Annotated in this window: 53 protein-coding genes (1 of these 53 only partly in view); 40 read left to right on the top strand and 13 right to left on the bottom strand. The window is 62.9% G+C overall.

Translation table 11 applies throughout. The features are described 5' to 3' along the window. Window positions 1-77, bottom strand: the 5' portion of a protein-coding gene (locus SLQ30_RS26555) for an acyl-CoA dehydrogenase (protein WP_319449740.1). Its footprint begins 1,048 nt before the window's first position; the window shows 77 of its 1,125 coding nt (coding positions 1-77); its start codon is at window positions 75-77; its stop codon lies beyond the left edge, outside the window. A gap of 346 nt (window positions 78-423) precedes the next feature. Here SLQ30_RS26555 and SLQ30_RS26560 point away from each other — a divergent pair, with 346 nt between their 5' ends. Next, entirely contained in the window at window positions 424-1,272 is an 849-nt protein-coding gene (locus SLQ30_RS26560; RefSeq protein WP_319449739.1) for an enoyl-CoA hydratase/isomerase family protein, read from the top strand. 30 nt (window positions 1,273-1,302) lie between these two features. Here the strand turns inward: SLQ30_RS26560 and SLQ30_RS26565 are convergent, their stop codons facing one another. After that, window positions 1,303-2,013 carry an SDR family NAD(P)-dependent oxidoreductase gene (locus SLQ30_RS26565; protein ID WP_319449738.1) on the bottom strand — a complete coding sequence of 237 codons (711 nt, stop codon included), beginning with the start codon at window positions 2,011-2,013 and terminating at the stop codon, window positions 1,303-1,305. A 23-nt stretch (window positions 2,014-2,036) separates the two neighbouring features. On the opposite strand from SLQ30_RS26565, the gene SLQ30_RS26570 reads away from it, so the two are divergent. The 10 genes from SLQ30_RS26570 to SLQ30_RS26615 all read left to right on the top strand — a co-directional run bounded on the left by SLQ30_RS26570 (window position 2,037) and on the right by SLQ30_RS26615 (window position 14,653). After that, complete coding sequence (locus SLQ30_RS26570) at window positions 2,037-2,489, top strand: MerR family transcriptional regulator (RefSeq protein WP_319449737.1); 453 nt, start codon at window positions 2,037-2,039, stop codon at window positions 2,487-2,489. Window positions 2,490-3,023: 534 nt separating this feature from the next. Then, the gene (locus tag SLQ30_RS26575) at window positions 3,024-3,644 is read left to right on the top strand and encodes a helix-turn-helix domain-containing protein (protein ID WP_319449836.1); all 621 of its coding nucleotides are present in this window, start codon (window positions 3,024-3,026) and stop codon (window positions 3,642-3,644) included. Between the two features lie 91 nt (window positions 3,645-3,735). Continuing rightward, the gene (locus SLQ30_RS26580; protein ID WP_319449736.1) at window positions 3,736-6,705 is read left to right on the top strand and encodes a hypothetical protein; all 2,970 of its coding nucleotides are present in this window, start codon (window positions 3,736-3,738) and stop codon (window positions 6,703-6,705) included. Window positions 6,706-6,851: 146 nt separating this feature from the next. Further along, a complete protein-coding gene (locus tag SLQ30_RS26585) occupies window positions 6,852-7,316 on the top strand; it encodes a hypothetical protein (RefSeq protein ID WP_319449735.1) in 465 nt (154 codons plus the stop codon). Between the two features lie 160 nt (window positions 7,317-7,476). Beyond that, window positions 7,477-8,787, top strand: a complete 1,311-nt coding sequence (locus SLQ30_RS26590; RefSeq protein WP_413468189.1) for a bifunctional 3,4-dihydroxy-2-butanone-4-phosphate synthase/GTP cyclohydrolase II — start codon at window positions 7,477-7,479, stop codon at window positions 8,785-8,787. A 180-nt stretch (window positions 8,788-8,967) separates the two neighbouring features. Then, window positions 8,968-10,116 carry an acyl-CoA dehydrogenase family protein gene (locus tag SLQ30_RS26595; RefSeq protein WP_319449734.1) on the top strand — a complete coding sequence of 383 codons (1,149 nt, stop codon included), beginning with the start codon at window positions 8,968-8,970 and terminating at the stop codon, window positions 10,114-10,116. Between the two features lies 1 nt (window position 10,117). Next, entirely contained in the window at window positions 10,118-11,071 is a 954-nt protein-coding gene (locus tag SLQ30_RS26600) for an acyl-CoA dehydrogenase family protein (RefSeq protein WP_319449733.1), read from the top strand. 128 nt (window positions 11,072-11,199) lie between these two features. Then, window positions 11,200-11,637: a nuclear transport factor 2 family protein gene (locus SLQ30_RS26605; RefSeq protein ID WP_319449732.1), complete on the top strand. Its 438-nt coding sequence runs from the start codon at window positions 11,200-11,202 to the stop codon at window positions 11,635-11,637. Between the two features lie 266 nt (window positions 11,638-11,903). Continuing rightward, complete coding sequence (locus tag SLQ30_RS26610; RefSeq protein ID WP_319458345.1) at window positions 11,904-12,665, top strand: cyclase family protein; 762 nt, start codon at window positions 11,904-11,906, stop codon at window positions 12,663-12,665. Between the two features lie 14 nt (window positions 12,666-12,679). Beyond that, window positions 12,680-14,653: an acetoacetate--CoA ligase gene (locus tag SLQ30_RS26615; protein WP_319449834.1), complete on the top strand. Its 1,974-nt coding sequence runs from the start codon at window positions 12,680-12,682 to the stop codon at window positions 14,651-14,653. A 92-nt stretch (window positions 14,654-14,745) separates the two neighbouring features. On the opposite strand, the gene SLQ30_RS26620 is transcribed toward SLQ30_RS26615, so the two are convergent. Beyond that, window positions 14,746-15,696, bottom strand: coding sequence for an alpha/beta hydrolase (locus SLQ30_RS26620; protein WP_319449730.1), 951 nt, complete (start codon window positions 15,694-15,696; stop codon window positions 14,746-14,748). A gap of 123 nt (window positions 15,697-15,819) precedes the next feature. Between SLQ30_RS26620 and SLQ30_RS26625 the strand changes: the two genes are divergently transcribed. The 4 genes from SLQ30_RS26625 to SLQ30_RS26640 all read left to right on the top strand — a co-directional run bounded on the left by SLQ30_RS26625 (window position 15,820) and on the right by SLQ30_RS26640 (window position 20,045). Beyond that, entirely contained in the window at window positions 15,820-16,851 is a 1,032-nt protein-coding gene (locus SLQ30_RS26625; RefSeq protein WP_319449729.1) for a Rieske 2Fe-2S domain-containing protein, read from the top strand. 74 nt (window positions 16,852-16,925) lie between these two features. Further along, window positions 16,926-18,308 (top strand): hypothetical protein, encoded by a 1,383-nt coding sequence (locus SLQ30_RS26630; protein WP_319449728.1) that lies wholly within the window; start codon window positions 16,926-16,928, stop codon window positions 18,306-18,308. 49 nt (window positions 18,309-18,357) lie between these two features. Continuing rightward, window positions 18,358-19,278, top strand: coding sequence for an LLM class F420-dependent oxidoreductase (locus tag SLQ30_RS26635; RefSeq protein WP_319449727.1), 921 nt, complete (start codon window positions 18,358-18,360; stop codon window positions 19,276-19,278). Beyond that, complete coding sequence (locus SLQ30_RS26640; RefSeq protein WP_319449726.1) at window positions 19,275-20,045, top strand: enoyl-CoA hydratase/isomerase family protein; 771 nt, start codon at window positions 19,275-19,277, stop codon at window positions 20,043-20,045. Before SLQ30_RS26635 ends, SLQ30_RS26640 begins: the two co-directional genes overlap by 4 nt. 145 nt (window positions 20,046-20,190) lie before the next feature. Here the strand turns inward: SLQ30_RS26640 and SLQ30_RS26645 are convergent, their stop codons facing one another. Next, window positions 20,191-20,994 carry an SDR family NAD(P)-dependent oxidoreductase gene (locus tag SLQ30_RS26645; RefSeq protein WP_319449725.1) on the bottom strand — a complete coding sequence of 268 codons (804 nt, stop codon included), beginning with the start codon at window positions 20,992-20,994 and terminating at the stop codon, window positions 20,191-20,193. After that, entirely contained in the window at window positions 20,991-21,524 is a 534-nt protein-coding gene (locus SLQ30_RS26650) for a nuclear transport factor 2 family protein (protein ID WP_319449724.1), read from the bottom strand. Before SLQ30_RS26650 ends, SLQ30_RS26645 begins: the two co-directional genes overlap by 4 nt. A gap of 311 nt (window positions 21,525-21,835) precedes the next feature. Between SLQ30_RS26650 and SLQ30_RS26655 the strand changes: the two genes are divergently transcribed. Together SLQ30_RS26655 and SLQ30_RS26660 are read left to right on the top strand one after the other, a co-directional pair. Beyond that, entirely contained in the window at window positions 21,836-23,002 is a 1,167-nt protein-coding gene (locus SLQ30_RS26655) for an LLM class flavin-dependent oxidoreductase (protein WP_319449723.1), read from the top strand. 109 nt (window positions 23,003-23,111) lie between these two features. Then, entirely contained in the window at window positions 23,112-23,267 is a 156-nt protein-coding gene (locus tag SLQ30_RS26660) for a hypothetical protein (protein ID WP_319449722.1), read from the top strand. Between the two features lie 161 nt (window positions 23,268-23,428). On the opposite strand, the gene SLQ30_RS26665 is transcribed toward SLQ30_RS26660, so the two are convergent. Next, entirely contained in the window at window positions 23,429-23,881 is a 453-nt protein-coding gene (locus tag SLQ30_RS26665; RefSeq protein WP_319449721.1) for an acyl-CoA thioesterase, read from the bottom strand. 256 nt (window positions 23,882-24,137) lie between these two features. Between SLQ30_RS26665 and SLQ30_RS26670 the strand changes: the two genes are divergently transcribed. The 16 genes from SLQ30_RS26670 (at window position 24,138) to SLQ30_RS26745 (ending at window position 39,241) form a co-directional block, all read left to right on the top strand. Next, entirely contained in the window at window positions 24,138-25,085 is a 948-nt protein-coding gene (locus SLQ30_RS26670; RefSeq protein ID WP_319449720.1) for an alpha/beta hydrolase, read from the top strand. A gap of 88 nt (window positions 25,086-25,173) precedes the next feature. Next, entirely contained in the window at window positions 25,174-25,626 is a 453-nt protein-coding gene (locus SLQ30_RS26675) for a nuclear transport factor 2 family protein (protein ID WP_319449719.1), read from the top strand. A 59-nt stretch (window positions 25,627-25,685) separates the two neighbouring features. Beyond that, window positions 25,686-26,816, top strand: a complete 1,131-nt coding sequence (locus SLQ30_RS26680; RefSeq protein WP_319449718.1) for a thiolase family protein — start codon at window positions 25,686-25,688, stop codon at window positions 26,814-26,816. A 474-nt stretch (window positions 26,817-27,290) separates the two neighbouring features. Further along, window positions 27,291-28,520 carry an LLM class flavin-dependent oxidoreductase gene (locus SLQ30_RS26685; protein WP_319449717.1) on the top strand — a complete coding sequence of 410 codons (1,230 nt, stop codon included), beginning with the start codon at window positions 27,291-27,293 and terminating at the stop codon, window positions 28,518-28,520. After that, window positions 28,517-29,326 (top strand): alpha/beta hydrolase, encoded by an 810-nt coding sequence (locus SLQ30_RS26690; RefSeq protein ID WP_319449716.1) that lies wholly within the window; start codon window positions 28,517-28,519, stop codon window positions 29,324-29,326. Before SLQ30_RS26685 ends, SLQ30_RS26690 begins: the two co-directional genes overlap by 4 nt. Before the next feature lie 110 nt (window positions 29,327-29,436). Next, entirely contained in the window at window positions 29,437-30,252 is an 816-nt protein-coding gene (locus SLQ30_RS26695; protein WP_413468191.1) for an ABC transporter permease, read from the top strand. Continuing rightward, window positions 30,252-31,124: an ABC transporter permease gene (locus SLQ30_RS26700; protein ID WP_319449715.1), complete on the top strand. Its 873-nt coding sequence runs from the start codon at window positions 30,252-30,254 to the stop codon at window positions 31,122-31,124. The genes SLQ30_RS26695 and SLQ30_RS26700 overlap by 1 nt, the downstream gene beginning before the upstream one ends. A 4-nt stretch (window positions 31,125-31,128) precedes the next feature. Continuing rightward, window positions 31,129-32,268 carry a Mammalian cell entry related domain protein gene (locus tag SLQ30_RS26705; RefSeq protein WP_319449714.1) on the top strand — a complete coding sequence of 380 codons (1,140 nt, stop codon included), beginning with the start codon at window positions 31,129-31,131 and terminating at the stop codon, window positions 32,266-32,268. Next, window positions 32,265-33,266: an MlaD family protein gene (locus SLQ30_RS26710; RefSeq protein WP_319449713.1), complete on the top strand. Its 1,002-nt coding sequence runs from the start codon at window positions 32,265-32,267 to the stop codon at window positions 33,264-33,266. Before SLQ30_RS26705 ends, SLQ30_RS26710 begins: the two co-directional genes overlap by 4 nt. After that, complete coding sequence (locus tag SLQ30_RS26715; RefSeq protein ID WP_319449712.1) at window positions 33,254-34,231, top strand: MlaD family protein; 978 nt, start codon at window positions 33,254-33,256, stop codon at window positions 34,229-34,231. Before SLQ30_RS26710 ends, SLQ30_RS26715 begins: the two co-directional genes overlap by 13 nt. Before the next feature lie 125 nt (window positions 34,232-34,356). Continuing rightward, window positions 34,357-35,361: an MlaD family protein gene (locus tag SLQ30_RS26720; protein WP_319449711.1), complete on the top strand. Its 1,005-nt coding sequence runs from the start codon at window positions 34,357-34,359 to the stop codon at window positions 35,359-35,361. Continuing rightward, window positions 35,358-36,350: an MlaD family protein gene (locus SLQ30_RS26725; RefSeq protein ID WP_319449710.1), complete on the top strand. Its 993-nt coding sequence runs from the start codon at window positions 35,358-35,360 to the stop codon at window positions 36,348-36,350. Before SLQ30_RS26720 ends, SLQ30_RS26725 begins: the two co-directional genes overlap by 4 nt. Next, window positions 36,347-37,315 (top strand): MlaD family protein, encoded by a 969-nt coding sequence (locus SLQ30_RS26730; protein WP_319449709.1) that lies wholly within the window; start codon window positions 36,347-36,349, stop codon window positions 37,313-37,315. The genes SLQ30_RS26725 and SLQ30_RS26730 overlap by 4 nt, the downstream gene beginning before the upstream one ends. Continuing rightward, a complete protein-coding gene (locus SLQ30_RS26735) occupies window positions 37,312-37,998 on the top strand; it encodes a hypothetical protein (RefSeq protein ID WP_319449708.1) in 687 nt (228 codons plus the stop codon). The genes SLQ30_RS26730 and SLQ30_RS26735 overlap by 4 nt, the downstream gene beginning before the upstream one ends. 116 nt (window positions 37,999-38,114) lie before the next feature. Next, window positions 38,115-38,657, top strand: a complete 543-nt coding sequence (locus tag SLQ30_RS26740; protein ID WP_319449707.1) for a hypothetical protein — start codon at window positions 38,115-38,117, stop codon at window positions 38,655-38,657. A 116-nt stretch (window positions 38,658-38,773) separates the two neighbouring features. Further along, window positions 38,774-39,241, top strand: a complete 468-nt coding sequence (locus SLQ30_RS26745; RefSeq protein ID WP_319449706.1) for a YybH family protein — start codon at window positions 38,774-38,776, stop codon at window positions 39,239-39,241. Window positions 39,242-39,311: 70 nt separating this feature from the next. On the opposite strand, the gene SLQ30_RS26750 is transcribed toward SLQ30_RS26745, so the two are convergent. Both SLQ30_RS26750 and SLQ30_RS26755 read right to left on the bottom strand, forming a co-directional pair. Further along, window positions 39,312-39,764, bottom strand: coding sequence for a hypothetical protein (locus SLQ30_RS26750; protein WP_319449705.1), 453 nt, complete (start codon window positions 39,762-39,764; stop codon window positions 39,312-39,314). A 193-nt stretch (window positions 39,765-39,957) separates the two neighbouring features. Further along, a complete protein-coding gene (locus tag SLQ30_RS26755; RefSeq protein WP_319449704.1) occupies window positions 39,958-40,944 on the bottom strand; it encodes a hypothetical protein in 987 nt (328 codons plus the stop codon). Window positions 40,945-41,172: 228 nt separating this feature from the next. Here SLQ30_RS26755 and SLQ30_RS26760 point away from each other — a divergent pair, with 228 nt between their 5' ends. The 6 genes from SLQ30_RS26760 to SLQ30_RS26785 all read left to right on the top strand — a co-directional run bounded on the left by SLQ30_RS26760 (window position 41,173) and on the right by SLQ30_RS26785 (window position 47,620). Further along, window positions 41,173-41,691: a flavin reductase family protein gene (locus tag SLQ30_RS26760; protein ID WP_319449703.1), complete on the top strand. Its 519-nt coding sequence runs from the start codon at window positions 41,173-41,175 to the stop codon at window positions 41,689-41,691. 82 nt (window positions 41,692-41,773) lie between these two features. Further along, window positions 41,774-42,748: a cyclase family protein gene (locus SLQ30_RS26765; RefSeq protein WP_319449702.1), complete on the top strand. Its 975-nt coding sequence runs from the start codon at window positions 41,774-41,776 to the stop codon at window positions 42,746-42,748. Window positions 42,749-42,786: 38 nt separating this feature from the next. Further along, window positions 42,787-43,773: an MBL fold metallo-hydrolase gene (locus tag SLQ30_RS26770; protein ID WP_319449701.1), complete on the top strand. Its 987-nt coding sequence runs from the start codon at window positions 42,787-42,789 to the stop codon at window positions 43,771-43,773. 2 nt (window positions 43,774-43,775) lie between these two features. Continuing rightward, complete coding sequence (locus SLQ30_RS26775) at window positions 43,776-45,044, top strand: CaiB/BaiF CoA-transferase family protein (protein ID WP_319449700.1); 1,269 nt, start codon at window positions 43,776-43,778, stop codon at window positions 45,042-45,044. Then, window positions 45,044-46,567: an AMP-binding protein gene (locus tag SLQ30_RS26780; protein ID WP_319449699.1), complete on the top strand. Its 1,524-nt coding sequence runs from the start codon at window positions 45,044-45,046 to the stop codon at window positions 46,565-46,567. The genes SLQ30_RS26775 and SLQ30_RS26780 overlap by 1 nt, the downstream gene beginning before the upstream one ends. A 93-nt stretch (window positions 46,568-46,660) precedes the next feature. Further along, window positions 46,661-47,620, top strand: coding sequence for an oxidoreductase (locus tag SLQ30_RS26785; RefSeq protein ID WP_319449698.1), 960 nt, complete (start codon window positions 46,661-46,663; stop codon window positions 47,618-47,620). Window positions 47,621-48,071: 451 nt separating this feature from the next. Here the strand turns inward: SLQ30_RS26785 and SLQ30_RS26790 are convergent, their stop codons facing one another. From SLQ30_RS26790 to SLQ30_RS26800, 3 genes are read right to left on the bottom strand one after another with little or no spacing between them, the layout of a single operon-like run. Further along, window positions 48,072-48,938: an alpha/beta hydrolase gene (locus tag SLQ30_RS26790; protein ID WP_319449697.1), complete on the bottom strand. Its 867-nt coding sequence runs from the start codon at window positions 48,936-48,938 to the stop codon at window positions 48,072-48,074. Beyond that, on the bottom strand, window positions 48,935-49,396 hold the full coding sequence (locus SLQ30_RS26795) for a nuclear transport factor 2 family protein (protein ID WP_319449696.1): 462 nt from the start codon (window positions 49,394-49,396) through the stop codon (window positions 48,935-48,937). The genes SLQ30_RS26790 and SLQ30_RS26795 overlap by 4 nt, the downstream gene beginning before the upstream one ends. Then, on the bottom strand, window positions 49,393-49,824 hold the full coding sequence (locus tag SLQ30_RS26800; protein WP_319449695.1) for a nuclear transport factor 2 family protein: 432 nt from the start codon (window positions 49,822-49,824) through the stop codon (window positions 49,393-49,395). The genes SLQ30_RS26795 and SLQ30_RS26800 overlap by 4 nt, the downstream gene beginning before the upstream one ends. Before the next feature lie 98 nt (window positions 49,825-49,922). Between SLQ30_RS26800 and SLQ30_RS26805 the strand changes: the two genes are divergently transcribed. Further along, window positions 49,923-50,531 carry a TetR/AcrR family transcriptional regulator gene (locus tag SLQ30_RS26805; protein ID WP_319449694.1) on the top strand — a complete coding sequence of 203 codons (609 nt, stop codon included), beginning with the start codon at window positions 49,923-49,925 and terminating at the stop codon, window positions 50,529-50,531. 21 nt (window positions 50,532-50,552) lie between these two features. On the opposite strand, the gene SLQ30_RS26810 is transcribed toward SLQ30_RS26805, so the two are convergent. Then, window positions 50,553-50,798 carry a hypothetical protein gene (locus SLQ30_RS26810; protein WP_319449693.1) on the bottom strand — a complete coding sequence of 82 codons (246 nt, stop codon included), beginning with the start codon at window positions 50,796-50,798 and terminating at the stop codon, window positions 50,553-50,555. A 25-nt stretch (window positions 50,799-50,823) separates the two neighbouring features. Continuing rightward, window positions 50,824-50,943: a DUF5994 family protein gene (locus SLQ30_RS26815; protein WP_319449692.1), complete on the bottom strand. Its 120-nt coding sequence runs from the start codon at window positions 50,941-50,943 to the stop codon at window positions 50,824-50,826. Window positions 50,944-51,343 lie beyond the last annotated feature (400 nt).

Genomic DNA, 51,343 nt, shown 5'->3' on the forward strand with positions numbered 1-51,343 from the left:
TCAGGCGCCAGTCTGTCGCAAGCCGCGCGCACCGAGGCGGCGAGAGCTGCCTTCTCGTCGGCGGATACCACTGTCATGAAGGCCCTTTCGCGCGTCGATGTCTTCGTGTCGCTTCAAACAAAATATCGAGTTAAATGTTTGTTGCTGTCGTGCCGACCAGCGGTCCCGGCCAGTGGGTCGTCCGGACCCCGCTTCTCGCACGTCGAACGAGCTCGTTCACGCAACGCGCAGAGGCGCTCCTGACATGCCTCGGGCACGTTAGCCACTGGTGCGTTACCGGCTCCGTTATCGTCAGCGCCATTGGCGTTTTCGGGGCTCGAGGTCCTCGCCGCAACCACAGCGAGTCGTGTTAACGCACGTGGTAACGAGTCCAGTTCACGATCAGCGTGGATACACGCCAATGAATCGGAATCCGCTGGAGGCATGATCGTGTCTGACGAAGACCCAACCGTTAACCCGAGGTTGCATCCGGGCTCCGGAGGGACTGCAACCGACTGGATCAAATGGTCGGTCGGGGACGGCGTCGGCACCATCACGCTGAACCGACCCGCGGCGCGTAACGCATTCACCCTCCCAATGATTCGCGAGTGGGAACGGCTCTTGAGGTCGTGTGTGGACAACGATGACGTGCGTGTCGTAGTGCTCACGGGGGCCGGCGATAGCGCCTTCTGTGCCGGTGTCGACTTGTCCTGGCTCACCGAGGACCACACCCCCCTGCAGCGCAAACGCGACCTGCACGCCGGCATACAACGAGTCGCGTTGGCGGTGGAAGACCTGGATAAGCCATTGATCGCGTCGATCAATGGCGTAGCTGTCGGCGCGGGGCTGGATATGGCATTGATGTGTGACATGCGCTTGATGTCGAGCACGGCCAGACTTTCGGAAGGTTATGTCAAATTGGGCTTGGCGCCAGGCGATGGAGGCGCCTACTACTTGCCTCGGCTGGTCGGCATCTCCCGAGCTCTAGAGCTGTTGCTCACAGGAGAGTCCATCGACGCCGACGAAGCGCTACGAATCGGCCTGGTCAATCGTGTTGCTGCACCTGAACAATTGGCGGCCGAGACGACGCGGCTAGCGCGTTCTCTAGCCGCGAACCCGCCAGCAAGTGTCCAGATGATCAAACGCGCTACCCGCCAATCGGCAAACATCGATCTGCGTACGGCGCTGGACCTCGCGTCCTCGCACCTTGCGGTTCTCGCGACCACCGAGGACGCCGCCGAGGCGCTTGCGGCACTCAAGGAGAAGCGGACGGGGCGATACCACGGTTGCTGAGCGCTCATACCTGATGGCACCAAGTCTGATCTACCAGGGAAGTGGCCCTTCAGCGGCCACGTAGCCACCGGTCGGGCCATCCGGGCCGACCTGCGCCATTCGCGCGATGATCTCGGCGCTCTGCTCGACGGTCCGGATTCCGCAGTTTCTGTTCAGGTCGGTCTTGGTGAATCCAGGCTCCACCGCGTTGATCCGCATGGTCGGGAACGCCTTCGCGTACTGCACGGTGATCATGTTGACTGCCGTCTTCGACGCCGGGTAGGCCACGCCGGCGTAGGCGTGTGCCGGGGTTCCTGGGGTGGTGACGCGGGTCAGCGAGGCTAGGCCGCTGCTGACGTTGACTACGACCGCAGCAGCGGAGCGCCGAAGCAACGGGAGAAACGCGTGCAGGACCCGAACCGTGCCAAAGACATTGGTCTCGAACGTGCGCCGCATCAAGTCGGCGGTCAGGTTCTCGGCGCCAACCACGATGTTGTTGGCACCCCACTCTTCTGCGATGCCGGCGTTGTTCACCAGCACGTCCAGCCCTGTGTCGGCCTCGATCGCCGTGACTGCGGCCTGCACGGATGCATCGTCGGTGACGTCGAGTTGCACGGTTCGTGCGCCTAGCTGCTCGGCGGCTCGGTGTCCGCGCTCGGCGTCGCGGCTGCCGATGTAGACGGTGTGGCCCGCGGCAATGAGTTGGCGGGCGGTCTCGAAGCCCAGGCCTTTGTTCGCTCCGGTGATCAGTGTCGTCGTCATGACTCAACGGTAGGATTTCGAGTGTGCTCGAAGTCAACCCACAGCCGGTAACCGGGCCCACGGGCTCTGACCGCCAGGCGGGTCTCAGCATCGCCGAGGCCGCGCGCCGCACGGGGGTCAGCGTGCACACGCTGCGCTACTACGAGCGCGCCGGTCTGGTCATCACCTCAGTCACCCGCACCGGCAGAGGCTGGCGGCGCTACCAGCAGCTCGATCTGAAATGGATTGCCGTCTGTACCAAGCTGCGGGCCACCGGCATGCCTATCAGGACCATCCGCCGCTACGCCGAACTCGTCTCCGCGGGGCCGGGCAACGAGCACGAACGACTCGCATTGATGGAGTCGCACCGTATCCACGTGGTCGCAAAGCTTGTCGAAATCCAGGAGAACCTGAAGGCCATCGACCACAAGATCGACGTCTATCGAAGCAGCGTCGCCGCCGGCGACGCCGACCAACTCTGGGCAGCCACTCCCTAGCCAGCCCACCGCCATGTCAAGATCTGCGATCGGCACACCCCGAAATCAGCCAACACTGACGAGGCCTCTGCGCAATGACGGCTGAGACAATCAAATTGATCAGATCCGCACTATGCACACCGGATGCCGAACAACGATCGGATAGTGGATCGACGCGCCGAGACCGCCGGGCGACGCGGGCAGGCAACCCGCAATTGCGCGCTTAGCTTAGTTGTCGGTTCTGCGCTTGTTGCGATGCCGTTCGCGCCTAACGCACAGAGCGAAACGCGCGCGTCCCTCCCTCGAACTTCGGTCACGGGGCGGCGGACCGTCCTGGTCGAGGATCCAGGCGGGGGCTCCCCACGCCAGTGCCTGGGCGAGCGACGCCTCGATGGGGCGCCGTTGAACTTCATTCCCGTCGTATGCCTCATCGCTCACGCCGCACCACCCTCAGTAGGCCCGAAGCGTCGCGTCGAATGTGGATATGGCGCGCAGTTCGGGGACAGGTCTACAATGAGGGGACTATCCCCGTTTTGTCGAGGTGCCCGCTTGGATGTGACGAAGGTGTCACCGATGCCGCCTGCCGTGCCCAAACGGCGCGATGCGCGGCGTAGTTATGATGCGCTGGTTACCGCCGCGCGCGCCGCGTTCGAGGAGCATGGACTCGAGGCTTCCCTCGACGACATCGCGCGAGCGGCAGGCGTGGCGAACGCAACGCTGTACCGCCATTTCCCCACGCGGTACGAGCTACTGGCGGTCGCCCACGCAGAGAGCATCATCGCGTTGTGCAATCGCGCCCAACAGTTGCATGAAACCTTGCCGCCCAGTGAAGCTCTGCACCGATGGTTGGAAGACGTCGTCGACGAGGCAAGCGAATCGCGCGGACTCACTGCGGCGTACCAGGCGGCGTGCTCGCATGCCGACCTGGGCATGGAGTGGTGTAAGCAGGCACTTGCCGAGGCGTGTGGCCTGCTGCTTCGGGAAGCCCGACTCGCCAAAACCGCGCCGCCCGAACTGACTGTCGATGACGTTCTGCGACTAGTCACGGCGATCACCCTGGCGACGGATTCCGACCCTGCGCCAAGTCTTTCGGCCCGACGCCTGCTGGCCGTTGTCCTCGCCGGTCTCAAGGCAGAAGCAGTGGACGGCGACGCGATCAACGCGCCGCCGCGATAACGGAAGGTGTTACGAATGCCTAGCTACGACTCAGAAGTCATTCCGTGATTCGTGCGCTGCGACGCTTCGCCGTGCGAGGGGTGCGTCCGAGGTGAAGTTACCGAGCGACCGGAAGTTTCGGCGGCCCGAGCTGCCCGAATGGGTAGTGGAGCGGGACCGGATAAACCGGCTCCTCGCCGACGCATTCGACCGGTACGACGTCGTAGAGCTTGCGAGCAGCGCCGGTTCTGGCAAGACAGTGGCTGCCGAACTCTTCGTCCAGACGACAGAATTCCCGACCGCGTGGCTCAACCTCGATAGTGCGGACCGGTCGGGGGCGCGGCTAGTCACCTATCTTGCGGCTGCCTTGGAAGGCATCGACGCGACCGTGGCGCGCGTCGCGCAGGATGCTCTGCGGGGTGGATCCACCGCGCCGGAAGCCGCTGCCGTTGTCGCCAACCACCTGGGGACGTCGCCCATCCTGATCGTGTTGGACGACTGCGAGCACATCGCCTCCAAGGAGGAGGCCTTGTCTGTCCTGATCGCGTTCCTCACCTATCTTCCGCTGACCGCGCGCGTGCTGCTGCTCAGTCGCGAACCCTTGGATGCAGTCATCAGCAAGATCGCCCTCGACGGTCGCGTTGCTCGACTGCAGTCAGCCGCACTCGCGTTCGATCTCGGTGAGGGTGAAGAACTACTCGTCGCGGCGGGCCGTTCGGACGTAGACGCGGCCGCGATCGTCGAGCGAACCGGAGGCTGGGCCGCGGGCCTCATTCTCGGCACACGGCTGGCCGCGGACGACGCCGAATACGACGTCGGCGAGTACTTGAAACACGAGGTGCTGGACCGGCTTACCCCGGCCGAACAGGATCTCCTACTTCGGGCATCGGTGATCGACGTCATCACCTCCGAAGCGGCGCTCGAGATCGGCGGCGACGATGGACTACAGGTCCTCAATCGACTGCGCCGCAGGCGGTTGCCGGCGACAGTCGGACAGGACGGCAGTCTCAGATGGAGCCCGTTCTTCAAAAGCTTTCTTGAAAGCGAGTTCCGGGCTCGGATGCCGGGGCAGTTACCCGAAATGCATCGGCGCCACGCACTGGCCCTTGCTCAACGAGGCGAACTCGAAGAAGCTGTCGAGTCCTTGCTGGCGCTGGGCGAGCGCAAGGACGCCGCCGAAGTGGCGGCTGATGCCGTGGCTGCGTTGTGTGATCGCGGCGACTGGGCATTGTTGCTCACCTGGCTCGACGGGATCGGTCCCGAAATCGTCGACGTCGATGCGCGCCTGCTGGGCGCGAAGGTACGGGCATTGACACATGGGCGCCGCCTGCCTGAGGCGCAAACACTGATCCGTAATGCGCACGAGCGCGGAGCGATCGCCCGCGTCGCGGAAGTCGACGCCGGCGTCATGGCTCATATCGGTTGGGCCTTCATGTGCCGGCCGGACGAGGGCATCTCGATCATTGACCACTATCCCCAAGATCACCGTGCCGCCGCCGTGCGGTACACACTCCAGGTGCTCAGCAGCCGCGAGCCGCTGTCGCCGCCGCCCGGGCAGGACTTCGGCGACGTCGACCGAATACTGACATGGGGCCTGTTCGTGCAGGGCCGCCTGGACACCCTGGCGGAGATGGTTCCTACCTCCGAACAATGGCCGCCGACGACGTTCTACCAGACCCCACACTCACTGCTCGGCCTGATCTGGCGCGACGAGCTTAGGTTGGTTCATCAACTGTGGGATCAGGTTCCGTTGGATGTGCGATCGCGCTCACACACTGACCTGTGGCGAAACCTGGAAGCATGGATCCTGCTCGCCAACGGGGACGCAGAGGGCGCCCTCGCCGCGGGCCAGGATGCCGTGTCCCATAGCCAGCGAACCCGGTTCGGGTGGGAGCCCTATCTTCAGCTCGTTGTGGGCTTGGCGCTCATCCGTCTCGGCCGCCTGGACGACGCGCGCTGTGTACTGGCCGAGGCCCTACAACGATCTGCAACAGCAGGCCAGCTTGCCTACGTCGAGTGGGCGCAGACGTATCAGGGCCTGGCGCAGTTGCTCTGCGGCGAAAACGAACAAGCCTTACGGACACTTCGCGAGTGCGTTGGGGCCATGCAGGCTTCGGGTCGGGTCCTGAACCTACCTGCCGCGCTGGCGTACCTTTCGGAAGCTCAAGCCCGCGCGGGCTTGGTGGAGGAGTCCTTTGTCAGCGCCGGGCTGGCCAGTCAAACTGCGCGGCAAACACATTCGGTCTTTCCCCTGCAGCAGGCAATCATCGATATTCCCGAGCTACGGAAGCGGCTTGAGACCACTGTCGGCGTTGCAGAAGAGGCCCTACCCAGCGAAACGTCGGTGTACGACCTCGAGGTCAAGCCGTTCGGACCCCGGCCGGACCTGACCGTCGATGGCGCCCCGTGTGGGGTGCGCCGGTTGAAGATCATCGAGCTGGCCGCGTACCTGGCCCTTCACAACGGCAGCGTGCTGCGAACCAAGATCCAATTGGATCTGTTTCCCGAGCACGACCTCCATGCCGGCGGAAACTACTTCAGGCAGATTGTTCATCAATTTCGTCGGGCGACGGGGATCGCACTGGTGCGCCACGGCGACGGCATGATCGGTCTCCCGCCCGGAATCCGTTTGGCGTCAACCGATGCTGCGATCGAGCGGGCGGTGGCTGGTTCGATCAGTACTGAACAGCAAATTGACGAACTGTCGACGTTGCTCGAGCAGACGGAGGGCGAGTACCTTGCGGCGAGCTCACTGAAGTGGGCCGATGACCGGCGCTTCGAGTTGGACGTCCTGCAGGAACGGCTTCTGCAGATGTGTGCGACGCAGGCGCTGGAATTCGGTCGTTCAGAGATCAGCCAGCAGTTGGCGTTACGGATGCTCGACAAGGATCCCTACTGCGAGGACGCGTTCCGGATCTTGGACACGGTTGCGTCCCGGTCAGGACGACCTGAACAGCGCGAGATCGTGTACCGCAAGGCCAAAGCGGCGTTGGCCGAGGTGGACGTCAAACCAGAAGACATCGGTTTGATGGCCCCGCAGGTTCCGCCAGAGCGCGTGCGAGTGGCTCTTGCTGGCCGCTGATCGGCCGACCGAATCGCGGCGTAACGAGCATCGTAACGGCGGACTGATGATCTGTAGTTCAGCGGCGGGCCACACGTCACCAGCCGGGGGCGAACTTGCTGAGACCCGCTGCTGCGACACCAGCAAGATCATCTAAGGAGACGCAAGTGAGCGATGTAGAAATCGCAGTCAAACAGATCCGCGAAGCCATGGAGGAGAGCCCAGAAGCTTGGGTGACCGCCGTGGAGAGCCTTTGCGCCGACGCGATCAAGGTCAGCCACGACCCGCCGATCGCGGACTGGGGAACCACCGAGGAGATGGAAGGCGGCGTCGACACGGCCCGCATGTTCGCGGTCTGGCGCCAAGAGCTCGAAGCCCAGCGGCGCGCAGCGCCCGACTACCACCTTTCGCAGATCGACGTCGGTTCAACGCCCGAGGGCGGAGTGTACTTCGCCAATCATCACACCGGCACGATGGTTAGCGATGGACGCGTGGTGAGCGCACCCGCCCGTGTGACGACCGGGCCCCTCGAGAACGGCAAGATCGTGTCGTGGACGGTAACCACCGATGAGACGGTCGCACAGCTGCGAGAGTGGCTAGCCGAAGGCCAGATGCAGCTGCCCGAGGCGTGACAATCCGGGCTTCGCGGCATCCCGTCGCACTCCTGCCGCACTGGAATCCCCGTCGACAGTGGACATGAAGCTCGGCGCGTAGCGCACGGACGAAGGGGCGCTGGGGCACCCCCTGGGGTGCCCAAGCGCCACCCACGGTCGACGGCGAAGGGCCTGCACGATGGATCGATTGCGTGAAACAAAAGACATCGGAACGGATTTCGTCAATCAAGGGGTCGACGCCCCGTTGGGTCCCGAGGCGCCCTTCGCCTCAGTAGAGGACGCCATCGCCGCGATAGCTCGCGGCGAGATCGTCGTCGTAGTCGATGACGAGTCACGGGAAAACGAAGGCGATCTCGTCATGGCCGCTGAGGCCACGACGCCCGAAAAGATAGCGTTCTTCGTGCGGCACACGTCGGGCCTTGTCTGCGTGCCAATGCTGGGTTCGCGCCTCGGCGAACTCGACATCCCACTGATGGTCGCGCACAACACCGACGCACAGCGAACTGCGTTCACCCACAGCGTGGACTACCTACCGGCAACCACGACGGGTATCTCGGCTGCCGACCGCGCCGCGACAATCCAGGCGCTGCTGAGTGACCAAGCAACCGCCGGTGGTTTCAGTCGGCCCGGTCACGTCTTCCCATTGCGTTACACCGACGGTGGGGTTCTCAAGCGCGCCGGGCACACTGAGGCCGCGGTCGATCTCGCACGCCTGGCGGGCATGTACCCGGCAGGTGTGCTTGCTGAGGTTGTGAACGACGACGGGACGATGGCAAGGCTGCCGGAACTCACCCGTTTTGCCGTCGAGCACAGTCTCTTGGTTGTCTCGATCGATCAACTGGTGCGTTACCGGCTGGCGAACGAGAAGCTCGTCAAGCGAGTCGCAGAGGCCCGGATACCGACGCAGTTTGGGGCCTTCACGTCCATTGTCTACGAGTCAACACTGGACCAGATTGAGCACGTCGCGATGGTGAAGGGTTCCCCGGGCCAGAGCGTGGACGTACTCGTGCGCGTGCACTCTGAATGTTTGACCGGTGACGTATTTGGATCGCAACGGTGCGACTGCGGCAGCCAAATGCGCGCAGCGATGCAAGCCATTGCAGCCGAAGACTGCGGGGTCCTAGTGTATTTGCGCGGTCACGAAGGCCGCGGCATAGGACTCACGCACAAGATCCGCGCATACAACCTTCAGGACAACGGCCACGACACGGTCGAAGCCAATACGGCACTTGGACTTCCGGTGGACAACCGTGAGTACGGCATCGGCGCACAGATTCTCGTCGATCTGGGCGTCAGCACGATGCGGCTACTGAGCAACAATCCCGCGAAGTTCACTGGCCTGACTGGCTATGGACTGAGGATCGTCGATCGTGTCCCGATTGAGACTGCGCCCACGCAGGAAAACATTGCCTACCTTCGGACGAAGCGTGAGCGCATGGGGCATCTGCTCGCACAACACCTGGATGGCCACACGGGGCAGGGCAGTTGACGTATCCGCGGCCATCCCCGCCGCTCGTGAATGCGGTTTCAGTCGCGACGTCGACTTCGATAACGGCCGTCGTAATGGGTGTGTCGAAGAATCGCAACCGGTGAACTCGTAGCTGCACCACTCCGACCAACATCGCACTCACGGCGCTGCCGCCAAGTGCCAATCTTGAGGTGGCTCATGGTGACAGAAGCATTGCCCAGCCCAACGGAGTATCGGGCGGCGTTGCGCGAATGGCTCGCGGTGACTGCGGAGCACCTTCAAGACGGCGCGCCGACCCACTCCGACCGCCTCGCCGAGATCGCCGCCCAGCAGCGGCTTACGCGAACCCTGTGGGACGCCGGATGGAAGCGGTACGGCTGGCCGACATCCGAAGGGGGCGCCGGTGGTGGTCCGGCCTACCGCGCGGTCCTCTACGACGAATTGTGCCAAGCCGGTGTTCCCGTCCCGGAAACCGACTACGTGCTAGAGGTGCTCGCTGACCCGACTCGAGGCTTCGCCCCGGAGCTTGCTCAGAGCCTGCTCCCGGCATTCCATCGCGGGGACGAACTATGGGCACAGTGTTTTTCCGAGCCGGACGCCGGAAGCGACCTCGCTTCATTGCGTACCAGAGCGGTCCGCGACGGCGACGCATACATCGTGAACGGGCAGAAGGTCTGGACGACGAACGGCGTTGCCGCCCAGCGACTATTCACCCTCGTCCGCACCGGAAGCACGCAGAGTCGACACCGCGGCATCACGGCTCTGCTGATCGACGCGGACAGTCCCGGAGTGAGCGTGCAGCCGCTGACGTTTGCGAGTGGCTCACAAGAAATGGCGGAGTGTCATTTCGACGACGTCCGCGTGCCGTGCTCACGGCGGGTCGGCGACGAGGACGACGGCTGGCGCGTCGCCATGCGTGCCCTTGAATTCGAGCGCGGCATGTACGCCTGGATGCGGCAGGCGTGGCTACTGGCGAAGGTCCGACAGATGGCGGCACGTGCCGAGCCAGTCGACACGGCCACCGCTGACGCACTCGGGAGCGCATACCACGCCGTAATCTCGCTGCGGTCAAGGTCTTTGCAGACTGTGCGGCGCCTCGATCGCGGGCTTTCGGTCGGCCCCGACGCATCGGTCGACAAGATCCTGCTCGCGTCCGCCGAGCAACTCGTCATGGATGTTGCGCGACATCTGAGCCAACCGGAGTTCGAGATCGGTTCGGATGCAAGAGATCTCCGCCAGGAATGGTGGTACTCCCGCGCCGCAAGCATCTACGGCGGAAGCGGCGAAATCCAGCGGGGAATCATCGCCGATCGCGTACTGCGTCTGCCTGCCGAGATCAGGACCGCCTGACATGGATGGCGACAGCCTCACCGACGTCCGCGCTACCCTGCGCCATCTCTTCGCATCCGAGCCACCAGACCTGATATCGGCGCTTGCCGACCTCGGCTGGCAAGAGATCGTTCGAGACGACCCAGCGACAGCGACATCGGCCCTGTTCGAGGAACAAGGCAGGCAGCGCGCGACGAGCGCAGCGCTCGATAGTGTCGTGCTTGCCCAAGTCGACGAATTGCCTGCTACGACCGTCGTCTGGCCACACCCCGACGACGGCGATCGGCCGAGCTCGTGGCTCGCCGACGACGAAACCGTCGTCATTTCCGGGCTAGCCCTCCGTGCCCCGGACGCATCCGTCGCAGTGCCCACCGAAAGCGGACTCGTCACCGCCGACACCGGCACTCTGTTGGTCCGGCACCTCGACGGCATTGATCCAACCGCGGGTTGGGTCAACGTGAGCGGCCGCGCAACCGTTGTTGCGGTCCACCCCTGCTCCTGGGCGGACACCGTGTCGGCAGCCCAACGTGCGCTCGCATCTGAGATCGTCGGAGTGAGCCAGGCCACCCTTGCGATGGCCGTCGAGCACGTATCCGCACGCACCCAATTCGGGCGCGCCATCGGATCGTTCCAATCGGTGCGGCATCGCCTCGCGGAGGCCTACACCGCGATCGCTGCCGCTGAAGCTGTGATCAAGGCGGCGTGGGAATGGCCGACCCCGTGGGCATCCGCCGCGGCCAAGGCGATCGCAGGCAGGGCACACAGCGATACGGCTCGCCACGCAATGCAGGTGTGCGGTGGGATGGGGCTGTCGTGGGAATACGACCTGCATCGATACGTGCGACGTGGTTACGCCTTGGATGCGCTCCTCGGTTCAGCTTCGGTCATCGCTCGCAAGCAAGGAACCGCTCTGGCCACGGGAACGAACCCGCTCCCTGTCGGCGGCATCCTGCCACCTACGGCGCCGCCGCGATGACACCGGATCGTGGCGGCCGTCCGATCTCGCCGATATGACCTAACGCCCGGTGTAACGCGTGCGCTGTGTCCTAGACGGGAATCTTAACGGCCCCACATGAACCCAACGCCCGGTAGGAGAAACGTCGCGTGACCACAGACATCGGTGAGATCGAACGGAACAAGAACGTCGTCCTGGAACTCCTCGAGAACTGGGTTGATCCAGACGTGTTCGATCGTGTCACCACCGACGACTTCGAACTCGTCGTCGAAGCCGATCCCGCCTTCATCAGCGTCGCAGGCGCTCAGCCCAAGGCGCAGGCACTCGCCGCCCGCCGCGCCATGGCGGGCGTGTACACCGCAGTCATGAACATCCGTAGCGTGACAGCGGAAGATGATCGCGTGGTCGTGGATCTGATCACCGACAGTCGGATCAAGGACGCCCACGGCATAGACCGTCCGTATGTCAATCGCGTCTGCTTCGTATGCCGACTGCGCGACGGCAAGATCTCCGAGGTGCGTGAGTACGGCGACAGCGCCTACTGCGCCGAGACCTTCCCAGATCTGTACAAGGCCCCCACCGGCTAGCCGGAGAGTGGAAATCAGCCCGCACCAAGTCAAGAATCCTGTTTTGATTGGAGGCACCCGTGCCACCTGAGGAAGCCCTCGGTGCTCCGAACATACAAACAGTCGTCGCCAAGGCGCGGCAGTACAGAAACTGGGGCAAATGGGGTAGCGAAGACGAGCTCGGCTCGCTGAATTACGTCACCCCAGAGCATGTTACGGCTGCAGCCCAACTCGTCCGCAATGGCAGAGTCTTCTCACTCGCCCTGCCCTTGGATTCCGATGGGCCGATGAATGGCTCGTTCGGTCGTCACAATCCCATGCATCACATGCTGTGGGACGGTGGAGACATCGAATCGGGTGCTCAGGATCACCTCGCGGCGCTGCGCTACACCGACGATGCGGCGTACCTGGTGTTGCAATCGTCAACGCAATGGGATGCGCTCGCCCACATCTTTCACGACGGACGCATGTACAACGGCTACAAAACAGATCAGGTCAACAGCCGTGGGGCCCTCAAGAACAGCATCACCAACGTGAAAGACCGTGCGGTGGGCCGCGGCGTGCTGCTCGATGTTCCCCGATGGAAGGGCGTTCAATGGCTCGAAGAGGGCGAGCCCATTACCCACGACGACTTGATGGCTGTGTCCGAACACCAGGGTGTCGAAGTCGGAACGGGTGACTTCGTCCTGGTACGCACGGGCCAATTGGCCCAGCGCCGCCATCTCGGCTCATGGGGTGAGTACGCAGGAGGGCCAGCACCGGGCCTCGCCATCAGCGCCGCGGACTTCTTCTGCCCGCGGGAAGTCGCGGCAGTGTCCACAGACACGTGGGGTACCGAAGTACTTCCGAACGAGACGCCGGACGTCTTTCAGCCACTGCACATCATCATGCTTGTCAATGCGGGGATCCTGCTTGGCGAAATGTGGGATATGGAGGAGCTGGCTGCCGACTGCGCGCGCGACGGCGTGTACGAGTTCATGTTGGTCGCACCGCCGTTGACGTTCACCGGCGCAGTCGGATCGCCGGTAAACCCACAAGTCATCAAGTAGAGGGAACTCTCAAAGTGACCGTCCCTAAGCGGCTTTGGGCGCCTGACCCCGAGATTGCCGGCCAATCCCAAATCGCCAAGTTTGTTCGGTGGCTAAACGCGCAGTACGACGCTCGACTCGACGAGCTGGATTATGCATCGCTGCATCAATGGTCGACCGCGGACCTCGGGACGTTCTGGACTGCGGTCGCAGAGTTCTGCGAGGTCAAGTTCCATCAACCGCCGCGCACCGTCATCGAAAACGAACGTGACATTGCCGCCACTTCATGGTTCGTCGGATCGTCCCTCAACTACGCCGAACACGCGTTGTCGGTCGGACCGGGCAAGGAAGACACCGCCTCTGCAGTCATTTACGAACGAGAGGACGGCAAGGAGCGGTCGCTTACCTATGGCGAGCTACGTTCACTGGTTGCGGCGGCACGCACGGGGTTGCTTGACCGTGGAGTCAACGCCGGCGACAGGGTCGTTGCGATTGCGCCCAACTGCGTAGAGACACTCGTCACCTGTTTGGCGGCGGCTAGCATCGGTGCGATCTGGGCTTGTTGTTCGCCCGAGTTCGGGCAGCGCGCGGTTCACGATCGTTTTGCTCAGCTCGAGCCATCGGTGCTTCTTGCTGTCGATGGCTACTTCTACGGCGGGAAGGCTGTCGACCTCACTGAATGCATCATCGAGCTGGGGGATGCGTTGCCGTCGCTGCGCGACACGATCGTTGTGCCCTATCTCGACAACCACATCCCAATTGCCGGCACAACGCCGTGGTCGGACTTCATCGAGCGGGCCCAACCGTTGGAGTACCTTCCCGTTGCGTTCGATCATCCGTTGTGGGTGCTGTATTCATCCGGAACGACCGGCTTGCCCAAGGGGATCGTGCACGGCCACGGTGGCATCGTGGTCGAGCATCTGAAGATGCTGCGGCTGCAGAGCGACCTGGGCCCTGGAGACCGCTTCTTCTGGTTCACCACCACGGGATGGATGATGTGGAATTTCCTGCTGGGCGGCCTCCTGGTAGGGGCAACCATCGTGCTGTATGACGGCAACCCCCATCTTCCCGACGCGGACAGGCTGTGGGACCTCGCGTCTCGTCACCGAGTCTCGTTCTTCGGCGTGTCAGCGTCTTTCATTCATGCCGCGATGCGGGCGGGTGTTCGCCCCAACGACAACCGCGATCTCTCTGCCATGCGGATGATCGGCTCGACCGGGGCACCGCTGTCCCCGGCCGGCTTCGACTGGATCGTCGCCAACGTGGGCCAACGGGTGCAAATCTATTCGAACTCCGGCGGAACGGATGTGTGCACACCGTTTGTCGCTTCGGCGCCCACGGTCCCGGTATGGACCGGTGAAATCTCCTGCGCGGCATTGGGTTGTTCTGTTGAGGCCTTCGATCCCTCTGGGCAGGCGCTGCTCGACGAGGTCGGCGAGTTGGTCATCACCACTCCGATGCCGTCGATGCCGGTGAGCTTCTGGAACGACTCAGATAATCGCCGGCGTCGAGCGGCCTACTTCGACGAATATCCGGGCGTGTGGCGGCACGGCGACTGGGTACGCAAGACCCCACGTGGCTCCTACGTCATCTACGGGCGCAGTGATGCGACGCTCAACCGTGGCGGCGTCCGCATGGGCACCGCCGAGTTCTACTCCATCGTCGAGGAAATCAGTGCTGTCCGGGATTCGCTCGTCATCGACATGGACGGGACCGACGCCATCACCAATTCCTCGTTGCTGTGCTTTCTCGTCCTCGAACCGGGAAATGCGCTCAACGATGTCACAGTGCACGTGACCGACGTGTTGCGAACACAACTGTCACCACGGCACGTGCCAGACCGCTACTTCTTGGTCCGCGACATTCCGCGCACCCTCAACGGAAAGAAGTGCGAAGTGCCGGTCAAGCGGATCCTGATGGGTGTCGACGCCGACAAGGCGGTTAGCCGCAGCGCGCTGGCGAATCCTGAGTCCCTTGACGAATTCACGCTGATCCGAGACACACTCTAAACAGGCGGGCGCGAGACGTTTCGACCTACGGAAGCTGCTCCACACGGAGCAGGCTGCAGTGTGCTGCTGCCCGCGCTGAAGCTGTCGATGCCCTATGGGCGCGAGTCAGCTTGGGCATCCGTGGCGGCCAGTGCCAGCCTTAGCGCGGATCCGACCTCCTCCACCGCTTCTGATGCCTTGTCGAGCATGCCGAGCATCTGGAAGAAGCCGTGGAACACGCCCAGGTATGGCGACAACGTGACCGCGACACCCTCGTCGCTCAGGCGTCGCGAGTAAGCCTCAGCTTGATCGCGGACCGGATCGTGCTCAGCGGTGATGACGAGGGTGGCCGGCATTCGCGAAAGGTCGGGCGCAGTCATGGGAGCTACGAGAGGATTCGACGCGTCGGCTTCCGCGGCGAGATAGTGCGACCAGAACCACTTGACCGTATCGGCGCTCAGCGGATAGCCGGACCAATCCGAACGCATTGACGGGCGGTCGAACTCATACTCGGTGACGGGGTAGATGAGCGCTTGGAAGCTGATCCGTCGGAGCGTGTCACTCGAGTCGCGAAGGGCCACGGCAGTGGCGAGATTGCCCCCCGCACTGTCACCGGCGACGGCAATCCGAGACCCGTCGAGGTCGAGGTCCTCGGCGTTCGCGATCAGCCACGAGATCGCGTCGGTCCCATCGTCGACTGCGGCAGGAAACTTGTGCTCGGGCGAGAGGCGATAGTCCAGTGCCGCGATGACGCAGCCCGACCGGTTCGCCAACTGGCGGCACACCGCGTCGTAGCTCTCCACGCCGGACAGTGTCCAGCCGCCGCCGTGGAAGAACACGACGACCGGGAGCCTTCCGTCCGAGGGTCTGTATAGCCGGATGCGCAGTTTCCGCCCCGGCAACGCTGCGTGGAGATCTTCGACGGACGCGACCGGTTCACCGCCGAGGACCGGAAAGTTGTTCGCGAACTCACGAGCTTCGGCAATCGAGAGTTGTTCAAGTGGTCGAGGGGCAAGCGAGGACATCGCCTGAAGCATTGCCGAAGACTGTTCATCCAGAGCCATTCGCCGACAGTGCCGCCAAGCCGTTACCAACGGCGTTAAACGCGACCCGGCGCGACCGGCAGGGTTCTATAACGGTCGTGGTAACAGGTCATCCCTAGCGTTCAACAGCAATCGAACGCGGAGGTGCATGTCTTGCAAGGCTTTCCCCATGGTCGCTATCCGACGGGCTGGTTTCAAATCGGTTGGTCGGACGACTTTCCTGCCGGTCTTAGCAAGCCGCTTCGCTACTTCGGGCGAGACCTCGTAGCCTTTCGAGGCGGTGCAGGAGCACTTCACGTGATGGATGCGTTCTGCCCGCACATGGGCGCGCACCTCGGACACGGCGGCAAGGTCCTCCAGGATGCGATCGCGTGCCCTTTTCACGGGTGGGTCTGGAAGGACGGAGTCAACGTCGAGATTCCCGACGCCGCACGCCCCAACCGCGCCAAACGACTGAAGTCCTGGCCGGTCCGGGAACTCTCGGGAATCGCGATGATCTGGCACGACTCGCAAGACAGAGAGCCGAGTTGGGAGATCCCGCACCTGATCGAGGCGCCGGAAGACTATTACCCGATCATTCCGCACGGCGTCCGGCTCTGGCGCGGTGGGCTACATCCTCAGGTCGTCGCTGAAAACGCCGTGGACAGTTCCCATTTCGCGTACGTACACAAGGCCGGGCAACCCGCCACCACCATTCGGATGGAAGATCACGGCGCACGGCTGCACGTCAGCCAGGAGATCGTGTACGGCAGTAGCAAGAAGAGCACCTGGCTCACCCCGAATGGACCCAAGATTGGGACGCTGGAAATCGATCTGTGGGGTATTGGCGTCATCCTGACCAAGTTTCACGGGGCAGACGAGGCCTATAGCCTGGTCGCCTGTGTTCCCGTCGATGAGACCACCGGGGAATTCCGTATGACCAACTGGTCTCCCCGGGACGGAACTACCACCGACGCGCTGTCCGACCTGGCGCGCAGACGTATCGCTGAACAGTTCAAGCAGACCGACCGCGACATCGTCATTTGGCAGAACATGAAATACGTCGATCGACCCCCCGTGACGAAGATCGAGGCCCGCCCCTATCGCACCTTCCGGACCTGGTCGGACCGCTTCTACTCCGATGAACCCGTGCGCGACGCGCCGAATCCCGTGCACGTCGAACTCGTTACACGCTGATCGGCTCTACCACACCACCGCGCCAACGTATTTGCTCGCAGCGTTCCGGCCGAAAGTAGCAAAGGAAACATCTCATGGCCATAGGGCTCCGCAGACCGTGGCAGGCGGTCGATCTCAACGATCTGGTCCGCCTGTTCCCGCCGCCCCCCGAATTTTTCGAGACGGCGTACTTCGCCTCTCCTGAGGAGATCGAACGTGTCCAACTGGCGCGGTTGCGGGAGCGAGCGCTCACCGCATACCAGGTGCCGTTCTTCCGGCGGCGCTGGGACGACGCGAAGTGGAACCCTCGTGACCTTCGCACGATCGATGACCTGTGGCGGGCGCCTACCTACACCATCGAGGACATCCGCCACAGCATCGAGGAGAACCCGCCGTGGGGCGACTATCAAGGCGTCACGCCCGACCGCGCACGGCAAGAGCCGATGCGGATCTACATGTCCGGCGGCACAACCGGTGCGTCACGTCCGACCTTCTACACGCAATGGGACCGTGAAGTACACGCCATCCTGACCGCGCGAGTTCATTTCGCGATGGGGGTGCGTCCCGGCGACGTGGTCCTGAACTCGTGGCTCTACGGCACCCACAACGGCGCCTTCGGCATTGACGAAGGTCTCTATCGTTGGCTGAATTGCGTGATCCTCACGACGAGCACCGGAACCGTCACCGCCACCGAGAAACAGATCGAGCTGGCGATGCAGTACAGCGCCGCATCCGTCCTGGCGACTGGTGACTACCTACTCAGACTCGCCGACGTCGCCCGCTCCATGGGTCTGGACCCGATCGAGGATCTCGGGCTCAAGGCACTGGCGACAATCGGAGACCCAGCCCCCCTCGAGCAGACGTTCGGCCGGCCGAGCATGCGCGCCTACGGCTTTCACGAAGTCGGCTGGATCGCCGTCGAATGCCCGGCGCGCCAAGGCCTTCACATCTTTGAGGACGCGGTCATCGTCCAGATCGTCGATCCAGACACTGGCGAACGCGTCCCGGACGGCGAGCTCGGATCGATCTGCGTCACCGAGATCTACAAAACCGGAAGCCCCCAATTCCGCTACAACGTCCAGGACCTGTCCTATCTCTACCCGAGGGAACAGTGCGCGTGCGGCAGTTGGTTGCGGCGAATGGCACCGTTCGCCGGCCGCGGCGACAACATGGTGAAGTTGCGCGGCATCAACGTCTGGCCCGAGGCGATCGGCGATGTCCTGCGCACGGTCCCAAATACTGGCGAGGACTACTTCGTGCGCGCAGTACGCGAAGGCTCCCGCGACGAGTTGATCGCTTCGGTGGTCAGCGATCTGGCAGAGGACAACTTCACGGCGATCCAGCGCGAGGCCGAAGGGCGCCTGCGAGACCGCCTCGGAGTCGCGATCGCTGTCAAGGTCGTCAAGTCCGGTGAACTCGACGAGCTCACTGAGATCCGTACCTCGCCCAAGCCCAAGCGGTTCCGTGACGAGCGCTGACGGCACCGTCGGCGCTCGTCACGGTGCGCTCCGCCCGCCGGTTGACGATATGAGGTTCGTCGTCGAATACCCGGTTGACAGCGATCGTGATGACGGCGCCTGGGTGCGGCCTACGAACATCGCCGGCTTCGCGCGAGCTGCTGAGCAGACTCACGTTTACGGCATCGCGTTCACTGACCATCCCGCGCCGACGCGCAGGTGGCTCGACGCCGGCGGCCACGAGACGCTCGACCCTTTCGCCGCGCTGGCTTTTTGCGCGGCGTCGACGAGCCACCTGCGGCTCATGACGTGGTTGACGGTTCTCCCGTATCGCAACCCGTTCATCACCGCGAAGAGCATGACGACGCTTGATCTGCTATCGGGCGGGAGAACCACCTTCGTTGTGGGAACCGGTTACCTGCAGCCCGAGTTCGCCGCTCTCGGAGTCGATTTCACCGAGCGGAATCGACTGTTCGAGGAGGCGGTCGACGTGATCAACGGAGTCTGGCGCGGCGAGGAGTTCACCCGCGACAGCCCCAGTTTCGCTGCCCGCGGACAGGTTTTGCGGCCCAGGCCGCCGCAACTGGCACCGCCACTGTGGTTCGGGGGCAACTCTGCGGTAGTGCGTGATCGTGTCGCGAAAGTTGGCAAGGGGTGGGCGCCGTTTTTGTCGAGCGCCGAAGTCGCCGGAGCCGCGCGCACGACCGCGATCACCACCATTGAAGGTCTGGCCGACTCCATCGAGGACCTCTCAGCGCGACTGACGGCCGTGGGCCGTGATCGCCGAGAGGTGTCGGTGCTCGTCGGTGGTGACCAAGCCTTCGACTGGCGTCTTGACCAGCGTGACCGCCTTGACCGATTGCGCCAGCTGTCGCGCATCGGCGTGACACATGTCGTCGTGAGTCTCGCCGGCCTGCCGTACAACCGTGCCCTCGCGGCGTTGAGCGAAATCGCCGACGCCCACACCGATTTGAACAAGGAGTCATCATGAACAACCCGTTTCACCCCGTTCTACTCATCGAGGAGATCGGCGCAATCCGCGTGGTCACGATGAACAAGCCCGAGACACTGAATGCGAACAGCCCCGACTTGCACAGCGCACTCGTCGACGTGTGGCATCACCTGGCGTCGGATTCGGATGCTCGCGCCGTGGTGCTCACCGGTGCCGGTCGCGCCTTTAGCGCGGGCGGAGACATGGACGACTTCGTGCAGCTGTGGACCGACACCGGGCGACGGCGACGGGAACTGGACCAAGCTCGCAGGCTGTTCTTGGAGATGCTCGATTTCCCGCTCCCGCTCATCGCCGCGGTCAACGGCCCGGCGGTAGGCTTGGGATGCACACTCGCGGTGAGTTGCGACCTGCTGGTGATCGCCGAGGACACCTACCTCGCCGACCCGCATGTCGCTATCGGTCTGACGGCAGGGGATGGCGGTGCCGCAACCTGGCCCCTGCTCATGTCGATGCCGCGGGCGAAGGAGTACCTGTTCACCGGCGACCGGATCCCTGCAGACGTGGCGCTGGACCTCGGATTGGTGAATCGCGTCGTGGCCAGGGACGAGGTTCTCGGTACCGCGATCGAGTTCGCGACACGTCTTGCCGCACTTCCCCCGCAGGCGCTGCGCACGACCAAGCACGCGCTGAACATTCATTTGCGGCGGGCCGCCGAAGGCGTACTCGACTATGCGCTACAAGCTGAATTCGAGTCCTTCGGTACTGCGGAGCACCAGGCTGCTGTTCGCCGATTTCAGTCTCGATAGCCCACTGGTCCCGCAGATAATCAAGGCCAGGACGGACAAGCCGTCCTGGCCTTGCCAGTGCGTTGTCAAACTGCACAAATGGAGGTAACGGCGCCCGAGTCGCCGGGAACCTCACGCCAGCCACACCTCCCGCGACTGTGCCCCCTCAGAGCACGTAGTCGAAAGTGGGGTTTAGTCCGCCGGCGACGTTGAGCACCTGACCCGAAATGTTTCGACTGTCCTCCGAGACGAGAAACAGCGCAGCGTTGGCGATGTCTTCGGGCTCGTTGGGCCGCCCAAGAGTTCCAGACCCGATCGTCCACATCGCCGGCGAGCCGGTTTCCGGTGGCGCGAGATCGATGTCGACGGACCGCCCCGTGGGTCCCGGCGCGATCGCGTTGACGTTGATGTTGTGTGGCCCGAGTTGGGCCGCTGCCGACCGGGTGAACGCCACCACACCCGCCTTGCCTGCGGCGTAATGCGCGTGCGCGGCCTCACCGGCCCAGCTGATGCTGGAGATGTTCACGATCTTGCCGGATCGACGGGTGATCATCCCGGGCACGACGAGCTGAGTGCAGTGATAGGTACCGCGAAGGTTGAGGCCGATAGTGACCTCCCATTGTTCTTCGGTGATGTCGACGATCGGATTGATGACGGGTCCCTTGATGCCGCCGACCACGTTGACCAAGATGTCCACACGGCCCCAGCGATCGTGGGCTGCGCTGATGAGTTGCTCTGCGCCAGCACGTTTCGTGACATTAGCGGTGATGCACATGACGTCTCGACCGGTGGCCCGGCATGCGTCTTCCTGAAGGTGGGTGCGCTCGGGCACTCGGTCGTTGAGGGCGATGTCAGCGCCGTTGCGGGCAAGGGCGACAGCGATCGCGCCGCCCATGCCACCGCCGGAGCCGGTGACGACCGCCTTCAGCCCGTCGAGTTTGAGAGTGGATTCACCGTTGTTCGTGCTCAATTTGACCGTCCCAGCGCCTCGTATACGGGATCGTTGGCTCCCCAGCGACCCATTGGGTATCTTTCGTCCGGATCAGTGATCGGACGTACTTCGCGGAAGTCTTTGACGACAACACGATTCGCGATTCGCCAATCACCGTCGCGGCGCTCAAAACGGTCCGCGTAGCGCCCATGAATGGTTGTGGCTACGGAGTCGCCGTCGGTGCCGGCGCGCAAGACGCAGCCCGCAGAGAAGTAGGTCTCGACGGTGGCGATTTCGCCGTTCAATTCGATGTTCGAGGTACCAAGGGAGTGGTGCATCACCGTGAAGTGCTGCGGTGCCACGTCGAGCGCGAGCCGCATCCAGTCAGCGGCAGAACCTATGAAGTCGCCGTGGTTTTCGAGTGCGCCGGGGTGATAGACACCCTCCAAAGCCTCCGCGTCGCCGCGGTCCACCCCTCGACAGAACTGGGCGAGCACCGTGCGGATTGCCTCTTTGTCGATCAGCTCGCGTATTGCCGTAGCGGTTGGGTCTTCGTCAGACACGATCATGCCTCCAGCGGATTCCGATTCATTGGCGTGTATCCACGCTGATCGTGAACTGGACTCGTTACCACGTGCGTTAACACGACTCGCTGTGGTTGCGGCGAGGACCTCGAGCCCCGAAAACGCCAATGGCGCTGACGATAACGGAGCCGGTAACGCACCAGTGGCTAACGTGCCCGAGGCATGTCAGGAGCGTCTCTGCGCGTTGCGTGAACGAGCTCGTTCGACGTGCGAGTAGCGGGGTCCGGACGACCCACTGGCCGGGACCGCTGGTCGGCACGAGAGGAACACACATGGAACTCGATATTTTGTTTGAAGTGACGGTTGCGAAGCCGTGGGAGGGCAGTCGACAGGAGGCGGAACGACGCAAATTCGACAGCATCATCGAACAGGCCAAGCTCGCCGACAAGCTTGGCTTCCGTACTGCGTGGTGTGTGGAGCACCACTTCCGCGAGGGCCGGTCACACTCGTCGGCGCCCGAAGTACTCATCGGGGCACTCTCGCAGGTCACCAAGGATATTCGTCTCGGATTCGGTGTTGCTCTGATGCCACACGGATTCGGATCGCCGGTGCGCGTCGCGGAGCGCGTCGCGACCGCCGACGTGCTCAGCCACGGCCGCGTCGACTGGGGGAGTGGACGCTCCACCCTTAGCGAGCAGGCCGGCTTCGGCGTGCCGCACGGTGAACTGAGTAAGCGGCAATGGGCCGACGCCGTTCGGTCCGTGGCTGCCATGTGGCGGGAGGACCGATTCAGCTGGGACAGCGAGTTCCTGCAGTTCCCCACACCGCGACCTATCGTGCCCAAGCCGGCCCAGAGTCCCCATCCGCCCCCGTGGACGGCCGCCGTCAGCGACGGAAGCCCCGCGACTGCTGGGAAAGCCGGCCTAGGGCTGCTGTCGTTCTCCATCCTTCGCCCGATCGAGGAAATGGCGCGCCACATCCGTGAATACCGCGCTGCGGCCGCCAACCCCGAACCACTCACCGACGTCAGCCTGAACCGCGTCGCTGCATACACGCTTGTGCACTGCGCAGAGACAACCGCGAAGGCCGAGGAGAACGGCGCGTGGGAAGCGGTCTGGTGGTGGTATCAGAACCATGCCGAGCTCGCTCTCGAGTGGGACTTCCCCGAGATGAGTCAGGAGGAGCGCGACGTCGCCTTCCCGCTACTCAAACAGCGGGCGGAGGGGCACTTCGACGTCGAGGACTTCGGCGGTCACGACATGGTGATCGTGGGTGATGTGGACGCATGCATCGAGAAGATGAAGCTGTACGCCGATGCCGGCGCTGACCAACTCATCTGCTATAGCGAGTTCGGTCATCTCTCCCACGAGGCGATCATGGAGAACTTGGAGCTGATCGGCACCAAGATTCTGCCGGTCCTCAAGAACTACGAACCGAACCGCGATCGGTTTGGTTCCGGCTCCGCGACAACGCCTTCGACGTCGCACGTAACGCTGTCTCCTGGGGGAGTCACGAGGAAGTGACGGAAGGCGGTGACGGGGTGTTCGTTCGTGTGCTCGTCGTCGTCGTCGTGATCCGGTCTGCGGAACAGTTTGGATGAGCGATCCCGCGGAAGACGATTGGGTTGTTTTGGTGACAACCCGACTCGCGTTGCCGCTTGCGATCTACGTCGCTGCGGTCACCGTCGCGGTGATCGGGATCTTCGTCAGCGGCTGGGTGATTGTCGTCGGTGTGGCCGTCGCCGCCGCGGCGGCGCTGTGGGGCGTCGTCGCCGTACGCCGCCCGTGATCGCCTGGCGCTGGGATCGCTTCCCGGCCACGGCCATATCTCCGGCCCCGCCAGCGCTCACCGGTTGGGCCTCTGCACCCTCCGGCTGGTGCGCTGGGCCGGTGGCGTCGATACGTGGGTAACCAGGGGGCCACTCGGCCGCTCCCACGATCCCATGCGCCCTACTCACCGCTGACGGATGACGATGCGGCAGATCCGACGCCATTTCGTCGCATTGCGAACCACAGTCGTGGCGCAATCGGGACCGCACGGCCGGATCGCACGTCGATCGTGATCAGGACGGCCGTTCCGCCGGCGACCTGCACACCACTGTCGCTGCGCCACAGCGCTTGACTCAGTGTGAAGCTCTTGGCTGTTCGTTGAGTGGCTCGGACACCGCACGTAAGGCGTTCGCCGGGAAAGACCTCCGCGTCGAACCGCGTCGACGTCTCGCGCAGAATCGGCCGACAGCTGTCGTCGAAGACGACGTCGTGCGGAAGATCCAGACCGTCGTTGAGGTAGCGGGTCCAACTCTCGAACAGGATGTTCGCGATCTGCATGCCGTCCACGTGGCCCAGGTTCCCGCCGCCCGGAGCGATGACGTCGGTGCGCCATGCGTACTGATCAACTTTCATACGCAGCGAAGCTAGCGGGGCGCCGTTACACGGAACAGATCTCGCGCGCGACGAGAACGCGCGCCCGCGCCTTGGAGCCGTTAACGCGAGATGTAACAGGCCTGCGGCTTTACTACCACGACAATCGAACCTGAGATGGGCGTGCAGCGCGTGACGGGCCCGGATTTGACCGGCGATGCTAGGTGATGCGCCGACGGGCATGTTCGCCGCGGCCGAACGTGGGCCATCTCGCTAGCAACCCCAAAAGGAGACGGTAGTGCCCCTGTCGGAATCGGCACGCGCGTTGATCGACGCCATGGATGAACGCACGCCAAAAGTCGGTACCGAAGTGCTTGACGCCCGTGCGGCCCGCGAAATTCAGCGCGCCAACACCGTTGCGGGTCTGGAGATTCCGCTGGCGCGCGTGCGCGACTTGCGCGGCGGCATCGCCGGGGATTCGTCACCGGTGACCATCCGACTATACGAGGCGGAAACCACGTCAACTCACCGTCCCTTGATCGTCTTCGTGCACGGTGGCGGATGGGTGCTGTGTGACCTCGAGACCCACGATCCGATGTGCCGCCGCCTTGCGCGGGACACGGACGCGCTCGTTGCATCGATCGACTTCCGACGCGCACCAGAACATCCATTTCCCGGACCTCTGGAAGATGTGTACGCCTCGCTCGTTTGGCTTCACGACAACGCGGCTCGGCTTGGCGTGGACCCTCAGCGAATCGCGATCGCGGGCGACAGTTCGGGCGGAAACCTAGCTGGTGCAGCCACACTGATGGCCCGGGACCTCGGCGGCCCCACGATCGTGTTCCAGGCTCTGCTGTATCCGGTCACCGACTATCGCCTCGACACGAGGTCGTATCTGGAATTCGGCGAGTCTGGCGGGTTCCTGACCCGCGCGAAGATGGAGTGGTACTGGACGCAGTATCTCGGCGCGCAGGACCGCGGCCACCCGTACGTCTCGTTGGTGGACGCCGATCTCGGTGGGCTGCCGCGCACTCTGATCGTGGTGGCCGAATGCGACCCCTTGCGCGACGAGGGCGCAGCCTATGCCGAACGGCTTCAGACCGCGGGTAACGACGTGAGTCTGGTCTGCTACGAAGGCGCGTTCCACGGCTTCCTGTCCCTGGGTGACGTCCTTGACGTCGCAGACCTCGCGGGCGCCGAAACATGCAACTGGATCAAGGAGAGCTTCGCCGGTACCCCGGCGTAGATCGTAGAGAGCCCGCTCATTTCCGCGGGCCAACAAGAGAACACCCAGGGCGAACACGCCGCTGGGCACTACAGAGAAAGGATTTACGGTGAGCACCCAAACCAACAAGGAGCTCGTGCTTTCAATGGTCGCATCCGTCGTCGCGCCGGAAGCAGTGACCGACGACTTCGAGTTCTCGATTCAAGCCGACCCGTCAAGCCACGCGGCTGCCAGCCGCGTCTTGACGCGTGACGCACTGCTTCCAGGATTAGCCGCTACCAGGGAAACGTTCCGCTTCCCCGATGACGGACCAGCCGGCGATGGGCTGCGCCAGACAGTTCGATCAATCACCGCTGAGGACGATCGCGTCGTCGTCGAAACCGTGGCTGAAGGCGTGCTCAAGTCGGACCCCACCCGCAAGCTGAAGAACCGCGGCGTGTTCGTCTACGAATTCCGAGGCGACAAGGTGGCCCGCCTACGTGTCTATGAGGACACCGCGTACGTGATCGCGTTCTGGAGTGGCGAGAACAGCGCAATAAGCAACGCCGTCAACGCCACCTAACCGCCGACCTAGATGCACATGCTCACCAGTGCCATCGAAGAATGGGTCGGGGCTCACGGATGAACAAGCCGATGCTGCTCGGTGGTCTACGCTCGCCGATCGCCAAACGCAACGGAGGGCTAGCCGACCAGCACCCGGCGGAGTTACTCGGGAACCTCATGCGCGCAACGCTCGAGTCACTCACCATCGACGCGACAGATGTCGACGAGGTCTTCGTCGGCTGCGTTACTGCCACGGGCGACCAGGGCAACAACGTCGGGCGAACGGCGTGGCTGACGGCTGGTCTCCCCGTCAGCGTCCCCGCCACGACGGTCAACGCCAAATGTGGATCCAGTCAGCAGGCCTTGCACATCGGCGCAGCTTTGGTCGCCAGCGGGGCAGCTGAGGTCATCGTTTGTGCCGGGATCGAGCACATGACTCGCCACCCGCTCGGCCAGGACGTCGGCACGGAGATGGGAGATCCGTACTCGCCTTCCTATCGCGGCCACTACGAAACGACGACGCAGGGCGAGGCTGCGGAACGCATCGCTCGCCAATGGAAGCTAGATCGGCAACGGTGCGATGAGATCGCCGTCGTGTCCCAGGAGCGCGCCGCGGCGGCAATGAAGCGAGGTCGCTTCGCCCGGGAGATCCTCGAGGTCGGTACTTGCCGCACTGACGAGGGGCCACGGGTATCTACGCTGCAGTCGCTGCGCCGACTCAAGCCGGTGTTCGCTGCCGACGGTGTCCTTACCGCTGGTACCTCATCGCAGATTTCCGACGGCGCTTCTTGCGTCGTAGTCGTTTCAGAGCGGTATGCGGCCGGACACGGCCTTGAGCCAATGGCCGTGGTGGAGCACCAGTGCGTGATTGGGGTGGATCCCGTGTTGAAGCTGACCGGGCCGATACCGGCGACCAGGAAGATTTTGGCCAGATCGGGGCTCGGCGTGCAGGACGTCGACGTGTTCGAAGTCAACGAGGCGTTTGCCAGCGTGCTCGGGGCGTGGATCGACGAGATCCACGTGCCGCTGGAACGCGTCAACGTGAACGGCGGCGCAATCGCACTCGGCCATCCCGTCGGCGCGACCGGTTCGCGCCTGCTGTTAACGGCCGCGCACGAACTGCGTGAGTCCGGCGGGCATCGCGCACTGATCACAATGTGCTGCGGCGGCGGTCTCGGTACCGCAACCATCCTGCGGGCAGCCGCCTGACGTTACGCAGCGGCCCGCGGTGCACAGCGCATGGGGGTGTGGCCGACCGCTACCGACCCGGCACCCACTCACTGACTCGCGCCGCACGTACGCGGCGACGCGGCGCCGATTGTGACGTGAGGGCTACCCCACCCGAGCCGGCTGCGGCTTGGCCCCCGACGGACGATCGAGAATCGCCCGAGGTATATGGCATTCGCAGACCTGTTTCCGGTTGGCGTTCACCGAGGAGCCAGCCGCGTTGCGCCACACCGGAACCCGCGACATCGATGTAGCAGTTCATGGTGCCCGGAGCCGCCCAACGGTGACGCCCGAGGCGGCACCCGACATCCCGACCGTGCTGGCCCGATGGATTTCGCCGCACCCCAGCATGCACGCGTGAGATGCATTGGATACCGAGGTTGAGGACGAGTAACGGGTGATCTAACGCACAGTTGTGAAGGTTTGTGTCATGCCGCGTCCGGAGGTTACGAACCCATGAAGTTCCACTTCTTCCATCTCATGCCATACCCGGAGCTTCCGGCCGATCTTCGTGATCGGTATCGAAGCGTCTGGGTTGACCTTCCTGTCAAAGAAATCTATGACCCGGTGGTCGGCAACCGCGCCTATCACGAGTATCTCGATGAACTCGAATATGCCGACTCGGTCGGCTTCGACGGCATATGTGTCAACGAGCATCACCAAAACGGGTATGGCGGAATGCCATCGCCGAACCTCATGGCCGCAACGCTCGCCCGACGCACGTCCTCGTCGAACATCGTCGTACTCGGAAACACCGTGCCCCTGTACAACCCGCCGACACGGATCGCCGAAGAGTTCGCGATGCTCGATGTGCTCTCGGGCGGTCGACTAGTGGCCGGTATGCCGCTCGGTTCTGCGATGGACACGGCGTATGCCATGGGGCAGTCACCAACCACGCTGCGCGAGAAATACCGCGAAGGCGTCGACCTCATCACGCGGGCGTGGAAGGCTGACGAACCCTTCGCTTTCAACGGTAAGTACACACAGTTGCGGTACGTCAACCCGTGGCCTCGTCCGATACAGCAGCCACACCCCCCGATCTGGATTCCGGGCACCGGCAGCGTCGAGACGTGGTCCTGGTGCGCCGAGAACGACTACCTCTACGCGTATCTGTCGTTCTTCGGCTATGCGGGAGCGCAGAAGATGATGGACGGCTACTGGGACGTCGTCGCCGAGCAGGGTGGAGAGCGAAATCCCTTCTCGGCCGGCTTCGTGCAGACTGTCGCCGTTGCGGACAGCGATGCGCACGCCGAAGACCTGTATTCCGAGGCCGCGACGTACTTCTACAACCGGTGCCTCTACCTCTACCCCGGTTTCGTGTCACCTCCCGGCTACATGTCCGAGGCAAGCATGCGAAAGGGCATCGAAGGACAGATGCAACAAGCCGCGGCGATGTCGCCGGACTTGACGTGGAATCAGATGATCGAGCGTGGCTACATCATTGCCGGCCACCCGGATACCGTCACCGAACAGCTCAATGAGTTGACGACGAATCTGAACGTTGGCCAGCTGATGTTGTTACTGCACTTCGGCAATCTGTCACGTGAACGCACCATGGACAACATCGCCCGCTTCGCGTCGGACGTCGCCCCCCGCCTGCGCTCGAAGTTCTCCGAATACGAGGACCGGTGGACGCCACGTGCGGTCCAACCCGCCGGCACAACTCACCTCGGAGGCACGAAATGACCGACACCAGCTCATCGGCCAGGACCCCTTCCGCGCGGATCATCGAGAAGGGCAGTGGCGATCCGATCGTCTACCTTCACGGCCTGACTGGCATCGATGAGTCGGATCCGCTGGTGAATTCGCTTGCGGTGCAGTCGAACGTGATCGCTCCCGTCGCGCCCGGCTTCGATGCCGCGAACGATCTCGCGACCTTGGACGATGTCCACGACCTCGCGATGCACTACGAGGATCTATTGGCCTCGCGCGGACTCGACAGGGTGGCGCTGATCGGGCACTCGTTCGGCGGGATGATCGCAGCCGAGCTCGCGGCGCACTATCCGGCCCGTGTCTCGAAATTGGTCCTGATCGCCCCGCTCGGGCTTTGGGACGACGATCTGCGTGACGGCGACCTGCTCGGACACTCTCTCCCCGAGATGCCGGAGCTCCTTTGGGCCGATCCGACGAGCGACGTCGCTGCCGCGGCTTCAGGATCCGACCTGGAACCAGCCGTACAGGTCGACCGGATGATCGCAATGCTGCAAGGTTTCTCCGCGGTCGCGAAGTTCCTCTGGCCACTCCCAGACAAGGGGTTGGCAAAGCGGCTCCACCGCATCACTGCCAAGACCCTCGTCATCTGGGGCGGCAGCGATCGGGTCGTGTCCCCGGAATACGCTAAGCACTTCGCAGAGGCGATCTCCGGAGCCCAGTCGACTGTTTTGGACGATGCCGGGCACCTCGTAACCTACGAGCGGACCGCCGATCTCATGGGGCTTATCGGCGAGTTCCTCACCCAAAGTGATGGCGCGACAACGGGCCTCCAGGAATGACGGCCGTCAGTCGTGCGCGCGAACTCGTTGTGCTCAGATTTCGGGCGGGCTGAGCAACGGTGACGACCAGCACGAGAACCATCGGGTCGCCGGGATGGGCGGCGGCGGCGCTGCGGCGCCCGCGTACAGCGCTGCGACGTACCGCAATGACACCGGTGAACAGTGCGGCGACCGTTGGCCGAGGCATGATGTTGGCGGCGGCGGTCATTCGTTACTCGGTAACCGATGCGATATCGCTGCGCTTACCTTTTGCGGAACTCATCGGCCAAGCATGGACGCTCTACAAGGTGACGGCGCTGCCGGCGATCATGATGGCTGTCCCGTTCGGCGGAATGGTGGCCGTCCAGTCTTCGGGGCTGATCAACCAAGTAGGGGCGAGCTCATTGGTTGGAGCGGCAAGCGGGGTGGGCGTTGTCCGCCAGGGTGCACCGATCACCGCAGGGCTACTCATGGGTGGCGCGGCGGCCGCAGCGATCGCATCCGACCTTGGTGCGCGGGCGGTGCGTGAGGAACTCGATGCCCTACGCGTGATGGGTGTCGACCCGGTTCGTCATCTGGTCGTGCCACGTTTTCTGGCCCTGATAATGCTGGCACCCATCCTGTGTTCGGTCATCATCGCGTCGGCCGTGACCGCCTCGTTCCTCCTGGCGGTCACGGTTAGTGAAGTGACGACAGGAAGCTTCTGGGCGTCCTTCGGCGCCTTCGCGAAGATGGTGGACATCTGGTTTGCCATCGGTAAGGCAACTGTGTTCGCGGCAATCGTTGCGATCACCTCGTCGCTGAAGGGCATGGAAGCCAAAGGCGGGCCACGCGGTGTCGCGGATGCGGTGAATGCCGCTGTGGTGCTCAACGTGGTGGGCATCGTCATCGCGAATCTCGTGATCACGCAGCTGCAGACGATGTTCTTCCCGATGCAGGTGTCGTAATGAATCTCGTGAGCTCAGCCAACCAAGCTGCGCCCTCGGCGCAGTTCGTTGCCTGGCAGAAACTTTCGCTTCGCTTCGTTGCACTGTTCCGCACGATAGGACAGTGGGTCGTGTTCATCGCGCAAGTCGTGTACCTGCTGCCGCTGACGGTCCGTCAGTATCGCAGGGAGACCTTGCAACGAATGAACAGTCTCGCCTGGGGCCGTGGTTCATTGGTCGTAGACGGCGGCGTGATCAGCGTTCTGGTCATTCTCGGCATGGCCATTGGTGCCTCGATCGCGATCGAGGCATTCGCGACGCTGAACCTGCTCGGATTCGGAGCACTGTCGGGAATCGTCGGTGGCCTGGCCAATGTGCGAGAAATGTCGCCCCTCGTCGCCGGGATCGCGTTTGCGACACAGGCCGGGTGCCGTATGACCGCAGAAATAGGTTCGATGCGGATCGCTGAGGAAATCGACGCGGTCGAAGCGATGGGGCTGCGGGCGATTCCGTTTGTGGTTGGGACACGCTTCGTCGGCGGAATGCTTTGCGTAATACCAGGATTCATGCTGACGCTGCTGACTAGCTTCTTCATCTCCAACACCATGATCCGCGTGGTCTATGCCCAGGCTGCCGGCACGTACGACCACTACTTCGTTCAGTTCTTGTCGCCCACCGACATCGCCTATTCCACGATCAAAGCGTTCATCTTCTGTGCCGCGGTGACGATCATCCACTGCTATTACGGCTACTTCGCCACAGGTGGCCCTGTCGGCGTCGGACTCGCCTCTGGCCGTGCCGTACGCGCGAGTCTGGTCGCGATCATGGTGCTGGACTTCACCCTCACGGTATTTCTGTGGGGCCTCAAGCCGATGTTCGTATTCAAGGGTTAGGCAGATGACGTCGTTACTCAGGGCCTCTGAGGAATCAGAGACACGTACGCTGACCAGAGTCGGCGGCCTTCTGGTGCTTTCGCTGGTCGTCGCGACAACACTCTTTGTCGCAACCAAACCTTTGAGGCACCAATCACACGGCGTCATTTCAGTGGCGATCGAAACGCCCTATGTCGGGGAAGGCGTGACCAGTGGCACGCCACTGATCATGCACGGTGTGAAAGTCGGTGAAGTCAACGCCATCTCGAGCCATTCTGGCGGGGGTGTGCTGCTCAAGGCCGATCTCCAATCAGGCTCCACAACCGGGCTAACCGACACCATGGCGATCGACTTTCGGCCAGCCAACTACTTCGGCGTGACCGGAATCAACCTGATACCTGCAAACGGTGGTCGACCGCTCCAAAACGGCGCGCTGATCACCGTCACGCCGACAGGCAACTTCACACTGCAGGCGTTGCTCTCTCGCCTCGGCGAACTGTCGAACAACGTCGTCACCCCCCGGCTCGTCAGCGTGCTCGATCGCGCCACCCGTTACACCGACGCACTCAACCCGCTACTGGAGACGATGCTCATCACCGGTACGTCGCTGGCCAAAGTCCAGACAATCAGCACAGAGCAGCTCCTGCGCAACGCAACCGGTATCAGCGTCGCGTTCCCCGGCTACGTGAATGCGTTGGTCCAGACTGGAGATCACTACGTGCACTCCAAAATCGGCATCGGATTCAACGCCGACGAAGACTACAAGAACAACCCCTACGTCTCAACCTACGATGACGCACTCTTGAACCAGTACAACGCTGCCAGAAAGGCATTGGAATCCGATCCGGACGGCTTCACCTATGGACGTGTCAAGGACTGGCTGAAGGGTGCCGAGACCGACCTGTTCAGCAAGATTGGCAACCTGGAGTCCTCCCATATCTACGATCTCTTCCCTGCTGTTGAAGAATTCCGCCTCATCGCCGATGTGGTTCCGCAGTTGATCAGCCCGGCTGATATCGGAGATACATTGCGAGAACTGAGATCTCGCCTTGAACATATGTACGCGGGGTCTGGTGACCAGCGTGCCCTGCAGGTGCGGATCGTCCTGGATTCGCTTCCAGGCGTGGCGACTCCGCTCGGTTTGGTATTGGGAGGACCGCAATGAAACCGTTGGCGGCGCTGTGGCGGTTCACACTCGCCGCGCTTGTCGGCATCTTCCTACTGGTCGTGATTGCCAACACGATCCGCCAGCCGGTCGCGGTCGCCACGCACACGTACAACGCGGAATTCACTGACGTATCGGGGCTCCACGAGGGCGCAGATGTTCGGGTACGCGGCGTACGAGTAGGCAAAGTCGATGGAATCGAACTGAAACGGACCGACGGGCGCAGCCTCGCGGCAGTGAGATTCACGCTAGACAGGCGCTACAGCATCGTGCCGACTAGTCGGCTGGCCGTGAGATTCCAAGCGCTGACGGGGTTGCGCTATCTCGACGTGGCCGACGCCGTCGAAGGTGATGCGACGGCAAATCGTGTCGACAATGTGCCAAGCACCATGACACAACCCTCATTGGACGTCACGACGCTATTCAACGGTTTGCAACCCGTGTTAGTAGCACTGAATCCCGACGAGATCAACACGTTTACCGACAACGCGGCGTCATTCCTCGCCGGTGACGGTAGCGGTCTGGGACCCATGCTCGACAGCATGCGAAAACTCACCGCCCTCGTCTCCAACCGCGAACAGGTGATCTCGACACTCGTACAAAACCTAGCCACCCTTGCCGACGGTGTTCATGGTCGCTCCGACTATCTCATTCAGATACTGCAACTCGTAAAAGTGCCTATCGAGTCAGGGATGACAGTGCTCGACGAATTCAGGAAATCACAGATCTATGGCCCGGACTTCGTTGACGCGGCGTTGCGGCTGCTCGACAACGCAGGAATCAAACCCGGGATCGACATCGGCACCGCACTCGACAAGGCATTCACCAATGTCTACGACAACATCGACGCCATCAAGCGGGTCCCGGCGATCTGGGAAAACATCCAGCCACCTGCGCAAGTCGGCACACCGGCGCCATGTTCTCACGGGCGGGCAGAACTTCCCCTCCCCATGGATGTCCTTCTCAACGGCCGAAAGGTGATGCTATGCAATCAATGACGACGCCGATGCGCAGCCAGGTCCTCTGGGGCACCATGGCGTTGGCCGTAGTCACGATCATCGGCCTGGTCGTTGCCGTGGTCTACATCAGTCCGCCCCGACAACAGTTCGTCACGTTCTACACGCAGGACGCGCAATCCGTGCACCCCGGCGATACCGTGCGCGTAGCCGGGATTGTCGTCGGCAAGGTCAAAGACCTCGCGATTGAGCCGGACCGTGTCCTGGTGCGAGCCAGCGTGGATCAGACCGCTTTCGTCGGTGACCAGTCTCAGGTCGAAGTCCGCATGCTCACAGTCGTCGGCGGTTACTACGTCACCATCATCTCACTTGGTGACTCGCCCCTGGGAACGCGTGCGATTCCCGTGGAGCGGGTCACCATGCCTTACAGCCTCATACGCACTCTGTCGGACGCGACCACGATCACAGAACACGTTGCGACGAAGCCGATCAGGGAATCAATCGACGAATTACAGCATGGCCTGGCAGATGGAAACGTGGACGCCGCAACTAAACTCATCAACGCCGGCAACAGTATCACCGACATGATGGACAAGCAGCGCGGACAGCTCTCGTCCATTCTCGAACTGTCCAACGAGTATATCGCCTCGCTCAACGACAACCGCGACCTGCTGGAGTACCTGCTTTCCAGGGTCGCGATCCTCGAAGAGACGCTCATGTTGTACAGCAAGGGGTTCGGACAAGCCATCGCCGGGCTGGGGGAAGTCGGGAGGCGGCTGGAATCGGTCGCGGAGTTCTACATGCCGCACCGGTCTGAATTCCTCGACCGGGTCCGCGGTGTTCTGCGGGAGTTTCGTACGATCGCCGACCGAAACGGACTTCTCGTTCGGGTGCTCAACCGGATGCGCGACAGGATGGAACACGCGCTGGATGCGCAGAACAGTTCAGCGCCACCCGAGCTGTTCGCCACTGACCTGTGCATCCCAATGGAGGGGAGTCCCTGTTGATGTCCATTGGTAGTCGTTCAGTAGCGCACGCGTGGTACGCATGGGCTGGCGCCGCGCTGTGCGTGGCGGTCTGCGCAACTTCGTGTGGACCGCGGGCCGCGGCGCAGTCGCAGTTCTGTGCGGTCATGCCAGACAGTATCGGGCTCTACATCGGTAACCCCGTGACCCAAATGGGATACGAAATCGGGACCGTCAAGACCATCAAGCCCGCTGGCGGCGGGGCCGAAATCGGTTTCACCGTAAGCGAACAACGCTCCATACCGCAGAACGTCAAAGCAGTAATCCGCTCACCGTCGATTCTCGCCGACCGCGCGTTGGAGCTCGTCGGAAACTATGAGTCCGGTCCCAAGCTGGCACCCGGCGACTGCATCCCACTGAACCACTCGTCGACACCGATGAGCATCTCCAAGGTGATCGGATCTGCCACCAACTTCGTCAACGGACTCTCGCCGGACGGGTCGGCCAACATCAAAGACGCCCTCCGCGGTATCGACGAGGCCGTCAAGGGCAACGGAGCCCCACTGAACCAGTTGATCAGCACATCGGCTGCGCTGCTGGACAACCCCGACCAGACGATCGCCGATCTAGGCGCTCTCACTAGAAATATGGCCGAACTGACAGCAATGCTCAAAGCGAACAGAGAGCCCGCGAAGCAGATCCTGCAGGACATGCCGGTCACCGGGCCTGACCTCGCTTCCGCCCTCGAGGGCGGTGCGGATCTGTCCAAACCGTTACCCGAGCTCGTGCAACTGGTCAACGATCTCGAACTTCAGCTCGGCCCCGAAGTGCAGCTCGCACTCGACACGGTCTCTGACGCGCTTCGGCATTTGAGTCCGCATTACAAGGGGATCGCCAATATGCTCAACCCACTCCCGCGCTTCATCAGCGGGCTCGCCGGCGAGCCCGCTGATGCGACGGCCGGGGCCCTGGCCAAGCACCTCAACAACCACCTGTTCAACCTCCTGCCTTGGCGCCCACCGCTGTTCCGGATCCGAACACCCAATGGGCTCGTCACATGCGGTGTGATGAACGCGGCCATGCCTGGCAGCTGCGCTGACGTCGCCGGCCAACCGTATGCGGTAGACGTTGCTCTGCTGCAGTACGTCCTCACCGTGGCAGCGCAGCGATGAGCAGCCGAGCACGTTTGGCCGTTGCCATGCTCGTCGTAGCTGTGGCGGTCTCGTCTTGTGCATCGATCAGCGTCAATTCGGTACCGCTGCCAGGCAACACCTACGAGGGCGGCTACGACATCACGGTCGAGTTCGCCAACGTCCTCAACCTGCCCGACCGCGCCAAGGTGGTCATGGATGGCACCACGGTGGGTGTGGTGACGAGGGTGTCCAGTACCAGTAGCCACGTAGACGTCCGATGTCGAATTGACCGCGACGTCGTCGTGCCAGCGAACATCCGCGCCATTCTGCAGCAGGCCACCGTCCTTGGCGACATCTACGTCGCGCTGGAACGACGCGATGACGGCGATCCGGCAGCACCTTTGGGGCCCAGTAGTCGGATCCCACTGGCACAGACCACATCTCCGCCCCAGCTCGAGGACACCATCGCGAGTCTGGCCAACTTCATCGGCAGCGGATCAATACAACGATTGCAGAACACGTTGGTCCGCATCAACGCCATTACTCCAGCTCCAGATCAGATCCGCCAGATGTCCTCGCGGGTGGCAACCGACCTCAAGGACCTGTCGACCAACATCGATGTTGTCGATCAGTGGCTTACGGGGCTTTCCGACACGACAACCGTGATGGCTGCTAGCACCCCAGCATTCAAGTTATGGTTCTCGCCTCCGGGATTGGCCGGGTTCAAACGAAACATGATCGTGGCCAACACGTTCGGCAAGCAATTGCCCTCTCTCGGCTCCGTCTACAACGGCGGGTATTGGTTGGTTCCGCTGCTCAAGTCCATTGCGGGTGCCCTCGGGGCGATTCAGCAGTCGAAGTGGGCAGTAGAGGAGGAATATCCGGCGTGGCGTCGCTTCATCACCGACTACTACATGCCGCAAGACAAATATCCGGCAATCAACATCACCTCGATCATCGGCCCTGATGGCCGGGAACTATCCGGTGATGTCCAGCAGGTTCTACGCATGCTCGGAGCTGTGCCATGAAGATAACAAGCCTGACGTCCTTCATCGCGTTCGTGGCGATGATCGTCGCATTCATCGGCTACGTCGCATCACTGGGAATTCGGATCACTCCGCCGGCGAATCGAGTGAATGTCTCGATGGATGTGTCCGACGTCAACAATATCGTCGTCGACTCCAATGTGCTTCTCCACGGGATACCGGTCGGTAAAGTGACCGATATCGACACGTCGGTCTCAACGGCGTCGATACGCTTCTATATCGACGGTCAGTACAAAATCCCAGTCGATAGCGATGTGCGACTGGAAAACCTTTCGGCACTCGGGGAATCCTACATCGAATTAGATCCCCGGAATATCGGCGGCCAGGTGTTGCAGAACGGCCAGCGCATCGCGACCGAAGACGTGAAACGACCGGCCTCGATATCCGAGCTAGGCACCACCGTAGTGCGGGTCCTCAACCAACTCGATCCTGACCAACTCAAGCGCACTATCGATGAGGTCGATGTCGGCCTACCCGACCCGAACACGGTGCTGCCCAACATTTCCCGCGCGAGCCTGCTGCTGCGCAACACCACGACGGATCTCAAGGGGCGCGGGCATGACACACTTGACAACCTGCAGATACTCCTGGAGAACGCCGGCTTCGTCGGCCCGGCACTCGCCCAGGCGGCGCCTCCCATCGCCCGACTTGGCCCCAGCATTGAGGCCCTGTGGAACTATTCCACCGACATCACACTGCGCACCGATTCGCCCGCAAGCGTCTACCACTTCGGTGGCTTCATTCAGCGAATACAGAATTTGCTTGACGATCGCGGCGCCGACATTCGAGTGCTAACCGAACCCATGCTAGGAAACATCAAAGCCATCGCGGCGTCGCTCACCACTATCGACAGCAGCCAAATCCTCACCCACTTGCTCAACTCCGTGCCTGAAGACGGCGCGATCGACCTGCACGTGACAATTCCGGAAAGCGAGCCGAACAAATGACGACGACGTCCCGCGACACCAAGGAAGGTCTGGCGAACGGGCTAGACGTCGATGCGTCTGACCGGGAGGCGGACACTGTGCCACCAACCGGGTTGACCGACTTCGAAGCCGATTCGGAGTCGCATTCCGACGCGTTGACGACACCAACCGAAGCCAAGGCCCGCCGGGTCTCGGTTTCTGTTCGCACTCTGGCGCTGGCCGCACTGATCCTCAGCTTGATCGCGGCCACCGGTGTGATGACATGGTTGTACCTCGGCGCCAACTCGAGGCTCGACGACCAAGCTCGGCAAGTCGACAACAACAAGCACGCCGAACAAATCGCCCTCGACTACGCAGTCAACGCCGCCATCATGGACTTCCAGAATCTCGCCCCCTGGAAAGAGAATCTCGTCAAGGGCACGACCGCTGAACTCAGAGACAAACTCAACAAGGCCGCGACAGAGATGGACCAAATCCTGCTGCCCCTGCAATGGAGTTCCGCAGCACGCCCGCTCGTGGCCAAGGTGCGCACCGACAACAACGGGATGTACATAGTGGACGCGTTCGTCAGCGTCTCGACGAAGACGGTTCAAGCGCCAGATAGCTTGCAGTCCACCGCGACCTACAGCATCACCCTCGATCGCAACCACGACTGGCAGATCACCGACGTCGGTGGAATCGACGCCATGGTCGGCGCAAAGTAGCCAACCAGTACCCGGAGGTACCCAATATGCCAACCTCATCTCGGTGCGAGGCGACCTACTCGACCACACGTCGCCAAATGCGCGCTGTCACGCGGTGGTTGGTTCTCTTTGTTTCGATGGCCGTGGTGTTGATCGGGCCCGCCCACGCTGATCCGTCGAACCAGCCTGCCCCACCGCTACCGGTTTTCACTCCGACGTCAAACAACTGGGCACCGAAATACCCATTCCCGTATGACGCCACTCGGAAGGACGTCACAGACGCTGACATCACCGCGGAAGGCGAGATGTGTCAGTGGTTCAACGGGCAATACGAAGTGTTACAGCGCCAAATTGATGCATTCGGGTTCAATCTCCTTGCTGCCAACAATGACTGGGTAGTTGACGGAATCCAGTTGCAGGCCGACGCCGTGACCGCCAACATCGACCAGGCCGAGGCCTTTCTCGCGCCGCGGGCCGAGGCCCTGACTCACAGCGAGGACTTCGCTGGCGACGAATACTTTCCTCTGTATCAGGGGGAGAGTTTCTACCGCCTGTGGCAGCATCTGTCGAACGTCGGGACTGGCATCAAGGCTCGCAATACGGCATGGGTGTTCGGTCCGTCCGTGCAGCGGGTGAAGCATTGGGGCAGCCGAATTGTACGGTCGCATGTCTGCGACTAGCTGTTGGGCGTGTGCACGACTTCCCTGCGTGTCACTGCTGGCTTCGACGACTGTTTCCTCGACTCACACTTCAGGTGGAACGGAAGAAACCGGACCTGCGGCGCGTTGGTAGTGATGTGACGTATCAACAGATCTCGATCACCGGCCGAGAGGAGCTGGGCGATCGCTCCCAGCCGATCCAAGCGTTGTCGGAGTTCTACCGTGCCTTCAACGCCCGCGACCTCGAGCTTGCCGCCCGCAGTTGGGACAACGGCGACGACTCGGTGATGGACAACCCGCTCGGGGGCATCAGCCGCGGCTGGCCAGCTATCGAGGCGGTGTACGCGAAGTTGTTCAACGGTCCGAACCGGGTCCAGGTTGAGTTTTGGGATTACAGCATCGTCGAGACCGCGGACTGCTTCATCGCGATCGGCCGCGAAAGGGGATCGCTGACGATGCATGATGGCACGACCCTAGAGCTTCGCATCCGTACTAGCCGCGTCTTCCGCCGTGCCTCCGATAACGAATGGCGGCAGGTGCATCATCACGGCTCCATCGACGAGCCGGACCTGTTGAGGGCATATCAGTCAGCCGTCATCGGGTAGCAGGGCGCGCGGGCCGCCGGGACAACAACTCCGGCCCACGATCGCGATGTGTACGTCGTGTCCAAGTTGGCTAGGGACCCGCCAATACCACCGCAGCCAGCACATACCCTTGATCCCCATCGCCATCGCTCAGCGCGTTGACGCCGTATTTCGTGTAGGAACAGTCGGGGATGGCCGCATAACCTTCGACTACGACGCCGCGGTTTGCCTTGGCCTCGACATCTCCATAGCCGACAAGCATTTTCGCCTTGCTCGTGTTGTAGCCCAAGTCCCGCAAGACGGGCATCGGATCCTCGAAGGGTATGAAGCGTGCGGTATGCAGGATGTTGGAGTCCGTTTCAGAGTTAGCGCGCTGGGCCACGCCGTCGAGAATTGGGTCGGATTGGAGCGGCGGACAGCCCGCTGCAGCGCGGGCAGAGTCGACCTCAGACTTCAGAGCCGTTGTCGCGTCCGCCGCCGCCGTGGGTGCAACCCACGTCGCCAAGACGGCACCCGCTGCGATGCCCAGGGTGACTTGCTTCATTCGTCGCCAGCGCCGCATCGCATGCGGCTGTCGACCCCGCTCATCTGCAGACCCCCGAGGGTCAGTGCGCGGGAAGTCCTCGCCACGAAGCCTTGTCATCCGTTACTCGCCTCCTGAAGCTGCACGGGCGTTAGCCCCGTTGCGGTCGATCCGATCACTGGCGACGCCCACGCACGCGTGGTCACGTCGTGACTCAACACCCTGCGGCGGCGAGAACCGCGTCCGCCCCCGAGCTCAACACCCAGCCGGAGATACGTCGGCTGAGTTCTGTCCAGTCGCATCGGGTTGGGCTGGAGTGTGTCCCGCTCGCACTTGTTCTCGACAGGGTCAGCAGGAGGTCGTGATCGTGGTCGCATTCGCCGTGGATGGATAGATGCGGAACCCCGATCGCTGGCGCTGCAACGCTTGCAGACGCCGGCCGTGACCACGGGAACACGGCGTTCCCACTTACCCATTGGCTCACGCGCGAATCCTGCGCCAGCCGGGCGATCGCGGAGAGATCCGTGTTCGAGAGATCGACGACGGTCGCGCCGTCGGTTGCGATGTCGATCGTGCTCGTAGCCACGTCGAGTAGTCGCCGAACCAGCCCGCCTCGCAGGTAGTGTTCCGGGATCGCGGTGGACTGCAGGCCGGCGCGAGGCGCAATGTCGATGCACATACATGCGATTCCTGCGCGGTTGAACTCGTCGGCGAAGAGGAGGTACAACAGTTCAGCGGAGGCCTCCGCGCTCGGAAGCATGACGACCAGCGGCGTGCGCATGGTCGTACACGACGTGCGCAGGTACCCAGTCACGTTCCACGGACCGACGCTGACTTCATAGATCGTCAGCTTCGTACCCTCGAACCGCAACGCAGCGGCAAGGTCCTTCGCGGCCGCGCCGCGGCCCTCCGCGGAGGCGTGCGGCTTGCCCGACTGCCTACTGGAGATCAGGCGGTATAGGGCGGCGACCTTGAGCGCTCGACTCGCCTCGACGAGGTCCCCCTCATGGGCCTGATCCGCGGCAGCGTCCTCGGCGGCCGCCGCGTACATACTCCACAGTCGGAAGCCGGCCAAACTGGACGGAGCCGCAACGTCGAGATAGCGGTTCGGCAAGTCATACGGCAAGCGAACGCAGAACGCCCGACACGCGGCGTCGGACGCTGCTGGTGCCCCCCGAATCCGAGGCAACATCTCGCCCATACGATTAGCGTCGGCGAACACCGTTACGTGCCGCGTTATCTCGACCCGGGTAGCTGGGCAGCTGCCCGCGGTCGGGCGCAGAACGGGAGGTACTCGCGACCGCGATCGCACAACGCCGCGTGTTGTCGCCAACCGTCGCGCGCCCTCCATGGCGACCGAAGACGGTAACGATGACCGTAACGGCGACGGCCCAACGTGGATGTGCAACAACCACGAAACGGAGAGCCGGTGAGAAAATCGCCAGCATCGAGCGCTGTCGACACGACCGTTGCGTCGTCTGCGATGCGTGCCACGCTCGGGAGGTTTTGCACCGGCGTCACCATCGTGACTGCGGCGGCGGAGTCGGGACCGGCCGGCTTCACCTGTCAGGCGTTCAGCGCCGTGTCGCTCGAGCCGCCACTCGTGCTTCTGTGCCCGGCGAAAACCTCGACGAGTTGGCCGAAGATTTCACGCGCACAACGGTTTTCCATCAACGTCCTCGGGAGCGGCCATGAGGAACTGTGCCGTGACTTCGCCGTCTCGGCTGGCGACAAATTCGCCGGACGGTCCTGGCACGTCAGTGCGCGCACCGATGCCCCCATCCTTGCCGACGCGGTGGCGGTCATCGACTGCGTGATCGAGGCAGAGCACGACGCCGGCGATCACACAGTCGTCATCGCACGCGTGTTGGGACTCGAACACACCGATGACGAACCGCTGCTCTTCTTCCGCGGACGGTTCCATCGGCTTTCCGATCGAAGTGGGTGATCGCGACGACGAGTTGCGCTACCCCATGCACCCTGTTCCCGACGTCGCACACCGGCACCAATCACGAACAAACGGAGGCACGATGAACTTGGCCGTACCGAATACGATGAAGGGCCACTCGGTGACCGTCGACGAGTTCGAAGCCACATATTCAGACTGCTCGAACTGGACCAAGTGGGGTCCCGACGATCAACGTGGCACTCTGAATTACGTTACGGCCGCGAAGATCACAGAGGCCGCGAGCCTCGTTCGAGACGGTCGCGCAATCTCCCTTCAGGTACCGATGGACGACAGCGGCCCGCAGACTGGGGCGTTCGGCCGATACAACCCCATTCATCACATGCTTGTTTCCGGTGCCGATCACGTCGCGCAGACGGAGCCGTCGCCACTGGGTTTCGGGTACGCCGATGACTCCCTGTTCTTGTTCTTGCAAGGCGGGACCCAGTGGGACGCGCTGTCGCACATCTTCCGCGACGGACGAATGTACAACGGGTTCCCCGCCAACCATGTGTCCAGTCGCGGTGCCCGTTCGCTGGGCATCGAGCACAATCCGACGCTCGTGTCACGCGGCGTTCTTCTCGATCTGGTCGCCGTCCTTGGGGAACCGATGTCACCAGGTGACGTCGTGCTCCCGGAGCTGCTCGACGCGGCATGTGCTCATGGGGGAGTCACTGTCGGCGAAGGCGACATCGTGCTGATCCGCACCGGCGACATGATGGCGCGCCGCGACTCACCCGGCTGGGGCGGCTTCTCGCTCGGCGACGCGCCCGGTCTCTCGCTGCGTAGCGCACGCTGGCTCGCCGAGCACCGTGTCGCGGCCGTCGCAACGGATACCTGGGGCGTTGAGGTCAGGCCCAATGAGATCGCCGACGCGTTCCAGCCGATGCATCTGGTGTTGATCGTGTCGATGGGCATGCACTTGGGCGAGATCTGGGACCTGGACGCTCTCGCCGCCGACTGCGCCAACGACGGCCGGTACGAATTCATGCTCGTCGCACCGTCTTTGCGCATCACCGGCGCCGTCGGCTCGCCAACCAATCCCCAGGCAATCAAATAGCGGCCGCCCGCACCAGCCGATGACAGGAATGAACACCGATGTTTACCGCTGACCGCCTTGAGGTGCGAATCCTCGTCGAAAACTGGGTCGACATGCTGCTGCCCGATCTACACATCGGCGACGCCAGCCAGCATTGCGTCACCCGAACCGGGTTGATCGAGCATTTCGATCCGAAGCTGACTGCGCCGCAAGCCGAGAACGGCATCAGCTTGCTGGTTAGGGCCACTCGCGGCGCTCGCACCTACACGACACTGTTCGACGTCGGCCTCACCGGGTCGGTGCTGGCCCACAACCTTCGCGCGCTCGGTGAGGATCCGACCACCATCGATCACGTCGTCATCAGTCACGGTCACCCCGATCACTACGGTGGCATCGATCGTTTCCTTGGCGAGCTCGACCGCGCCGTGCCGGTCGCGACGCATCCCGACGCGTTCCTTCCGCGATACGCCGTGATGGCCGACGGCCGCACGTCGCCGTTCTACAACGCGGCCTTCAACCAGGAGAGCCTTTCGACGGCCGGTGCGCGCTTCGTCCTCGTCCGCGAACCACTCGAACTGGGATGCGGGGTGCGGACCACAGGAGAGATCCCCCGCTTGGTCGACTACGAAGGACCCCGTCCTCCCGCCGCGCCTGGCGACCCCGGCCTCTATCAGGTCGCCGCCGACGGCCGGGTAGGCCTTGACGAGGTGACCGACGAGCAAGCGCTCGTCATCGACGTTGCCGGCGAAGGCCTGGTCGTCCTCACCGGGTGTGCTCACGCAGGCGTCATCAACACCCTTCACCGGGCCCGTCAAATCAGCGGCGAGAAGCCAATTCGAGCCGTCATCGGGGGGTTTCACCTCGGCTTTCCGACCACGCCCGCCGAGAACGTCGACAAGACCGTCGAAGCGATGCGCGACCTCGAGGTACAGATGATCGTCCCAATGCACTGCAGCGGGCTACGTGCGCACGCGGCGTTCTCGTCAACCCTGCCGCGTCAGTACGTGCAGCCGTCGGTAGGCAGCTCCCTCTGGTTCGGAAAATAGTCGTGCAACGGGCTCAGCGGCCCGGCGCCCATCAGCCGACCAGATCGAAAGCGCGGCCGCTAAGCGACATCCGAGTCGTCTCGATCGAACAAGCGGTCGCAGCGCCCCTATGCACGCGTCATCTGCTCGATCTCGGTGCCGACGTGATCAAGATCGAGCGCGTCGGCAGTGGAGACTTCGCCAGAGACTACGACCACGCCGTCAACGGCCAGTCAACTCATTTCGTTTGGCTCAACGCCGGTAAGCGCAGCGTTGCCCTCGATCTGAAACATCGTGCAGGCGTTGAGGTACTGCACCGGTTGCTGTCGACCGCCGATGTGCTGGTGTCGAATCTCGGGCCTGGCGCACTGGACCGGATCGTAGGTCCGCGAACGCTAACGCGTCGGTATCCGTCCCTTGTCCGGTGCGCGATCAGCGGATATGGCCCAGCCGGTCCGTACCGCGATAGGAAGGCATACGACCTGCTGGTCCAGGGCGAAGCCGGCGTCACACTGAGCACCGGTACCTTAGGAGCACCTGCAAAGGCCGGCGTCTCTCTCGTTGATCTCGCCGCAGGCAGCTACGCCCTCAGCGCCATCTTGGCGGCGCTGCTGAACCGCACGCGCACCGGACGTGGGACCAATCTGAACATCTCGATGTTCGACGCCATGCTCGAATGGATGACCCCGCTGCTGCTCATGCAGCAGCTGACCGGAGAAGTGCCCGAACCCGCCGGGATGCACCACGCCACCATCGCGCCGTACGGCGCCTACCGGACCTCCGACGGAGTGCTGATCAACATCGCTGTGCAGAACGATCGTGAGTGGCGCCGTCTCTGCTCGCTAGTCCTGAAAGCTGAAGGGCTGGCGAGTGATCCGAGATTTCACACCAACGAGCGGCGGCTCAGAAATCGACCCGAACTGGAGTCGACAGTGGCAGCGGCATGCTCACGTCACACCGCCGACGAGCTCATCACCACGCTCGATACTGCCGGCATCCCGTGGGGATATCTCAACGACGCCGCCCAGGTCCTCGCGCACCCCCAGCTGCTTGCCGCAAAGAAGCCGCGCGAGGTTAGGATGCCCACTGGCCGCACGGTGTCGCTGCCGGACACCGCACTGGCGCTCGGCCCCCGGCCGCGTAACCGCCAGATGGTCCCGGCGCTCGGCGCGCACACCCTCGAAGTCCTCGATGCGCTCGGCTACCCGACGTCCGACGTTGATCGGCTCGTACGCACCGGCATCGTCGGCGTCGGCGAGGACGCATTCGACGGCACAGTGGAGGAGACCTGATGTTCGTCCCGCTGACAGTGGGGGACTTCCTCGATCGAGCGGAACTCGTCTACGGCGACCGAGTGGCAATCGCGGACGAGCCGGATCAACCCGCGTCGAGCCTCGGTGCCATCACCTATCGCGAGATGGCGCGCTACGCGCGGGCCCAGGCGGCCCGCCTCGACGAGCTCGGGCTGCGGCCGGGGGAGCGGGTCGCGGTCCTGTCACACAACAGTGCCCGCATGATGATCTCGTTCTTCGGTATCTCGGGCTGGGGACGCGTCATGGTGCCGATCAACTTCCGCCTGACAGCGCCCGAGATTGCCTACGTCGTGCAGCACTCCGGTGCCGACCTGTTGTGCATCGACCCCGAGTTCGAGGACGTCGTCGCCGGGCTCAAGACACGACGCGTCATCGTCTTCGGCGACGATGACGCGCTGTACCGGCCCGGCGTCGAGCCGCAGCAATGGGCCGACGTCGACGAAAATGCGATAGCAAGCCTCAACTACACCTCAGGCACGACGTCGCGGCCCAAGGGCGTACAGCTGACCCACCGCAACCTGTGGCTCAATGCGGCAGTTTTCGGTCTTCACCTCGGATTGAGTGACCGAGACGTCGTGCTCCACACCTTGCCGATGTTTCACGCCAACGGTTGGGGAATGCCTTACGCGGCAACGGGTGTCGGCGCCGGCCATGTCGTTCTACGCCAGGTCGATGGTGCGGAGATCCTGCGCCGCGTCGCCCAATACGACGTCACGGTCATGTGCGGCGCCCCGACGGTGGTCGACAGGATCCTCGAGGCGGCCGCCACGTGGCCCGGGCCGCTACCAGGTCGCGGCCGCGTCCGGATCGTCGTCGCCGGCGCCCCGCCTCCGACGCGGACGATTGAGCGCGTCCTGGACGTACTCGGCTGGGAGTTCATCCAGATCTACGGCCTCACCGAGACCTCGCCACTCCTGACGATCAACAGGCAACGGCGTGAATGGGATTCTCTGAGCGTCTCAGGCCGCGCGCGTCTACTTGGCAGGGCCGGCGCGCCGGCCCTGGGAGTGCGGTTGACCACCGCCCCAGACGACGAGGTTCTCGCGCGCAGCAACCACAACCTCTTCGGCTACTGGCAGCAGCCGGATGCCACGGCGGAGGCGATCCGCGACGACTGGTTTCACACCGGCGACCGCGGCGAGGTCGGCGCTGACGGTTACCTGACGATCGCTGACCGCAAGAAGGACGTGATCATCACCGGCGGTGAGAACGTCTCCTCGGTCGAAGTCGAGGACGTTTTGACCTCACATCCGGCCGTCCGCGAGGCGGCGGTGATCGCCATCCCTCACGAAACATGGGGAGAGGCAGTGCATGCGCTCGTCGTGACCGACGGTTCGAACGTGACCGAAGAGGAACTCATCGCACACTGCCGCGCGTCACTGGCCGGCTACAAGGCTCCAAAGCGGGTGGAATTCAGAAGTGAACTGGCGCGTACGGCAACCGGGAAACTGCAGAAGTTCAAGCTGCGCATTCCGTACTGGACTGACACACATGGCATCTGACGTTGCCAACCAGCGGGAGTGAGATGCACGGGCAATGGGCCCTAGTTACTCGGAAATGAACATACTGCCACCGTTTCGTTTGAGGAGCGTGCGTTGACGACGTGTTTCGGCGTTCGTGATGGGCTCTGCGATCGGTCTGACCGCACCGCTGACAGCACATGGACGGCGGCCGACATACCTGATCAGTCCGGCCGTGTCGCAGTCATCACCGGAGCCAACTCCGGCGTGGGCTTCGCAACCGCGCACGAGCTGGCGCGCCACGGCGCGCACGTGGTGCTCGCCGTGCGAAATCCCTACAAAGGTCAAGCCGCAGCCGCTGCGATCAGAACGGCGATACCAAACGCAGATGTGATGGTTCAACATCTGAATCTTGCGTCTCTGGAGTCAGTTGAGCGCGCTGGCGCCGAGCTGGGCGGCCGGTTCGATCGGATCGATCTGCTGATCAACAACGCCGGGGTGATGGGCGGCGCGCGGTCGACCACCGTCGATGGGTTCGAAATGCACTTGGGAGTCAATCATCTCGGGCATTTCGCGCTGACTGGCACACTCATCGGACATCTGCTGGCGGCGCCGAACTCGCGCATCGTGACGGTCAGTAGTGCCGCCCATCGACTGCGCGCCCGCATCCGATTCGACGATCTGCACAGCCAGCGTAGGTACACAGTCAACCGTGCATATCTGCAATCGAAACTAGCCAACCTGTTGTTCACCTACCAGCTACAACATCGACTCAATGCGTGCGACAGTTCGACGATCGCGGTGGCGGCCCACCCCGGTGGATCCACGAGCGATATCACTCGCCATTCCACAACGCCGGTCCGACTTGTCAACCAGCTGTTACAGAGCCCCGCGATGGGCGCGCTACCGACGCTGCGGGCCGCCACCGATCCCTCGGTATCAGGCGGCCAGTTTTACGGGCCGCGCGGCTTCCTCCAGATGTGCGGTTACCCCAAAGTCGTCAGGTCCAGTTCGCACTCCCTGGACCTGCACCTGCAGCGCAGAATCTGGACGCTTTCCGAGGAACTCACCGGCATCGACTATCCCGCCTTCTGACCTGATGGAGAATGCGATTTACGGCGATCAAGTCTGTCGGCGGGGTTCGCCCGGGCCCCGGTTGCACGGCCGAATTGTGCACGGATTTGTGAACGAAACGTGGTGAAACGGCCTAGACGGCATGAGACCTCATTCGACGGCCGGGACGCGCCAATGGTTTAAGCTGCGAATTTGAGAATCGCGAGGCCGCGCCTTGACTGAACGTGAGCCAAAGCGCAGCTATCCCTATCGTGCATCGTCCGCCTGGGCGGACCCGCGAAAGAAGCTGCGCAGCTCGATGGCGATTGCGGCGACCGGGATACAGCGGCGCGTGCGGTATGTACTTGTTCCCGGCTCGGTTGGTGGCAGAAAACGGGTGAACCGTAGTCAGGTAGTACCGCAACTGATCGGCCAACCACGGGGTGCTACCTCGCGATGACACTGAACATCCGCACCTGACGTCCCGCCGCACTCACGAAGTCAGCCAGGAGCGGAGTTCGTCGGCGAAGCGCTCGGGCTGGTCCTCGGACAGGTAGGTGTACGAGTCGTCGATGGTGTGCAGTTCCCCGCCGAGCGTCTGGGCGTATCTCCTGGCGTGCTCGACGGGGAAGACGTGATCCTCGGTAGCCCATAGAAGTAACACCGGACTACGGAAATCGTTGGGCAATCGTATGGCCGCGGCTCGGCTGTAGCTTGCGTTCACGCTGCCGATAGCCTTGCGTCCGTCAAACCGGATCTCGCGCCGGTCCAGGACCGGGCGGATGTAGCCGTTCATCGCTGGCGCGTCGATCGGATACTTCGCCAGCCAGCCATAAGTGTTGCGCCAGCGCCAACTTCGTTGCAACCGGAGTACCTGATAGAGCGCGCGATAGGTCGCCGGATACGCGGCGGTGGCCTTCAGCAAGCCGAACCCTCCTGGCGTCGGTGGCCACGTGCAGTCCGGCGTTTCACACGAAGCCAGCACCAGCCGGCTGACTCGCGGCGGGGACTCGGCGGCCGCGATCTGGCAGTACGCGCCGCCGGAGTCGTTGCCGACAAGCGTCACGTCACGGAGGTCGAGCGCCGCGATCAGCTCTGCGATGAGCCGGGCGATGCCCAGCGGGGACAGGTCAGCGTCCCGCTCCATCGGGATGTCGTGTGAGCCAAGTGGCCAGTCCGGTGTCACACAGTGGAAGTCGTCTGCCAAGTGCGGCACCACTTTGCGCCAGATATTCGCATTCACGAGGTATCCGTGCACGAACACGAGTGCCGGACCTGAGCCGCACTCGTGGTAGCGAATCAACCCAGAGGACAGCCGCACGTCCTTGGCCACGCCCAGCCGAGAATCCCGCCAACTCATCCCACGAAACGGCGCCTGCCGAGGAACGGGCCGAGACCCGAACGCCACCAGGCCAACCACGCGGTCGGCCGGGTCAGCATCGTCTGGGCGATCGGCACCGAATCGAAGAAGGAGTCGCGCCGCGCGATTTCGCCGGACGAGGTGATCCAGATCTTGTCCACGGCGCGGAAGGCGAAGGGCTTCCCGCCGAGTGTGGCGGATAGTTCCAGTTCGATGAACAAGATGTCGTCGCGCCCGGCCCAGCTCAATACGTCGCCACGGAGGTCGGGTAGCAGTGCGAGCAGCCGGTCGCCCTCTTGCTGCCACATCTTGCGTCCCACGGTCGGCGGCAGCATGGGCTGATTCAGCACGACGTCCTCGATGAGAATGTGGTCCCAGGCGTCCGGTCCGGGGTGCGCCCACCCCTTGGTGAAGGCGTCGACGACATTGCGATGGACGGCGGGCCAGTCGGTGGTCACAGAACCCCCAGCTGCTGTAGTGCCTCGGCGATGTCGAGGTAGGTTTCCTTGCGCTGCACCAGATCTCCGGCCATTGTGAAGACGTCGATCGCGCCGAACTGGACGACCTTGCCGGTCGGCTGCACGACGATCGCGCCGAGCGGGAGCGGTACGGCCAGGCTCGCCGAAATGGTGTACTGGTAGACGTAGTGACCGTCGCCCACGGTCAGCTGGTCCGTCGTGGATTGCATGTCCGGCCACGTTGCCAGCAGCCCGGCGAACGCCGCCCGGACCGCGTCGGATCCGGTGATCTCCGGCATGCCGAGCAAGTGCAGACGGAACATGGTGTCCGGAGTGTGCATGGCCATGATGCCGTCGAGGTCGTGGCCGTTCCACCTCTGCCCGTATGCCTCGATGATCCGATGCAGATCGGTCTGGCAGGTCGTCATCAATGCTCCAGTCGATTTCCATGTAATGATTGCATGAACGGATCACCGGAGGTTAGCAGCGGAATCGTATTCCTGCAATGATTACAAGAACGGGTGGAATGAATCCTCGAACGCAACGCACGATCGATGCACTGCTGCAGGCCGCGGAGGAGATCTTCAACGAGCGACCGATAGACGACGTGACCGTCGAAGAGATAGCGGACCACGCCGGCGTCGCGGTTGGGTCGATCTACAACCACTTCGGGTCCAAGGCCGGGTTGCGCGCAGCGGTCCTGCAGCGTGCGCTGGCAGCGGACCGCACGTACATGGACCGCGCGTACACGGCCGATCGCACGGCGATCGAGCAGCTCTATGCCGCCTCCGAAGAGTATCTGGAGTTCTACCTCGCCCACCCGGACTACTTTCGAATGCTGGCCTACCCGGGTGATCCCGGGCACTACACCGCGGGGCACGAACTCTCCGAACAGCTCGCGAGGGCCGTCGACACGCAGAATCAGCGCATGGTCGAGGCACTTCGGCTCGGGGTCGAGGCCGGTGTAGTCCGCGCGCTGGCCCCCGAGGACGTCGCCACCATCCTGTGGGCAGCATGGAACGGTGTGATCAGCCTCGGGTGGCGCCCGGACAGCCTGCGTCGCAGCGAATCCGAGCTTCGCGGGTTACTGCACACCGCAACCGATGTCATCGCCAACGGACTCTTGGTTCGATGACTCCGCATGAGACCAGCGCCGTCAGGTCAGCGGTTCGCCGCCGCACTCGAAGCGGCGGGCCTGGCGGTAGTAGCTCAGCACGCCATCGCATTCGTCGAGGACGTCCTCGGAACCGCCGTGATTGCGGCTGCGGATGTGGTCGAAGTTCTCCAGATCGCCAACGGGGAACATGAAGTCGCTCGGATGGTAAGCGGGCCGCACGATGACCGTCGATCCGTCGGGCTTTTCGACGAACCGCTTCTGCCGCTTGCCGGAGAACTCAATCATCGTTCCCCGTTCCAGAGAAGTGAGGCTAATCGCTTGCGTGATACTGCACCCGGTGAATCCTGCTGAACCGCAACGAGATCGCCGTGAGCAGCGATGGCAGTTCGGCGGTGAGCAGCGTTAATCGTGGCCACGATGCTCCTTGCACAAATCCGCAGGCCTGGTGTGCGGGTTTCAACGCAATCGCAGGGTTCCGATCGCCGGTCGGTGTGTTCGTGCGGTGGCGGTTCTTTCAATCGTTGCTGACATGTTGCTGCCTTCCTGTGCTCGGTGGGGGATGTCCACTCCTGGAGCTCATGATCGAATCGCCCTGCCACGCTTGGGCACCAGTCAAGGTCCCGCAGGAGCGCGCAGATAGCGGGTAGCTGTTTTGCCTCGTCTGCAGTCGAATCTTCTCAGCTTCGTTCGCCTGCAAGGGTCTTTCAGGAGATATGTCCGTACCGGTAACCCGCCGTATTCGATTCAGTCGTATTCCAGCGATACCCGACAACGCCGCCACTGTCTTACAATTTGTAGTACGCTGTGACCTATGGCTGACACCATCACTT

Source organism: Mycobacterium sp. RTGN4 (assembly GCF_033804635.1).
GTDB lineage: Bacteria > Actinomycetota > Actinomycetes > Mycobacteriales > Mycobacteriaceae > Mycobacterium.

Coding starts and splice junctions, on each gene's coding strand:
- SLQ30_RS26720 (WP_319449711.1), top strand. CDS start 34,357: ATGCCAGACAGTATCGGGCTCTACATCGGTAACCCCGTGACCCAAATG.
- SLQ30_RS26650 (WP_319449724.1), bottom strand. CDS start 21,524: ATGATCGTGTCTGACGAAGACCCAACCGCTACGGCAATACGCGAGCTG.
- SLQ30_RS26800 (WP_319449695.1), bottom strand. CDS start 49,824: ATGACGACCTGCCAGACCGATCTGCATCGGATCATCGAGGCATACGGG.
- SLQ30_RS26810 (WP_319449693.1), bottom strand. CDS start 50,798: ATGATTGAGTTCTCCGGCAAGCGGCAGAAGCGGTTCGTCGAAAAGCCC.
- SLQ30_RS26765 (WP_319449702.1), top strand. CDS start 41,774: ATGAACTTGGCCGTACCGAATACGATGAAGGGCCACTCGGTGACCGTC.
- SLQ30_RS26705 (WP_319449714.1), top strand. CDS start 31,129: ATGACGTCGTTACTCAGGGCCTCTGAGGAATCAGAGACACGTACGCTG.
- SLQ30_RS26735 (WP_319449708.1), top strand. CDS start 37,312: ATGACGACGACGTCCCGCGACACCAAGGAAGGTCTGGCGAACGGGCTA.
- SLQ30_RS26740 (WP_319449707.1), top strand. CDS start 38,115: ATGGCCGTGGTGTTGATCGGGCCCGCCCACGCTGATCCGTCGAACCAG.
- SLQ30_RS26630 (WP_319449728.1), top strand. CDS start 16,926: ATGGCCATAGGGCTCCGCAGACCGTGGCAGGCGGTCGATCTCAACGAT.
- SLQ30_RS26805 (WP_319449694.1), top strand. CDS start 49,923: ATGAATCCTCGAACGCAACGCACGATCGATGCACTGCTGCAGGCCGCG.
- SLQ30_RS26755 (WP_319449704.1), bottom strand. CDS start 40,944: ATGGGCGAGATGTTGCCTCGGATTCGGGGGGCACCAGCAGCGTCCGAC.
- SLQ30_RS26725 (WP_319449710.1), top strand. CDS start 35,358: ATGAGCAGCCGAGCACGTTTGGCCGTTGCCATGCTCGTCGTAGCTGTG.
- SLQ30_RS26620 (WP_319449730.1), bottom strand. CDS start 15,696: ATGGCTCTGGATGAACAGTCTTCGGCAATGCTTCAGGCGATGTCCTCG.
- SLQ30_RS26600 (WP_319449733.1), top strand. CDS start 10,118: ATGGATGGCGACAGCCTCACCGACGTCCGCGCTACCCTGCGCCATCTC.
- SLQ30_RS26700 (WP_319449715.1), top strand. CDS start 30,252: ATGAATCTCGTGAGCTCAGCCAACCAAGCTGCGCCCTCGGCGCAGTTC.
- SLQ30_RS26665 (WP_319449721.1), bottom strand. CDS start 23,881: ATGAAAGTTGATCAGTACGCATGGCGCACCGACGTCATCGCTCCGGGC.
- SLQ30_RS26680 (WP_319449718.1), top strand. CDS start 25,686: ATGAACAAGCCGATGCTGCTCGGTGGTCTACGCTCGCCGATCGCCAAA.
- SLQ30_RS26685 (WP_319449717.1), top strand. CDS start 27,291: ATGAAGTTCCACTTCTTCCATCTCATGCCATACCCGGAGCTTCCGGCC.
- SLQ30_RS26690 (WP_319449716.1), top strand. CDS start 28,517: ATGACCGACACCAGCTCATCGGCCAGGACCCCTTCCGCGCGGATCATC.
- SLQ30_RS26715 (WP_319449712.1), top strand. CDS start 33,254: ATGCAATCAATGACGACGCCGATGCGCAGCCAGGTCCTCTGGGGCACC.
- SLQ30_RS26635 (WP_319449727.1), top strand. CDS start 18,358: ATGAGGTTCGTCGTCGAATACCCGGTTGACAGCGATCGTGATGACGGC.
- SLQ30_RS26710 (WP_319449713.1), top strand. CDS start 32,265: ATGAAACCGTTGGCGGCGCTGTGGCGGTTCACACTCGCCGCGCTTGTC.
- SLQ30_RS26560 (WP_319449739.1), top strand. CDS start 424: ATGATCGTGTCTGACGAAGACCCAACCGTTAACCCGAGGTTGCATCCG.
- SLQ30_RS26610 (WP_319458345.1), top strand. CDS start 11,904: ATGAATGGCTCGTTCGGTCGTCACAATCCCATGCATCACATGCTGTGG.
- SLQ30_RS26770 (WP_319449701.1), top strand. CDS start 42,787: ATGTTTACCGCTGACCGCCTTGAGGTGCGAATCCTCGTCGAAAACTGG.
- SLQ30_RS26640 (WP_319449726.1), top strand. CDS start 19,275: ATGAACAACCCGTTTCACCCCGTTCTACTCATCGAGGAGATCGGCGCA.
- SLQ30_RS26565 (WP_319449738.1), bottom strand. CDS start 2,013: ATGACGACGACACTGATCACCGGAGCGAACAAAGGCCTGGGCTTCGAG.
- SLQ30_RS26590 (WP_413468189.1), top strand. CDS start 7,477: ATGGATCGATTGCGTGAAACAAAAGACATCGGAACGGATTTCGTCAAT.
- SLQ30_RS26730 (WP_319449709.1), top strand. CDS start 36,347: ATGAAGATAACAAGCCTGACGTCCTTCATCGCGTTCGTGGCGATGATC.
- SLQ30_RS26750 (WP_319449705.1), bottom strand. CDS start 39,764: ATGAAGCAAGTCACCCTGGGCATCGCAGCGGGTGCCGTCTTGGCGACG.
- SLQ30_RS26790 (WP_319449697.1), bottom strand. CDS start 48,938: ATGAGTTGGCGGGATTCTCGGCTGGGCGTGGCCAAGGACGTGCGGCTG.
- SLQ30_RS26780 (WP_319449699.1), top strand. CDS start 45,044: ATGTTCGTCCCGCTGACAGTGGGGGACTTCCTCGATCGAGCGGAACTC.